The sequence below is a fragment of the Bradyrhizobium sp. genome, assembly GCF_035935975.1.
In the GTDB taxonomy this organism is placed as follows: domain Bacteria; phylum Pseudomonadota; class Alphaproteobacteria; order Rhizobiales; family Xanthobacteraceae; genus Bradyrhizobium.
The window spans coordinates 1-57,080 of record NZ_DASYWN010000007.1; the positions used below are offsets into that span (position 1 = coordinate 1).

A 57,080-nucleotide genomic window follows, 5' to 3' on the forward strand; every position below is an offset into this window, starting at 1 on the left:
GCTCTTCGCGGTTCGATTCTGTTTTGTTCTCGATCCGATTCCGCAGCTTGTATGCGTCGCGTAGGTGCAATGCTGAACCAAGCCACGGAAGAGACTCGGGAATTTCCATATGCGATAGCCCTACCGCTTGCGGGGAGAGGCCGGAATTTGCGAGAGCAAGTTCCGGGTGAGGGAGAGTGGTCCCTACCTCATTCCTGCGCGCCGAAACCCTTCGAGATAATGTTCGCGATCCTCCGCCCGCAGCATCGGCAGCTCGCGGGTGAGCCAGGTCAGGGAGATGCCGGGCTGGGTGCGGAGCAGGCCTCGCAGCGCCGACGCCGCGAGCTGAGCATCGCCCGACATGCCCGCGGCGGCGGTCAGCACGCGATGCGCACCGACGAAATCAGCGCGTTGCCGCATCGACTCCCGCGCCATCTGGATCGATGCCTGGTAATTGCGGCCGATGAACTGTGCATAGGCCGCGACGCCGCAATAGATTGCCGCGAGCGGATCGCGCGGGCTCAGCCGCAGCGCGCGGCGCGCGGCGGCATCGCCGTCCTGCCATCGCCCCGCGTAGCACAGCGTGACGCCGTAGAAGGCGTGTGCCATCGCAAAGTTGGGATTGAGCCTCAAGGCCAGCTCGAACTCCGCCAATGCGTCGTCGAAGCGGCGGCGGAACAGATACGTATAGGCGAGGCCGTGATGGGCCCAGGCGTCCTCGCGATCGGCTTCCACCGCCGCATGCGCCGCGCGTTCGGCGACCGGCACAGTCGCGGCCATGTCGGCCCAGCCCATATGCGCGCCGAAGATATGGCTGGTCGCGAGCAGGCCCAGGGCCTTGCCGTAAGCGGGATCGATCGCGACCGCCTTTGCGAGCAGTTCCTGCGCCGCCGCATTGTCCTCGCGGGTGATGCGCCAGTAATGCGACAGGGCGCGCATCACGAGGTCCCAGGCGTCGAGACTGCCCGGCGGCTTCTGCTGGGCGCGAAAGCTCTCGGCGGCATAGAGCTGCGGCTCGATGGCGGCGACGATCGCCTCGGTGATCTCGTCCTGCACGGCAAAGATGTCGGCAAGCTCGCGGTCGTAACGCTCGGCCCAGAGATGACTGCCGGTCGAGACGTCGTTGAGCTGGGCCGAGATGCGCAGGCGATCGCCGCTCCGCCGCACGCTGCCTTCGAGCACGTAGCGGACACCGAGCTCGCGCGCGACCTCGTGGATATGCACGGCGCGCCCCTTGTAGATGAAGGAGGAGTTGCGCGCGACGACGAAGAACCAGCGTAGTTTCGACAGCGCGGTGATGATGTCCTCGCTGATGCCGTCGGAGAAATAGTCCTGCTCGCGGTCGCCGCTCATATTGGTGAAGGGCAGCACGGCGATCGCGGGGCGGTCGGGCAGCGCGAGCATCGTCTGCGGAACCCGTATCCCGCGGCCCGGCTCCTGCGCGATCGCGGCGAGCTTGGTCTCGACATCTCCGACGAAGCGAAAGCCTTTGCGTGCGATGGTGCGGATCAGCGTCTGGCTCGCGCCATTGTCGCCGATCGCCTTGCGCGCCGCGTTGATCCGGCTGGTCAGGGTGGATTCGGAGACGCTGCGACCGTGCCAGATCTTGTCGATCAGCTCGTCCTTGCTGACTACCCGGTCACGGTTCTCCATCAGATGGACGACGAGGTCGAACACCTGCGGTTCCACGGAAACGGGAACCTGCTCGCGGCTCAGCTCGCGCCGGTCAGTGTCGAGAAGGTGATCCCGGAACAGAAACTGCACGTCGAAAACTCAGACCTCACGGCGACATCAGGCAATGAAGAAATCAAAATGGATTCCGACTGAAGTCTGTGAGTCCGCTGAACAGGCGGGCTGGTTCACCACGTTCTCGTGATGGCAGCCATGCGGTTTTCGAAGGGGAATACAACTCGAATTAGAATGTGGCGGGCTTTGGTCGGATTGTCGCGGGCGCGATGACGTGCCCGCGACTGGGAGCAAGGATTGTAGCCCGGATGAGCGCAGCGATATCCGGGACCAGTCGTCGCGACGCCCCGGATCTCGCTGCGCTCATCCGGGCTACGAGACTACGCGATCAGAATCACTACGGGCAGGGATGGCGCCTGCCGTCGTTGCCGAGGTACATGCCGGTGTTCGGGTTGTAGGACTTGTAGCGCTGCATGCAGTACTGCAGGTCGCCTTCCGGCGGCGGTCCATAGGCGACGGGCGGTGGCGGGTAGCCCGGTCCGTAATAATAGGGCGAGCCGTAATAATAGGGTGCAGCAACCGCGCCGCCGATGATCGCGCCGGCCGCGAGGCCGCCGACGAACGCGCCGCCGCCCCAGCCCCAGCCGCGGTGCCCGTACCAGCGCACCTGTTCGACCTGGCCCGGATCAGCGCGCGTCATCGCCAATGGCTGCCCGATCGGCGCCGCCGACGCCGCTGTCAGTGTTGTCGTCGACAGGCCTGCAAGCACACAAGCGCCAGCAACGAAGCGAAACGATTTCAGCATTCTGGTCTCCTCGTCACGCGGCGGTCTCGCGCCGCGCTTCAGTGATAGGGCAACTGCGGAAGCGCACTGAATTAAAGTTTGGACAGGATGGTGGTGATGCTTGTGCGGCGCCACGTAGCCCGGATGAGCGAAGCGATATCCGAGGCAATTGGTCCCGCATGTCGCTTCGCTCATGCGGGTTACGAACGATCACGCGCACATCGAACATGTGACGAACGATGAATGTTCATTGCCGAACGCTGCGGCCTGCGTAAGCTGTCCTCCACAGAGAACGACAGCCACGAAGAAACGCTCATGCCCGCTTTTCACGCCTCGACCACCGTGCTCGACTCCATGCTGTTCCGCGACGCCTTCGGCACCCCCGCGATGCGCGCGGTGTTTTCCGATGTCGCGCTGGTCGGCCGCTACGCCGAGGTCGAGGTGGCGCTGGCGAAGGCGGAGGCAAAATGCGGCGTGATCCCGCAGGACGCTGCGGACCAGATCGCGGCGCGGACCGACGTCGCCGCGCTCGATTTCGATCTGCTGCGGCAGGAGACCGACATCGTCGGCTATCCGATCCTTCCTTTGGTGCATCAGATGGTGAAGCAATGCGGCGAGGCCGGCCGCTACGTGCACTGGGGTGCGACCACGCAGGACATCATGGACACCGCCGTGGTGCTGCAACTGCGCGCGGCGCTCGAGATCGTCGGGCGCGACATCGCCGAGTTGCGCAAGATCCTCGCCGATCTCTCGAGACGCTATCGCGATACGCCGATGGCGGGGCGCACCCATCTCCAGCAGGCGCTGCCGGTGACGTTCGGCTACAAGACCGCGATCTGGCTCGCGATGTTCGACCGCCACGCCGAGCGTCTTGAGCAGCTGAAGCCGCGCGTCCTGGTCGGCCAGTTCGCCGGCGCCGCCGGAACGCTGGCCTCGCTCGGCGACAAGGGCTTTGCGGTGCAGGAGGCCCTCTGCGCCGAGCTGAAGCTCGGCGTTCCCGCCTCGACCTGGCACGTCGCGCGCGACGGCTTTGCGGAAACCGTGAACTTCCTCGCGCTCGTCACCGGCTCGCTCGGCAAGATCGCACTCGACATTATGATCATGGCCTCGACCGAGTTCGCCGAGGTCTACGAGCCCTTCGTCAAGGGGCGCGGGGCCTCCTCGACCATGCCGCAGAAGCGCAACCCGATCTCCTCGGAACTGATGCTCGCAGCAAGCAAGGCGGTGCGCCAGCATGCCGGCCTGATGCTGGACGCCATGGTGCAGGATTTCGAGCGTGCCACCGGTCCCTGGCATGCCGAATGGATGGCCATCCCGGAGAGTTTCGTGCTGACCGCAGGCGCCCTGCACCAGGCGAAGTTCGCGCTCGCGGGCCTGATCGTGGACGAGGCGAAGATGAACGACAATCTCGCCATGAGCCGCGGCCTGATCGTGGCCGAAGCGGTCATGATGGGGCTGGCGCCGCAGATCGGGCGACAGGAGGCCCATGACGTCGTCTACGATTCCTGCCGGCTCGCCAATGAGAAGGGGTTGACGCTGGCGGATGCGCTCTCGTCCGACAGCCGCATCTCGAGCCGCATCGACCGCGCCACAATCGAGGCGCTCACCTTACCGAAAAATTACCTCGGCCTCGCGCCCGCCATGGTCGACCGGGTGCTGAAATCGGCAACGCGTTGAAAACCAAAATGCGTGAAACTGCGTATCTTTCGACAGCTCCCGGGCGCTCGCATACTTGTGTCCCGCGATGCTAGGCTTAGATTGAACCACAGACTTTCGGCAGAGGACCCGGCATGACCGATCAAGGCATCACCTCCACTCCCATCGATCCCGCGAAACTCGACCGGCTGGCCGAGGTGGCGGTGAAGGTGGGCCTGGGCTTGCGGCCGGGACAGGATCTGCTCTTGACGGCGCCGGCGATCGCACTGCCGCTGGTGCGGCGGATCGCCGTGCATGCCTACAAGGCCGGCGCCGGTATCGTCACTCCGATCCTGTCGGACGAGGAGATGACGCTGGCGCGCTACCGCCACGGCCAGGACAACAGTTTCGATCGCGCCGCGAACTGGCTCTACGAGGGCATGGCCAAGGCGTTCTCCGACAATACCGCGCGGCTCGCCATCGTCGGCGACAATCCGATGCTGCTGTCCGGCGAAGATCCTTCCAAGGTCGCGCGTGCCAGCAAGGCCAATTCGATGGCCTATCAGCCGGCGCTGGAAAAGATCGTCAATTTCGACACCAACTGGAACATCATCGCCTATCCGAGCCCGTCCTGGGCCAAGCAGGTGTTCCCCAACGATCCCGAGGACGTTGCCGTCGGCAAGCTCGCGGACGCGATCTTCGCGGCGTCCCGTGTCGATCGCGAGGACGCGATGGCCAATTGGGCGAACCACAATGCGGTGCTGCGCGAGCGCACCAACTGGCTCAACGGCCAGCGTTTCCGCGCGCTCCAGTACAATGGACCGGGGGTCGACCTCACCATTGGACTTGCCGACGGCCATGAATGGGAAGGCGGCGCCTCGCTGTCCAAGAACGGCATCAGTTGCAATGCCAACATCCCGACCGAAGAAGTCTTCACCACACCACACTGCCGGCGGGTCTATGGCCATGTCGTGAGCTCGAAGCCGCTGTCCTATCAGGGCACGCTGATCGACAACATCGCGGTGCGCTTCGAGGACGGCAAGATCGTCGACGCAAAGGCCTCGCGCGGCGCGGAGGTGCTCAACAAGGTGCTCGACACCGATGAAGGCGCGCGCCGGCTCGGCGAGGTGGCGCTGGTGCCGCATTCCTCGCCGATCTCGCAGAGCGGCCTGTTGTTCTACAACACGCTGTTCGACGAGAACGCGGCCTCGCACATCGCGCTCGGCCAGTGCTACTCGAAATGCTTCGTCAACGGTGCGCAGCTCACCCCGCAGCAGATCGCGGCGCAGGGTGGCAATCAAAGCCTGATCCATATCGACTGGATGATCGGCTCGGCCGAGACCGACATCGACGGCATTCTGGCCGACGGCAGCAAGGTGCCGGTGTTCCGCAAGGGTGAGTGGGCGAAGTAACCCTTCTCCTCACGCCGCCGCGCTGCGTAGCATCTTGTTGTTGTCGATGCTGAAGCGGTTGAACAGCGTCGTGAACGGGCTGCCATCGGTGGCCCGCACGATGGCGTCGGACGCCGCCACCGCCTCGTAAAGTTCAGCGACGGGATCGTCTGGCACGGGCAGGCCGAGCGCGCTGCGGATCTCCTCGCGAGCCTCGTTGACTTCGTCCTCATCCTCGAGCGTGGCCTCCAGCGCATCCGCCGCGCGCCGCATCTCCGCGAGATCGCCGCCGGCGGAGAATTTGAGGACGTCCAGCCAGTAGGGGTGGGCGACGACGAGCTGGATGAATGCCTCGAAATTTCCAGCGATGATGCCTGCGCGGCCCTCCGATGAGACGTAGAGCACATTCTGCGACGGCAACAGCACGAAGGCGCCGCCGGAGCCGTCGCTGCCGATCTGCCGCGGGTCGTCGATGCCGTCGATGGTGAACCAGGGCTCTTCGTCCGGCGCGAAGGAGATTTCGAAGCCGCCGAGCCAGGCGACGACTTCGCCGTTGGCTGTCAGAACCTCTGGGGTGAGGGGCATCGGCTGGTTCCTTTCCGGTATTCTCGCGCACTTTGTCGCACCCCGGAAAAGAAGGGTTCATGTGCGCGGATTCGCAGGGAAATCGGGACGTTAACCGCTTCGCACCTGCAACTTGCGGCTGATTGTCGGGGCCTGCGTAAGAAAGAATTAAAAACCGGCTACTAGCGTTCCAACATCTTTCGAAACAATCCGGGCCGAGACCCGGCCAGTCATATTATATCCCTTGGGGAAGCAGATGTCGCGCGCATTGATTGAAATCGGTAGTTGCAACGTGGATCTTGAGCTGCGGCCGATCGAGCCGTCCTGGATCATCGAGGGTAATCCGATTTCGCGCTCGCACATCCTGTCCACCAGCGACGACGGCACCGCGTCAACGATCATCTGGCACTGCACCGAAGGCCGCTTCAACTGGTACTACGACATCGACGAGACGATCATGATCATGGAAGGATCGATCGTACTCGAGAGCGATGGCATGCCGCCGAAGCGCTACGGCCCCGGCGACGTCATCTTCTTCCGCGACGGCGCGCATGCCAAATGGCATGTCGAAGGCTACGTCAAGAAGATCGCCTTCTGCCGCAAGACCAACCCCGTGATGATCGGTTTCCTGATCCGCGTCGTCAACAAGCTCAAGCGGATGTTCGTCCCCGCCGGCGAGCGTCGTCCCGCCTCGTTGCTGGGTGCGGGCTAGCTACAAAGTTTCAAGAACGCTTCCCAGCGGCCACGACGGAAGAGGGGCCGGGACCAACATCCCGGCCCCTCTTCTCGTCATGACGGCAGATCGAGCCGGTAGAACTCGGTCGCGGTCTGCGAGAACAGCGCGGTCTTCTCGGCCTCGCTCAGGGGCGTGGCGATGCGCTTGAAGGCGTTGAAGATCACCTGATAGCTGCACTGACCCTTGTCCGGCGGGAAATTGCTCTCGAACATCGCCCGCTTGGGCCCAAAGGCTTCGATGCAGGTCTCGACATAGGGCCGCCACGCTGCAGCAAGCTCCTCGGATGACGGCGGCCTGGGCCGCAGATGGAAGTCATAGCCCAGCAGGCACATCGCGAGCCCGCCGAGCTTCACGACGACGTTCTCGCATTTCGCGATCTCCAGGATCGACGCGCGCCACTGCGGAAACGCCTCTTCGCGCCGTCCGGCAAACCGGCCGACGCCGGCCGGGCCGCCGCAATGGTCGAGCACGATTCTGGTATCGGGGAAGGCGCGCGCGAGCTCGGTCAGCTCGCCGATCTGCGGATGGAACAGCCAGGCATCGAAGCTGAGGTTGAGCGGTGCAAGGCAGGCAAAGCCCTTGCGGAAGGTCGGATCCCGCAGCAATTCCTTCGGCCGGTTCGCATACATGCCGGCGACGACAGGGTCCTGGTCCCAGGCCGAGGAATGCCGGATGCCGCGGAAGCGGCCATTGCCGGCGGCGATCTCCGCCTCGAGCACCGGTTTTGCGGCATCGCCCAGCAGCAGATTGGCGTGACTGACGATGCCGGCGCAGATCGCGGCCTTGCCGTAGCCGCCGCTCGCGCTCATCGCTGCGACGCCGTTCGCGAACTCGACCTCGCCGACGGGCCGGAATGCCTCGGGCCCGTGCGCGCGATACATCGAGCGGCAGTCGACATAGACCGTGGCGATGATGTTGTGACCGGAGGCGATGTCGGCAGCCATCTCCTCGATCAGATAGCGCTGCCCGCGATTCCAGAGATGGTGATGGGGATCGACGATCGGCCGCGCGGGATCGATGATCTCCTCCTGATATTGCACGAGCCAGTCCTCGCGCGGCTCGACGAATAGCCCGCTGGTATTGGCAGGCAGACCGCTTGCAGCCATCGACGTTCGCTCCCTTGATGTTTTTTGTGATTGGGAGCCTAACACCTCGTCTCGTCACGCAGCAGCGCGCGCTGCGCAACCGCACCTGTCATTGCGAGCACAGCGGCGCTGTCGTCAACCCTTCCGCCGCTTCGCCCTCACGTCGACCACGAGCCGCCAATCGGCTGCGCCGGCTGGTTTGACTTCCCCGAGCCAGTGGAAAGAATCGCCTGTGATTTCAACGAAGCTCCAACGCGTCAGCTCGCCGGACTCCGTCGTGCCCTCCTGCACGATGTCCTCGCCGTGCGCGCGGCCAATCTGTTGCCGGAACACGCAGCGCGCGGGATCGAACCAGGAAATCCGCCACGCGGAAATGGAGGGGTCATAGACCCGCAGCGTGGTGCCGTACCAATTGCCGGCGATCGGGAAGGCCGGACTGCCGGCCGGGCGCGGAATGATCCAGACGTCCTGCACGGCGCGACCTTCCAGCACCCAGCCGAAATGGATCTCGCCGGGCGCGATGTGTTTCGTTCCGTCTGTGCCGTGGGCCGTGATCTCGGCATCCCAATCGCCGACGAAGCGGCCGTAGAGCTGGAGCGCCGCCACGTGCTCCGGGTTCGGTCCATCCGCATGCAGCAATCTCGCAAAATCGGTCATGTCGATCTCCTCTCGCGGGGAGATCAGCATGGCCGTCCGACCGCCGGCTTGGAGAAAGTTGCGCCTCAGACGCCGTCGAGGATGATCACCGTCGGTTTCGCCGGCAGCATATCACGCGACATGCGCAGGAAGCGCTCACGGCGCTGGTCGATCTCGAACTGCTGACCGATCAGGTGCATGAATTCGTCGAGCGGGGTGGCGAAGCGGTGCATCGGCAGCACCACCGAGGCGCGCAGCCGTTTGGTGATCTCGGAGACGCCGTTGAGCGACATCGTATAGGTGCCGTCGATCGGCACCATCACGATGTCCAGCCGTCCGATCTGCGCGAAATGGCTGTCGTCGAGCTTGTGATGGAGGTGGCCGAGATGGCCGATGCAGAGGCCCGCGACCTCGAAGATGAAGATGGAGTTGCCGTCGCGGATCATGTCGCTGCCGGAATCGTCGCCGAAATAGCGGCGGATGTCGGTGGTGACGTTGCGGATGAAGGTGTCGCCGATCCGTTCCGACACGATGGCCGGCTTGCCGTCCTCGCTCCAGCCATGCAGCACATGGGGAATGCGCTTGTCGGGATACAAAGAATAGTGGGTGCTGTGCGCCCGGTTCATGGTGACGACGTCGGGCAGCCGTCCCACCTGATAGGCGCCGCTATAATCGGTCGCGATGCGCAAACCCCCCGGCGTGTCGATGAAATAAGTGGAATGGCCGGCATAGGTGATCTCGACCTCGTTGGCCGCCGCGGCCTGCCGGAACGCGACCGGCATCGCGCGGGGCGCGGCATTGGCCATCGCCAGGCATTCGCTGCGCTGAGGCTGCTGCTGGGCGAGGGCAGGGGTGAGGAATGCGCCGAACAGCGCCAGAGCCGCCGAAACCAGTCGCCGCATGAATCCGTTCCCGTTGACGCCCAAGGGGAAGTCTAGCGTGCAATGCAGCGTGAGGCCAACAGCTGGCAATCAACAGCGCGTCAGTGTCGCACCCTCATGCCGGCATTATTCACGTCTTCCTATTCACGCCTGGGGCTGAATTTCCAGGTGATGGCGACGAGGCCGGCTGTGATCAGGCCGCTGATGAGGCCGGCGATGGGCAGGGTCAGCACCAGCGCGGCGCTGGCGGCCCAGCCGATCGAGGAGAAGGCTTCGGCAAAGGTCGCAAGCCGCGAGGAGGTCTGGCGGCGGCGGAATTGGTTGCGCCGGGCCTGGACGCGGAACCAGAGCTGGATGGCGGTGGCGCAGGCCGCGCTGATGATGATCGCGCCGGCGCTGACCGCGGCCTGGAGCGGCGAGGCCAAGGCGAGGGCGGCGAGCAGCGGGCAGAAGATGACGACGATCGCGATCAGCACCACCTCGATCTTGGCGCGGGTGACGCTGGATGGGGTCAGCGGTGCGGTCGCGACCAGATCCGGGGCATCCTCGCCGGAGATCGTCAGCCAGGCGAGCCCGCCCGCGAGCTGTCCCGCCGCCATCACGATGACGGGCGTGATCAATGTTACCGCTGCGGAGCTGTCGGCAAAGCTGCGCCAGAGCAGGAGCGCCGGCGGCACCAGATAGAGCAACTGCATCAGGGTCTGCGAGATCAGCCAGGGATCGCGCCAGAGCAGCATGAATTCCTTGCGCCGCAACGCCTGCTGCCGCGAGCCGCCGCGGAACGGACGTTCCTTGGTGCGTTTGCTGCCTGACTTGCCGTAGGCGGCGGCATCGATCGCGGTGTCGGCGAAGCGGCCGGAGAAGATCGCCATCACGCTGCCGAGCAGCACGAGCCCGAGCGCCAGCAGGAGCAACAGCGCTTCGCTGTCGCCCATGGTCGCCCGCGCGGGCCACCACCAGATGCTGTCGACATCGGGCGCGTAGGCGGCAAGGCTTCCCGAGGTCAGGATGGTGAAGCGCGACAGCGTTCCGTAGGACATGATCGCGGCGACCTGGAGCGCGATCACGAAGCCTGCGCCGATGATCGCGGCGAGGATCTGGGCGACAAAGCGCGTACGCGCCGGCCCGATCAGGCGGAACAGGAGAATCGTGACCGCAATCGCGATTGCCGCCGCGGACAGGCCCATCGCGATGACGACGCCGAACGCTGCCAACCAGCGCGCGCCGCCGCCGAACACCAGCACGTCGATGAAGGGCGTCGAGAACAGCAGCGCCATCACGGTGACGGTGAGCGCGATCGCGGCGATGCGCACCGAGAACAGATTGGCGAGCCGCGCCGGCGAGGACATGATCAGGTCGAGATCGGCGCGGGCGTAGAACACCCGCGTCACCGATTCGATCGCCTGCGACAGCATCAGCGTCCAGGCGAGGAAGATCGTCGCAGAGATCACGATCAGCGAGGATTTGTCGAGCGGCAGTTGCAGGTCGGCGAAGCGGCCGATCACCGCCCAGGCCGGCACATGCAGCAGCGCCGCAAAGAACAGCAGGCCGATCACGGCCGCGCGCGCCCGCTTGCGCCGTCCGCCCGTCATCATGGCGAACCATTCGCGCCAGGCGAGCCGGAGCTCGTGCCGCGCAAACCAGGACAGCGCGGTCGCCGAGCTCATGCCGCTTCCTGCAGCGTCACCAGTGCGATGAAGAGATCTTCGAGGCTGGTGTCGGCATGACCGTTCTGCTGGCGCAGCTCGGTCAGCGTGCCTTCGGCCACGAGGCGGCCGGAGGCGATCACGCCGATGCGGTCGGCCATGCGTTCGGCGACCTCGAGAATGTGCGTGGTCATGATGATGGTGCAGCCGGCCTGAACGCGCTCGCTCAGCAGCCCCTTCACATGGCGGGCGGAGACGGCATCGAGGCCCGTCAGCGGTTCATCGAGAATGATGAGGCGGGGATCGTGCACCAGCGCACCGGCCAGCGCCACCTTCTGGCGCATGCCCTTGGAAAAGCCTTCGCAGCGCTCGTGCCGGTGCGGCGCGAGCCCGAGCGAGGCGAGCAGTTCCTGCGCGACCGGTTCCGAGACCGATGGCGCGATGCCCCAGAGGCCGGCGACGAATTCGAGATACTCCAGAGGGGTCAGCTTGTCATAAATCATGGGCTCGTCGGACACCCACGCCATCACCTGCTTGGCGGCAACGGGATCTTTCAGCGCATCGATGCCGAAGATCGAGACCGCTCCGGCATCGGGGCGCAACAGGCCCGCAACCATGCGCAAAGTGGTGGTCTTGCCGGCACCGTTGGGGCCAACCAGCGCATAGAATTCGCCGGCATGAATGGTGAGATCGAGGCTGTCGACCGCCAGGCGGTCAAAACGCTTCGTTAACCCTCGGACTTCCAGCGCCGAGCTGTCCGGCTTCATGACGGCCATACCATGCGGTTTTGCATCGCCCGCGACCATGACCCGAAGATGTTTCGGCACCGTGAATCGCGCTGCCGCAAATTCCGGCATGCACCTTGGACTAAAGGCAAGTCACCGTTTGTTGACAGCGCGCAGGCGTTCAGGCTGAATTGGCAACGGGACAAATGGCGCTAACGCGGCGGAATGACTGCGTAGCGACTGGACACAAGATGCGACAAGGCGGTCGAAGAACCGCCGGTTGCATCGGGAGGAAGCGCGGCGATGCTGGATTTCGTTCAGCAGCTTGTCAGCGGTGTTGCGCTCGGCTGCGTCTACGGCCTGATCGCGCTCGGCTTCGTGCTCGTCTACAAGGCCACCGAGGTCGTCAATTTCGCCCAGGGCGATTTGATGATGCTGGGCGGCTTCTTCGCCTTCACCTTCATCGGCATGATGGGACTGAACTACTGGATCGGGTTTGCCGGTGCAGTGGCCGCCATGGCGCTGTTCGGCATGCTGGCGGAGCGCGTGGTGGTGCGGCCGATCCTCGGCTATCCGCAATTCTCCATCATCATGGCCACGATCGGCCTCGGCTATTTCCTGCGCTCCGTTGCCGGCATGGTCTGGGGCACCGACGACTTCAAGATCGACACGCCGTTCAGCCAGGGCGTGCTGCGCATCGGCTCACTGGTGCTCGCCCATGACAAGCTCTCGGTGATCGCGGCAACGATCATCCTCTGCACGTTGCTCTGGCTGTTCTTCAACAAGACCACGCTCGGCACCGCGATGCGTGCGAGCTCCGAGAACATGCTGGCGGCCTATTACATGGGCATTCCCGTCAAGCGCGTGGTGTCGATCGTCTGGGCGATCAGCGCGGCGGTCGCGACCTGCGCCGGCGTGCTGCTGGCGCCGATCACCTTCATCCACTCCAATGTCGGCCTCGTGCTCGGCCTCAAGGCATTTCCCGCCGCCGTGCTTGGCGGCTTCGGTTCGATCCCCGGTGCCGTCGTCGGCGGCGTCCTGATCGGGGTGATCGAGAGTATGGCCGGCTTCTACCTCGCCGAGGGCTGGAAGGACGTCGCACCTTACCTCGTGCTGCTCGCCGTGCTCTTGCTCAAGCCCGAGGGCCTGTTCGGCCTTCACGTCCGCAAGAAGGTCTGAACGCCATGCGGTTCCTGTTCAAGACCGACTATGAGGACGACATCCGGCTCTTCCCACATTCGGGCTATTTCGTCTCCTACGGCATCCTGTTCGCGCTGCTGCTGATCGCGCCTTACGTGCTCTCCAGCTATCTGATGAGCCAGCTCGTCTTCGTCTGCATCTATGCGACGGTCGGCGTGGCGCTGATGATTTTGACGGGATTCACCGGGCAGGCGTCGCTCGGACATGCCGCATTCCTGGCGATCGGCGCCTACACCGCGGCGTATTTGCAGAAATACAACGTGCCGTTCCCGGTCTACTTCCTGGCCGCGGGTGTCCTGACCGGCTGCATCGGCGCACTGGTCGGCTTTCCTGCGCTGCGACTGCAGGGCATCTATCTCGTCATCGCCACCATCTCCTTCGCTTTCATCGTCGAGGAGATCCTGGCGCGCTGGGAGAGTGTGACCAACGGCAACGAGGGCATGCGGATCAAGGCGCTGTCACTGCTCGGCGTCACGGTCCCGCGCGACAGCCCGACCTTCTATTTTCTCTGCCTTGCCGTGCTGGTGCTGACCATCGTCGGCACGCTCAATCTGCTGCGCTCTCCGACCGGCCGCGCCTTCGTCGCGATCCGGGACAGCGAGACCGCGGCGCGCAGCATGGGCGTCAATGTCGCGCTCTACAAGGTGAAGTCGTTCGCGATCTCGGCGGCGATCACCGGCTTTGCCGGCGTGCTGTTCGCGCACAAGCTCTCCTTCATCTCGCCTGAGATGTTCACGCTGCAGCTCTCGATCGAGTTCATCATCGTGATCCTGATCGGCGGCACCTTCAGCCTGCACGGCGCGGTGCTCGGCGCGATCTTCATCGTGATGATCGATCCGTTCCTGACTTACCTGAAGGATGACATGCCCGGCATCATCGCCGGCATTGCCGCAACCTTCGGTGCCGGCCCGGCGACCGCGGGCAACGTCCAGTCCAAGGTCGCGGCCTTCGCCTCGCTCAACGGACTGAAGGGCGCCATCTACGGCATCATCATCGTGCTGTTCGTGCTGTTCGAGCCGCTCGGGCTCTACGGCCGCTGGCTGAAGATCAAGCTCTTCTTCCAGCTCTTCCCGCTCTACAAGCGCGCCACCTTCAAGCGGCAGAAGATCTACGTGAAGTCGGAGCGGAACCGATGAGCTATTTCCGCGCCGAGAACCTGTCGCTGCACTTCGGAGGCCTGAGGGCGGTCGACGCGGTGTCGTTCGCGGTCGAGCGCGGCGAAATCCTTTCGATCATCGGTCCCAACGGCGCCGGCAAGAGCTCGATCTTCAACCTGATCTCGCGGATCTACCGGCCGACCTCGGGCCGCATCTTCTTCGAGGACCAGGATATCACCGAGCAGCCGCCCTACGACATCGCAAGGCTCGGCATCGCCCGCACCTTCCAGAACATCGAGCTGTTCGAGAATGCGACCGTGCTGTCGAATCTGCTGGTCGGCCGCCACCGCCATTCGACCACCCAGCTCTGGCAGGAGTTGTTGTTCCTGCCGAGCGTGCGCGCCAACGAGAAGGTGCACCGCCGCCGGGTCGAGCAGGTCATCGAGTTCCTCGATCTCGAGCCCTATCGCGACAAGCTCATCTCCGGCCTGCCTTACGGTGTCCGCAAGGTGATCGAGCTCGCGCGTGCGCTCTGCTCGGAGCCGAAGCTGATCCTGCTCGACGAGCCGTCATCGGGACTGAATGTCGAGGAGACCGACGACATGTCGTTCTGGATCCGCGACCTCAAGAACGAGCTCGGCGTGACCGTGCTGATGGTCGAGCACGACATGTCGCTGGTCAACCGCGTCTCCGATCGTGTCATCGCGCTGAACTACGGGCGGGTGCTGGCGATGGGCTCGCCGGCGGAGGTGCAACAGCACCCCGACGTCGTCGCCGCGTATCTGGGAGCCTGATGCGATGGATACCGCGGTCACTCCAGACATCATCCTGAAACTCTCGAACATCGAGAGCTATTACGGGCCGATCATGGCGATCCGCGGCATCTCGCTGGAGGTGCCGCGCGGCCGTATCGTCACGCTGCTGGGCGCCAACGGTGCCGGCAAGACCACGGTGCTGAAGACGATCTCGGGCATTCTCGATCCGCAGAAGGGTGCGATCGAGTTCCTGGGCAAGCCGATCCAGCGCATGGAGGCGGACCGGATCGTGCGGCTCGGCCTCAGCCACGTGCCGGAGGGGCGTGAGGTGTTCCCGTTCCTCTCGGTGCGCGAGAACCTGATGATGGGCGCCTATCCGCGCAGGGATCGCGACGGCGTCGCGGAGGACCTGGAGCGCGTCTACGGCTATTTCCCGCGGCTGAAGGAGCGCATCGACCAGCCGGCCGGCCAGCTCTCGGGCGGCGAGCAGCAGATGCTCGCGATCGGCCGCGCGCTGATGAACCGCCCGCTGCTGCTGCTGCTCGACGAGCCCTCGCTCGGCCTGTCGCCGCTGCTGGTGAAGGAGATCTTCACGATCATCCGCCGCGTCAACGAGGAGCAGGGCATGTCGATCCTGCTGGTCGAGCAGAATGCCAAGGTGGCGCTGGAGACGGCGCATTATGGCTATGTGCTCGAGATCGGCCGCATCGTGATGAACGACACCTGCGAACGCTTGATGCATTCCCAGGACATCCAGGAATTCTACCTTGGCGCCAAGGAACAGGGCGCGCGAGGCGAGCGGCGCTGGAAAAAGAAGAAGACTTGGCGTTAGGGAAAGATTTCGCGGTAAAATGGGGCTACCCATCCGCAACAACAGACCGCCGGCAAGGCAGGCAGCGGAGGGAATAGGCGACAAGGAGGAGACGCGCATGGCTCGACCGGCGGTGCTGACGGTCGCTGATACGATCGCGAAGAGCTTTCTGCGCGCCGCGGAGACGCGGGGCGACAGGCCGGCGATCCGCGAGAAGAAGTTCGGCATCTGGCAGCCGACCAGCTGGCGCGAATGGCTCGCGATCTCGCAGGAGATCGCCTACGCGCTTCACGCGATCGGCTTCGCTCCGGGCGACGTCGCCTCCATCATCGCCAACGCCGTGCCCGAATGGGTCCATGCCGACATGGGCATCTTGTGCGCCGGGGGCGTCTCATCCGGCATCTATCCGACCGATTCGTCGAGCCAGGTCGAATATCTCCTCAACGATTCCCGGACGACAGTGATCTTCGCCGAGGACGAGGAGCAACTCGACAAGATCCTCGCCTGCCGCTGCCGCTGTCCTTTGTTGCGGAAGATCATCGTGTTCGACATGGAGGGCCTCAGCGGCTTCTCCGACGACATGGTGATGTCGCTCGACGAATTCCACGCGCTCGGGCGCAACCACATGGCCGGGCGTGAAGCGCTGTGGCAGGAGATGATCGACAGCCGCAGCACCGGCGATCTCGCCGTGCTCGTCTACACCTCGGGCACGACGGGCCCGCCGAAGGGCGCGATGCATGCCAATCGCAGCGTCACGCACCAGATGCGGCACGCCAACGACTTCATTCCGGCGCAGGAAGACGAGGACAGGCTGATCTTCCTGCCGCTCTGCCACGTCGCCGAGCGTATCGGCGGCTACTACATCTCGGTCGCGCTTGGCTCGGTGATGAATTTTGCCGAGAGCCCGGAGACGGTGCCGGACAATCTGCGCGAGGTGCAGCCGACCATCTTCCTCGCGGTCCCCCGCATCTGGGAAAAGTTCTATTCCGCCATCACCATCGCGCTGAAGGATGCAACCCCGCTCCAGCAATGGGTCTATCGCCGCGCCATCGACATCGGTTATCGCATGGTCGATTGCCGGATCGAGGGCCGGGCGCCGTCACTGTCGCTGCGCATCGCCAACTCCATCGCCTATCGACTCGCGTTCCGCAACATCCGCCGCATGATCGGGCTCGACCGCTGCCGCATCGCCTTCACCGGCGCCGCGCCGATCGCGCCGGAATTGATCCGCTGGTATCTCGCGCTCGGCATCGACATGCACGAGGTCTACGGCCAGACCGAGAATTGCGGCGTCGCGACCATGATGCCGGCGGAGCGCATCAAGCTCGGCTCGGTAGGCACCGCCGTGTCCTGGGGCGAGGTCGCGCTGTCGCCGGACGGCGAGATCCTGATCAGGGGCGACTTCCTGTTCATGGGCTATCTGAACCAGCCGGAGAAGACCGCCGAGACCATCGACCCTTGGGGCTGGCTGCACACCGGCGACGTCGGCACCATCGACAACGAGGGCTTTGTCCGCATCACCGACCGGATGAAGGACATCATCATCACCTCAGGCGGCAAGAACGTGACGCCGTCGGAGATCGAGAACCAGCTCAAATTCTCGCCCTACATTTCCGATGCCGTCGTGATCGGCGACAAGCGGCCATACCTGACCTGCCTCGTCATGATCGACCAGGAGAATGTCGAGAAGTTCGCCCAGGACCACGACATCCCCTTCACCAATTATGCGAGCCTGTGCCGTGCAAGGGAGATCCAGGACCTGATCTGGCGCGAGATCGAAGGCGTCAATACCAATTTCGCGCGCGTCGAGACCGTCAAGCGGTTCTATCTGATCGAGCGGCAGCTCACCCCGGAGGACGAGGAGCTGACGCCGACCATGAAGCTGAAGCGCAACTTCGTGAACAAGCGCTATGCCGCCGAGATCGACGCGATGTATCGCGAGCGCGCGGTGGCGTGAATCATTTTGTTCGAAAAAGCGAAGGAGTGATGGCCCCGCCCTTCGCATCATATGGGCCCCAAGGAGAGGAGACGTCAATGTCGAGATCGTTGAGAGCGTTCGGCCTTGCTGTGAGTGCGGTGGCGCTCACCTGTCTGCCGGCCGCGGCGCAAACCAAGGTCACCAATGATGGCATCTCGGCCAGCGAGATCGTCATCGGCACCCATCAGGATCTGTCGGGACCGATCAAGGGTTGGGGCGTACCGGTTGCAAACGGCATGAAGATGGCGACCGAAGAGGTCAATGCGGCGGGCGGCATCAATGGCCGCAAGATCAAGCTGGTCGTCGAGGACAGCGGCTACGATCCGAAGAAGGCCGTGCTGGCCTCGCAGAAACTGATCGAGCGGGACAAGATCTTCGCGATGGTGGGGCCGATGGGATCGCCGACCGTGCTCGCCGCGCAGGACATCCTGTTCGACGCCGGCGTGCTTCAGCTCTTCCCGCTGACGGCGGCCGAGTTCACCTTCAAGTTCGATCCGGCCAAGCCGCAGGAGCGCTTGAAGTTCAACAATCTCCTGCCCTATGTCGAGAGCACCCGGGCGGCGCTCAAATACATGATGGAGTGGAAGAAATCCCAGAAGCCCTGCATCATGCATCAGGACGACGAGTACGGAAAGAACGTGCTCGACGGCTTCAATCAGCAGCTCACTGCGATGAAGGTGCAGCCCGCCTCGATCACGAGCTACAAGCGTGGCGCGTCGGATTTCAGCGCGCAGGTCGCCAAGATGAAGTCGGACGGCTGCGATCTCGTCGTGCTCGGCACCATCCTTCGCGAGACCATCGGCGCGATGACGGAAGCCAGGAAGCTGGGTTGGGACGTCACCTTCCTCGGCGCCTCGCCCACCAACGTGCTGGAAGTGCCGGTGTTGGGCAAGGACGCCGTCGAAGGGCTCTATGCGGCGGGCCTCTTCGAGATTCCCTACGAGGACACCGCCAAGGACAAGGTGAAGGATTGGATCGTCAGCTACAAGAAGGCGTTTGGCACTGACGCCAACACGCAGGCGATGATCGGCTACAACGCGGTGATGACGTTCGCGTTCTACGCGAACAAGGCCGGCAAGGATCTCACCGGCCAGAAGATGCTGGACTCGCTCGAGTCAGGCGAGAAATTCCTCGACATCTTCAACTCGCCGCCGACCAAGTTCTCGAGGACGGACCATCTCGCCAACACCATCACCCAGGTGCAGCAGGTCAAGGGCGGCCGCTGGGTGCTGGTGAAGGATAATCTGATGTTTTGATGGGAGGGGCGGCTCTTGCGGCGATGACGGTGCACCCTCTCTCCTTGCGGGCCCCCTGCGGGAGAGGGTGGCTTCGCGAAAGCGAAGCCGGGTGAGGGGTCTCTATCCTCACGAACAGCGTGCCGAACGGATAGAACCCCTCATCCGGCGCGCTTGCGCGCGCCACCTTCTCCCGCAAGGGGAGAAGGAAGAAAGGCTACGATCCACCGCCCGCAGTCCCTAAATTCACCGGCGCCAGCTCGTCCTCCCGGCAGCGCCAGCCATCGGCGGCTTTCACGAACGCAAAGGTCCGCTGGATTCTGAGGCGGCGCGTGACGTTGAACGCCTCGCCGGAACGCTCCTTGTTGCCGACGCCCGGCCGCGGAAGCCCCGTCCTTGGATCCCAGCAGGTGCCGGTGCACGTGCTGGCGACCTTGCTGCATGTGGTGAAAGGCGCCAGCACGACCATCTCGATCTCGCCGGTGACCTGCGCCTCCTGGTCGGTCACCTGACTGTCGATCGCGTAGACGCGGTTGATGCGCAGGAAATTGCCGCATGAATTGGCCGCGTGAATCCGCGCGGCGCAGAAGTCGACGGCGTCGGTGTCGGGCGAGCGGGCCGCGATCTGCCGGCCGAACACCTTTTTCGGATCGCCCTTGGCGGCGGCGATCTCGCTGGTCTTGTGCTTCAGATAGTCGGCGAGGCAGTCTTCCGCGGAGCCAAGCTCCTGAAACGGCACGTTCTCCTTGCCGACCAGATTGCATTTGCGATCGCGCTCTCGCGTCCACCGGCCATATTCGGCGAAGGCAAAGCGCGCCGCGGTCGGGTCCAGCTTGCCGATCAGGCCGAGCACCTGGCCGTTGAGCTCGGTTTCGGCCAGCGCCAGCGACGGGTCGGCGCAGATCAGCGCGCCCGCGGCCGTGTTGGCGGCGAGACAGTCGAAATCCGGATCGCGCAGGATCGCGACGCGTTCCTCGGTCACCTTGAGAAGGCACGCCTTCACCCGGTCGAATTCGTCGGCGCGGATCGCGGTCTGGCCGACGATGCCGCAACCGAGGTTGCGCTGGCGGCTCCAGATCGCGTTCTCCTCGATTGCGGGCAGGCGATCGGGCAGGCGCGCGAGCCGCGCCTCGTTGGCCGCGCCCAGCTTCTCGGCGGCCGCGTTAAGCTCGGGATCGCCGCAGAACAATTGATTGCCGGCATCGCGGATCTGCTGACAGTTGTTCTTGGCGAACAGCGGCAGCCTGTCGGCGATGGAGCGGTCGGTCGGGCCGGATTGCGCATAGCCCGACGCCGCCGGCAAGGCCAGCAGCGCAAGCACAGTCAGCCCGATGAACCGCATCCAGTCGCCCCCGCGTCGAAGGCGCCATGCTAGCGTCCCGGGCCGCGCGGTGGAATGGGGTTGTGATGGGTGGTTGTGTGAGGTCCGTAGCCCGGATGGAGCGAAAGCGTAATCCGGGATTCGTGCAACAAGCGACAGCGGCCCCGGATTTCGCGGAGCCTGTCATCGGGCGGCGCTTCGCGCCGACCCGTTGGCTCCATCCGGGCTACAAGATCGCAATCAATGCGCCTCGGGCGTGGCCATCGAGAACCGCACCGGCTCGTCGACATATTTCATCACGGCCGACTGGTAGAGCACGAACAGCGGCTGGTAGGTCCGCGCGACATCGTCCTCGACCATCGCCATGCGGCGGTTGTCGAGCATCAACCAGTGTCCGTCGAGCTTGGCGGCGACAACCGCATGTTCTTCGCCGGCCCTGACGTCGCGCACGACGACGATGCGGAGGTCCTCGGTGGCGACGCCGGCGAGCCGCAACGCGGCCAGCTTGGCGATCGCATAATCTTCGCAGTCGCCTTCGCCGCGCGCGAAGGTCGCAAGCGGCGAGCTCCAGACGTCGTCAGTGCCGTCATTGGCGGCGCGGATGGCGAGGTTGATGGCGCGGTTGGTCTCGCCCAGCTTCGCGCGGCCGTCGCGGCTGCGGGCCTGATCGACGATAGCGAGCAGCTTGAGGGCGGCGGGCGAGGCGCAATTGTCCCGGTCGCCGTCACACAGCGCGAGCTGCACCATGTCGTCGTCGAGCTTGTGCTTCAGCGCGGACCATTTCTGCTGCAGGCTGCCGGACGAGATGGCGAAGGCGAACACGCCGAACGGCTCGGCGGACTTGCGCACGAGGACGCCGGCTCCCGGCGACAGCAACGTGCCGGCGCGCAGGTCGGCGGTCGATCCGAGCAGGATCAATCCGCACAGCACAAGGACAGCGCGCCAGGCGCGCGAGCGAGCAGCGGTCTCCATCTGACATCCCCTTCCGGCTTCATCAGGTCCCCTCGACCTCGACGTGCCGGGCGTTGTTGCTTTCGCGGAGATAGTGCGAGACGGGCCGTTTTGTTCTGCTTAACGCGCCCGGCAGGGGTCCCAAAACCGTGGGACAGGCTGAAACGGGCCTGCCCAAATTGCGTAAAATTTTACGATTCAGGGGCTAGGTGTGGCCCGGCTGCCGCGAAATGGAATCAATTGCAGGCAGAAATTGTGGGAAGGCCGAATCTGCGTCCTATGGCTAACAGCCCGCTATTTCACGGGTTCTGTTAGTTGGGTCACAGATTCAACTCCGTATTTGCCGCAGGATGTTCCGGGGCACTGCGAAGGAAAGATGACACAAGTATCTGACGGTCGATCTGTGCCGCTGATTACTTTGGATGACTGGAAATGTGCGCAATAAGCCGAATTTGGCTGCAAAATATTCGAAAATATACCTCAGCTTATCTGTGGGTGTCGCCGTAGGCATAGTCGTTGGCGACCAAGTGATGCGAAATCACACAAGCAATAGATGGTTTCGCTAAGGACTTGGTAATGCTATGCAAGCTTAGGCGGTCGATACTTACTTAGATTTTAACCCTTTTTACGGTGCGCGGTTGAATTACGCTGGCAAATTTGACGCCGCGAACTCCCTGGATGCTGCTCAGGGTTCCCGCTTGCCTGCGTCGAGCCATGTCGATTCCTTCACGGCCAAGGCGCATGGCCATGTGCCCGATGGCGCGTTCATTGTTCCCGATCCGAACCTGATCTTTAACGGCGAATTCAAGCGCGCAGGTGTCGATCTCGTGCTGTCCCATGACGGCCACGAGTTCGTCGTTCACGATTATTTCAGGGGCGACAAGCGCGCGGCGATCGCCTCACCCGATGGCGCCCACCTCAGCGGCGACACCGTCAACGCACTCACGGGCCATGTGCAATATGCGCAGGCTGCCTCCGGCATCGCCGCAGCCCAGGTCATCGGCCACGTCACAAAGCTCGCCGGCAGCGCGACCGCGATCCGCAATGGCGTCTCGGTCATCCTGAACAACGGCGACAACGTCGAGAAGGGCGACGTCGTCTCGACCGGCGCCGACTCGACCCTCGGCATCACCTTCATCGACGGCACCGTGTTCGGCCTGTCCTCCAATGCGCGGATGGTGCTGAACGAGATGGTCTACGACCCCAACGGGTCGAGCAATTCCTCGCTGCTCAGCCTGGTCGCGGGCACCATCACCTTCGTCGCCGGCGAGACCGCCAAGCACGGCGACATGAAGATCGATACGCCGGTCGCCACCATGGGCATCCGCGGCACGGCGGTGCTGACCCAGATCAACTTCGTCGTTCCCGCCGGCGGCGGCGATCCGCAGCCGCAGGCGAGCTTCCAGGTGCTGGTCGAGCCGAACGGCACGACGGGCTCCTACATCCTGTTCGACAAGGTCACGCTGCTGCCGATCGCGACGGTCAACCAGGCCGGCCAGATGATCCAGATCAGCGGCGGCAACGTCACGATCGGCAATGCGCTGATGTCGCCGGACGTTCAGAAGCTGATCACTGACGTGTTCACGCTGAAGTTCACCGACAATACCAACACCAAGCTGACCACGAACTTCACCGACACGATCACGCCGGTCAGCGACGGCATCCTCCTCAAGACCCAGAACGGCACCACTGCGACCGCGATCTTCACGAACCTCAATCTGCAGGGGGCGGAGACGCCCGGCCATAATCCGGCGAGCAGCACCCGCATTCCCGGCCCGCCCGATTCGCGCAGCCTCGACCTGAACGGCAATGTGAAGACCGCGTTCACGCTGACCGAGCAGGCGAACGCGACCGGCGACCGCGCGGATGGGACTGGCGATGCTGTCGCCAGCGATACGGTCTCCGGCCGGATCACCTTCGTCGACCAGAACCTCGGCGACCAGCCGACGGCGAGCGTGAGCCTCGCCGACGCGCCGAACTACGTCTACAAGAATGCCGGCCAGCAGGACGTCACCGGCTCGCTCACCGACCTCCAGAAGCAGGATATCGCGGCGACGCAGATCGATATCCAGGTCGTCCCCAACCCGGCCAACAACAACAACGGCTCGGCGGTCTGGACCTACACGATCCCTGACCACGTCTTCGACTTCCTCGCCGCCGGCGAAACCTTGACGCTGACCTACAAGATCCGCGTCAACAACAATTTCGCGGTCAACCCCGAATCCTCGTTCATCGACATCACCATCACGATCACCGGCACCAACGACAAGCCGGTGATCACCACCAGCGTTCCGACCATCATCTTCGAGGGCGGCACCAGCGTGCCCGGCGGTCCGCTGACCGGCGATGTGCCGACCTCGGGCACGCTGAGCTTCGACGACGTCGATCTCACCGACACGCATACGGTATCGGTTGCGCTGACCAGCGCCACGCTGCCAGGTGGCAGCGTCCCGCCCGGCCCGCTCGCGGCGTTCCAGAAAGCGATGTCGGTTGCGATCGCGGCGGGCGCCGACAGCACCGGGGGCGGCACCGGCACCATCAACTGGTCGATGGCCGACCTGCCGGTCTATCTCGCCGACTTCATCCCGAAGGGCCAGGTGCTGACGCTGGTCTACACCGTGACGCTCACGGACTCTCAAGGCGCGACCTCGACGCAGACCATCACCGTCGAGATCACGGGCACCGACGCGCCCGCGGTGGTGTGGATCGCGACCGACAAGGCCGGCGCACCCTCCGGCGGGTTTTGGAAGGATGCGGTCAACTGGGAAACCGGGACGGTCCCGACCATCAACGACGACGTCATCGTCATCACCGATCAGCTGCACGGCCTGACGCCGTCCTACCCGGTGACGATCGACACCGCGGCCTACGCCAAGTCGATCACGATGAACGACTTTGGCGGGCCGCCGCCGAAGGTGATCAACCAGAGTTCTCTGACGATTGCCGGCGCGCTGAACATGGGCGCGGACTCGATCTTCATCAACGCCGGCTCGATGTTCGTCGGCGGCAAGGCCGAGATCCTCGACACGAGCGTGTTCAGTAATGGCGGCTATCTGACGCTGCAGGGCGGCGGCGATTTCGCCAAAGGCACCACGATCACCAATTCCGGCACGATGGAGCTGTCGGGCGGCACGCTGAAGACGCTGGCCACGATCCACAACACCGGCGGCACGCTGAAGGCCGATGCCGGCACGATGCTGATCGTCGATACCGCGACGGTCGACGGCGGCACCGTCACCATTCTGGGCACGCTGGAGCTCGACGGCACCAGCCTGATCGAAAACGGCACGCTGAACAATTCCGGCACGGTCAACGTCAAGGGTACGACCGAGTTCGCTCACGAAACCGTCCTAAACGCTCCCAGCGGCACGATCAGGGTGCTGGCCAATGGCTGGCTGACCGTCGACCAGGGCTCCAGCGTCACCAACAATGGCGCGGTGACCGTCGATGCCAGCGGCAAGCTGACCATCAACGGCGCGACGATCACTGGTGGTTGGTTCAACATCTTGCCCGGAACGACCGTGCTCGGTGCGGAGGCCAGCGACGAGTCCGGCAGTACGTTCGTTCTGACGGGCTCGTCGACGGGTGTCAGCACGGTCACCAACAACGGCGAGCTTGATCTTACCGGCAACGCGATTCTGACCAGCGGCGTCCTGAAGAACAACGCCGCGCTCAACGTCAGCGGTGCGGGCAACGCGCTGCACTACGAGACGGTCACCAATGCCGGCACTATCGAGGTGCTCGCCAACGGCGCGCTCACGATCGATCAGGGCTCGACGGTCGACAATTCGATCGGCAATGTCATCGTCGACGGCAATGCCGCGCTGGCACTGAGCCATGCGACGATCAGCGGCGGCGCCATCAACGGCGCGGGCACGATCGACGTCACGGGCGCCAGCAAGATCGACAGTGGCGCAACGGTCAGTATCAGCACGATCACTGCCGACGCCGCGCTGACGCTGGACGGTATCACCGTGTCCGGCACTGATATCACCGACAATTCCAGCATCACGCTCGCCAACACGGTCAAGCTCGAGAACGGTGTCACCATCAAGGGCGCGTCCGCCGCGTCCAAGGGAGCGATCACCAATAACGGGACGCTCGAGATCGCCGGCGCCGCGACGCTGCTCAACGACATCCTGACCAACACCGGCCATATCATCAAGATCGACGACGGCCAGACGCTGACGCTGTCCGGCACCGAGATCGCCGGCGGCACCATCAACAACTACAGCGGCGCGGGCGCCGGCACGATCGACGTCACGGGCGACAGCAAGCTCAGCGGTAACGTCACCCTGAACAAGGGCGCCGTCACGGTCGAGGACGGCGTCACCCTGACGTTCGGCGATGCGATCGTCGCAGGCACCGCGATCGGCAATTTGGGGACCGTCAAGGTCGATGCCGGCAAGAAGCTGACGATGAACGGTGCGGGCCTGACCGGCGGCACGCTCAACGTCGTCGGGACGCTCGACTCCAGCAATACGACGACGGTCACCAATGCATCCATCATCAACAGCGGCCTGATCGAGGCGATTGCCGGCCTGCTGACGCTTACCGCCACGACCTCGGTGAGCATCGCCAATGCCGGCACGCTTCAGGCGAAGAGCGGCGAGCTCGACATCGACCACCAGGCCGTCACCAACACCGGCACCCTGGCGTCGGTCAGCGACGGCACGCTGAAGCTGATCGGGATGACGGTGACCAACACCGACGGCACTGTGTCGGTCGACTCCAGCTCGAGGCTCGACCTCAACGGTGCGACCATCGACGGCGGCACGGTGACGATCGTGGGTACGCTGGAAGCGGCCGGCACAAACGCCATCGACACTGCCGACCTCACCGTTGCCAGCACCGGAACGGTCTCCGTCACCAGCGGCACGCTGACGATCGATCCCGGCACGCTTCACGCCATCACCAATCACGGCCTGATCGAGGCGGTGAGCGGTGGCACGCTGAAGCTGACGACGGCGACGATCATCAATACAGGCGGAACGATCTCGGTCGACGGCAGCTCGAAGCTCTATTTGACCGACGTCTCGATCAATGGCGGCAGCCTGACCAATGCCGGCAATCTCTACAGCGTCGGCCTCAACACGGTCTCTGGCGGTGTCACCAACACCGGCACCATCGAGGTGCAGAGCGGCACGCTGAACCTGTCAGGCGGCCTTACCGGCGCCGGCAAGCAGATCATCATCGACGACAAGGCGACGCTCGAGCTGGGCGGCGCAGACGCGCAGACCATCATCTTCGCCGGCGGCACCAACACGCTTCAGCTCGACAAGGTCGCCGGCCAGAGCTTCACCGGCACGATCACCGGCACCTCGTCGCAGGACGGCACGTTCACGATCACAGGCACGGCCGATATCTCGACCTCGGTCGGCGATGCGCTCGACTTCACCGCCTCGGGCGGAACGAGCGGCGCTGGCGGCAACATCGTGCTGACGCCGACCGGCGCGCTGACCGGCCACGACAACGGCATCGTCGTCACCCAGAACGGCATCGGCAGCATCTCGCTCACGACGGTCGGTGCCATCACGGGCCAGAACGGCGACGGCATCGTGCTGCACGACGGCGTTAACGGGGCCGGCGATATCACCGCGACCATCGGCGGCGGCGTGTCCGGCGCGGTCGGCCTCGATATCGTGTCCCATGGCAGCGGTGCAGTCACCGTCACCAACAACGGTCACATCACCGGCACGGCGTCGGTCGGCATCAATGTCGACCAGGACGATTTGGGCGCGACCGGCTCGACGCACATCACCAACGCCGGCTCGGTGGTCGGCGCGGCTGGCTTTGCGGCGATCTCCATCCAGGAGAACGGCACCGGTACAGCGCAGATCGACAATTCCGGCACGATCGGTACCGACGCTGCCATCCCGGTCAGCGCGACGACCTATGCGATCGTCGAGACCGGCGGGCCCATCACCATCAACAACACTGGCCACATCGATGGCAACATCTCGGTTGGGACCGCGACGTTCAACAACAATACAGGCGGCACCTGGACGGTCGCCGGCAGCGGCGTGTTCGGCGACGCGTCGTCGATCATCAACCACGGCGACATCGATCTGCATGGCGCCACGATCTCCGGCACCGGGCTGAGCCTCGAAAATGACGGCCGCATCGACAGCTGGGGCACGGCGTCGATTACCGGCGACATCACCAATACCGACACCGGCTCGATCGAGGTTCACACCGGGACGCTGACGCTGTTCGGTTCGCTGACGAGCTCGGCCTCGGGCTCGGTCGTCGTCGATGCCGGCGCGACGCTCGAGGTCAAGGGCACGGTATCGCAAACGATCGCGCTCACCGGCGACGGCGCCGAGCTCGAGATCGACACCAAGGATTTCGGCGGCTCGATCGCTGATCTGACCGTGAACGACAAGATCGACCTGACGACGATCAAGTGGGGGCCCGGCACCAGCGCGGTCTATGTCCCCAATGCCGGCGATCCCGCGAGCGGCGGTGTGCTGACGGTCACCGGTGACGATGGCAAGACCATCAGCCTGACCCTCGTCGGCGACTATCGCAACGCGCATTTCGCGGGCAGTGATGAGGGCGGTCACACGCTGATCACGATCCACGCGGATGATGACGCACCGACGTTCACCACCACGGACGCGGCGCAGCTGACCGCGACCTTCTCCGAGCAGGCGGACACCACCGGCGCTTCCGCCACGATCGACCCGTCGCCGGCGGCGAGCGGCTCGATCAATTTCGCCGACATCGACCTGACCGATCGTCCGACCGTGACGCAGATCGATCAGGCCGTGACCTCGCTCGCCGCCAACGGCACCACCGACCTCACGGCGTCGCTGACGCCCGCCGAGGTCGACGCGTTGAAGGCCGCGTTCACGTATCAGTTGGACGGCAAGAACAACGGCGCCGTCACCTGGCACTATTCGATCGCCGACAACGCGCTCGATTTCCTCGCCGACGGCCAGACGGTGAAGATCGTCTCCACCGTCACCCTGACGGACGAGTACGGCGGGCACGATACGGCCGACGTGACGGTTACGATCACCGGCAAGAACGACGCGCCGACCCTGGCCGCGGTGACCACGGGGCCGCTCGTGGATACGGCGATCGCCGACACCTTCTCCGACATCACGGGGACGCTGGTCGGGACCGATGCGGACCATGGTGAGACGACGACGCTGAAATATGCGGTGCTGGATGGGACGAACCATGCGGTGACGACGGTCGCGGGTCTCTACGGCTCGCTGACGGTCAATCAGGACGGCACCTACAGCTACGTCCCCGACGGCGCCGCGATCAACGCGCTGTCGGAAGGCAATTATACGGACACCTTCACGGTCCAGACCACGGACGCGCATGGCGCGACCGGCACGGCGACGTTCAAGGTGAACGTCACCGGTGCCGACGACGCGCCGGTCTTATCCAATGGCAACATCGGGAAGCTGACCGATACCGCTGGCGCAGACAGTTTCTCCGACCTCACGGGCCAGATCACCGGGACCGATGCCGACACCGGCGACACGCTGACCTATGCCTTGCTGAACGCCGATCACCACGCGGTGGCGACGGTGACGGGCCATTATGGTGCGCTGACGGTCAACGCCGACGGCAGCTACACCTACGTGCCCGACGCAGCGTCGATCAACGCGCTGCCGGAAGGTTTCTATTGCGATAGTTTCACCGTGCAGGTCACGGATGCGCATGGCGCCGCCACCACGGCGACATACACCGTGGATCTGACCGGCGCCAACGACGTCCCGACCCTGTCCGATCTCAACGTCGGCAAGCTCCTGGATACGGCTGCGGCCGACACCTTCACCAATCTTACCGGCCAGCTCGCCGGAAGCGATGCCGATAGCGGCGATACGCTGACCTATGCCGTGCTGAACGCGCATCACCACGCGGCGACGACGGTTTGCGGGCTTTACGGTTCGCTGACGGTCAATGCCGATGGCAGCTACAGCTACGTTCCGAACGCGGACGCGATCAACGCGCTGCAGGACGGAAATTATACCGATACATTCACGGTCCAGACCAAGGACTCGCATGGTGCCACCGACACCGCGACGCTCACGGTGGACGTAACCGGCGCGAACGACGCGCCTGTCATCAACACCGATCAGGTCTGTGTCGGGCAGGAAGGCGACCAGATCTTCGTCAAGGGGCTCTCGGTCACCGACGTCGATGCCGGCGCCGATGAAACCTTCACGCTGACTGCGACGGCGGATTCCGGCACTTATGTGGACCCCGCATCGGCGACGGATACCCTCGCCAACGTCAATTCGTCGCTCCAGTATCTGACCTACTCCGAGCCGGGCGAAGGTCCGGCGACGGACAAGGTCGTGGTCACCGTGGCCGATGGCCACGGTGCGACCGACACGGTCAATCTGATCTTCAACCTGACCGAAGAGCGCGCGGTGACTCTCGCCAGCACGAGCGGCAAGGACGTACTGTTCGGCACCGGTTATCAGGACCAGTTCGTGTTCGCCGCCAATTCGAACCACGACACGATCCTGAATTTCACGCCCGATGAGGATCACATCAACCTCACCGCTGTCGTGGCGACCGATATTGACGCTGCATGGATCGCCCAGCACGTGGCGGCCTCGCCGAGCAACTCGGCGGATACCCTGATCACGATCGATTCCGCCGACACCATCCTCCTGAAGGGCGTCAACGCCGCCAATCTTCACGCGAGCGACTTCATCGTCCATTCCGGATGACCATTTGGTCGCGGCCGACCGTCTGCATACCCGATCGGTGCTGCCATTGGCGGCCAATGCGTGATATTCAAGCAGCATGAAACGCCTGAAGATCCTGCGGCGGTGGTTTGCGCGGAAGTTCGGCTTTGCGCGGCTGATGTGCCTTGCGCTGCTGGTCATCTTTGCCGGCATCCGGCTCTGGGACCCGCCGCCGGTTCAGGAATTGCGGCTGCGCACCTTCGACATGTTTCAGCTGATCGATCCGCGCCACAAGGCGGTGCGGCCGGTCACCATCGTCGACATCGACGACAAGAGCCTTGCCAAGCTCGGCCAGTGGCCGTGGCCGCGTACCCGGATCGCCGATCTGATCCAGAACCTTACCAGCAACGGCGCGGTGGTGATCGGCTTCGACGTGGTGTTCTCCGAGGCCGACCGGCTCAACCCGGATCTGGTCGCAAGCCAGATGCGCTATCTGGATGACGCCACCCGCGCCAAGCTGCGCGAGCTGCCGACCAACGACCAGATCCTTGCCGAGGCGATCAAGCGCTCGCACGTGGTGCTGGGCGAGACCGGGCAGCGGGCGATTTCGTCCGAGATCGACAAGTCGCTGCCCTTCACCGGCGTCGCGACGGTCGGCGAGGAGAATGCCGAGCGCTTCCTGTTCGAATTCCCCGGCCTGCTGCGCAACGTGCCGGTCATCGAGCAGGTCGCGGCCGGCCGCGGCCTGTTCACGATCAGGACGGAGCGCGATGGCCTGATCCGGCGCGTGCCGATGATCATGCGCGCCCAGGGCAATATCATGCCCTCGCTCAGTCTCGAGATTTTGCGCGTCGTCACGGGCACGCCGACGCTGCTGGTGCGAACCGACAAGACCGGCATCAAGGCTGTGCGCCTCAAGGGCGTGGAGATCCCGACCGACAGGAACGGCCAGCTCTGGGTGCACTATGCCCGCCAGGATCCCTCGATCTACGTCTCCGCCGCGGACGTGCTCGACAACACCGTGCCGCCGGGCAAGATCGCCGGCAAGCTTGTGCTGGTCGGCACCTCCGCGGTCGGCCTGAACGACATCAAGACCACGCCGGTGTCATCGACCATGCCGGGCGTCGAGATCCATGCCCAGGTGCTGGAGAGCGTCTTGAGCCGTGCTGTGATCTCGCAGCCGAACTATGCGCTCGGCGTCGAGCTGATCGCCGCGCTCGTGATCGGCCTCCTCGTCATCATCTTCACGCCGAACCTCGGACCGGTGCGGCTGGTGATCGCGGGCGCGATGTTCGCCGCGGTCCTGGTCGGCACGTCCTGGTTCTTCTACGCGCAGAACCGCTACCTCATCGATTTCACCTATCCGCTGCTGTCGACGACTGCGATCTATTTGACGTTCATCTTCGCGAGCTTCGTGCGCGAGCAGCGCCAGCGCGTGCAGATCCGCGGCATGTTCGCGCAATACATGTCGCCGGTGCTGGTCGAGCAGCTGGCGCAGTCGCCGGAAAAGCTCGTGCTCGGCGGCGAGGAGCGCGAGATGACGATCATGTTCTCCGACGTGCGCGGCTTCACCACGATCTCGGAGAGCTACAAGCAGAATCCGCAGGGGCTGATCGCGCTGATGAACCGCTTCCTGACGCCGCTGACGGACGTCATCATCGAGCGGAAGGGCTACATCGACAAATACATGGGCGACGCCATCATGGCGTTCTGGAACGCGCCGCTCGACGATGCCGAGCACGAGGTCAACGCCTGCGAGGCCGCGATCCAGATGCTCGAGCAGATCGACGCGGTCAACAAGGAGCGCGAGCAGGAGGCCGCCGACGGCGGCCATGTCTACATTCCGCTCAATGTCGGCATCGGCCTCAACACCGGCATCGGCGTCGTCGGCAACATGGGCTCCGACCTGAAGAAGAACTATTCGGTGCTCGGCGACAGCGTGAACCTCGCCTCGCGACTGGAGGGCCAGTCGAAAGAATACGGCTTCCCGATCATCGTGGGATCCAGGACCGCGCTGGCCGCCAAGGACAAGTTCGCGATCCTCGAGCTCGACTTCATCATGGTCAAGGGCAAGACCGAGCCGGAGGTGATCTACGCCATCGCCGGACGCGAGGACGTGATGCATTCGGCCGCGTTCCAGCGCCTGCGCAACGTCACCATCGAGATGCTCGGCTGCTATCGCGGCCGCGACTGGCAGGGCGCGCTGAGTGCCATCGAACGCGGGCGCAAGAGCGAAGACGCCGATACGCTGGAAAAGCTTTTCAAGCTGTACGAAGCGCGGATCAGGGATTTCCAGCTCAATCCACCGCCGGAGGGCTGGACCGGGGCTTATGCGCTGCTGACGAAGTAGCGCGAGGCGGCGAGCGAAGTTGTTGCGCGATGCCGGCTAGCTCGCCAACACCCACTCGCCGATGATGCGGAACCTTGCCTTGGCATCATCCTGCTTGAACAACGAGAGGCGATCGATCGCCAGTGCATCGCAGCCGAGACCCGCAAACCTCTCCCGCAGCATCGCCAGGATCGGCCCGCGCCGATCCGCATCCAGGCGCCCCGTCAGGGTCATGTGGAAGCGGAATTCCTCCATCACGTACGGATATCCCCAACGGTCGAGATAATCGCGCTGTCGCTCGCTCAGCTTCTCCGGCTTGCGCCGGGCGCGGTCCTCGGCCGTCAGCTCGCTCCGGAAAGCATCGAAATCGCGAACGCAATCGGCGGCGAGCGCCTCGAGCGCGCCGACCGGCTCGGCCGGAATGACGGCGATGAAGCCGCTGATGGCATCGACAATGGGGCGGATCGTCGGGATTGACCGTGTCTTGCTAGCGAATGTCGCGCAGGCAGCCAGGAGCTCGGCTTCGCTCTTGTCAGGCGCGAGCGCCATCGGCGCCTTCAGCGTGCCGTGAAAGCCGTATTTGCGGGGATCGGCGGTGACGTCGCGCCAGTCGGGTGCGACACGCAGTGCGTCGCGCGGAAACGGCAGCTCGTCACCGGTATAGGCATCGTAGCCGAGCAGCTCGGCGCCGAAGGGGGTGAGGGCGCTGTCAGTGCCGGCAGCAAAATAGATCGCGTAGCGGGGAAAACCTGTCATCGTCCGAACATAGCCGGTTTACGCCGCAACGACAGCCTCGCGCGGCGTTGCCGCCGCGGTGAGCAGCCGTGTCGCATCGGTGAGATGCGCGAGCTTGCCTCCGGCGATCACGGCAACGAGGCGCGGTCGCAGCGGCACGGTGTCGTCCACGAGCAGGATGTCGGCCCGGCGTCCTTCGGCGAGAAGGCCGCGATCGAGCAGGCCGGTTGCGCGCGCAGGCCCGACAGAGACCAGATCCCAGGCCTTCGCCAGCGGCAGCACGCCATCGGCAGCGAGACGGAAGGCCGCGAGCAGCTGCGCGGGATAATAATAGTCCGACGCCAGCACCGAGCAGAGCCCCATGGCGATCATGTCGGATGCCTTGGTCCAGCCGGTGTGGCTGCCGCCGCGCACGACGTTGGGCGCGCCGAAGACGATGGCGTCGCCATGGCTTGCCGCCGCCTGTGCCGTCTCCAAATTGACCGGAAACTCGGCGATGTCGGCGCCGAGCTCGCGAAATTCCTGCCGCATCGACGGCGTCGCGTCGTCATGTGAGAGCATCCGCACCTCGGCGGCGCGGGCCGCGGCGGCCAGCCGCGACACCGACGCCGGCACGTCTGCGGCGCGCGAGACGACCCGGTCGACCAGCCTGTCGAAGTCCTCGCTGGACAGTCCGGTGCGCTCGACCATGCGGTTGCGCTTGCGCGGCTTGGCCATGTCGGCGACCGTGCCGTCCATGTGGTCGTTGAAGGCGAACAGGTCGACGCGGCCCTCGCCGAGCCACTCCGTGATCTCGGCCTCGGCATCGAGATTGTAGGTCTCGTGCCGCAGGTGGAAGCGGGTGTCGGCGGCGAACTGCGGGCGCTGCCGCTCGATCGCCTCCATCAGGCCGCGCGCATTGCCGGCGCTGCGCAGGCCCGGCTCCCACGAGCAGGTGGTGGCGTGAAACACCGTGGTGATGCCGTTGCTGATCGCCTGGCGGTCGCTGTCGGCAAGCGCGATATCGATCGGGAAATCGACGCCGGCGCGCGGCATCATCTGCCGCTCGAAGGCATCGCCGTGAATGTCGACGATGCCGGGCAGGACCAGGAGGTTGCGCGCGTCGATCGCGAGCCGCGCCCGGCCCCGCGAGGCATCGACCTGCGCGATGTCCGCTCCGGACACGAGAAGCGAGGTTTCGGCGAATTCGGCGCCGATCAGGACCCGGCCGCCTTCAAGGAAAATATCTGTCACGCGACCGCGCTCTTCTTGCTGGCCAGAGAACCGTTATTGGCCTGTGCTTCATATGTTGCGAGGAAATCTTCAATCCCGAGCTTGCGGAAATGGGGCAGTGCCTCACGCAATTTGTCGTGATCCCAGTCCCACCATGCCAGCTTCGCGAGCCGCCCGGCAACCTCTTCCGAGAACCGCCGCCGCACGATGCGCGCCGGATTGCCGGCGACGATGGTGTAGGCCGGCACGTCCTTGGTGACGATGGCGCCGGCCGCGATCACCGCGCCGGTGCCGATGTTGCGGCCCGGCAGCACGACCGCGCCATGGCCGATCCAGACGTCATGACCGATATGGACGTGATGCTGGCGCCGCCAGTCGAAGAACTCGTGGTCGTCGCTCTCGCCGGGGAAGTAGGCGCTGGAGCGATAGGTGAAATGCGCCTGCGTCGCACGGTCCATCGGATGATTGCCGGGATTGATCCGCGTCATCGCCGCGATCGAGCAGAACTTTCCGATCGTGGTGTAAGTGATCTGCGCGTCGTTCACGACGTAGGAGTAATCGCCCATCGCCACTTCGTGCAGGATCGTGCGGGCGCCGACCTCGGTATAGGTACCGAGCCTGGTTTCGTGCAGCCTGGCCGTGGGATCGATGGTCGGTTGGATTGAGAGCACCTTGCCGGCCATGTTGCGTCCGAACGTTCGAGGGCGGGCACTCCTCTTCGAGTTGCTTAATGACAATGTCATGACGCAACGATGACAGGGGACGAGGTGTGTAGGATCGCCGCACCGCAACGCGTGTGTCACACAAGTGTCAAGCGCCGGCGTTAGCGGTGGGCTCCAGCTACTCTCTGGAGCCCTGCATGCTGGTGGTTGAAGGTCTGACGTGCCGCTTTGGCGCAAAAGCCGCGGTGGACGACGCTTCGTTTCAAATCTCCCCCGGCGGATTCGTCGGTGTGATCGGACGGTCCGGTGCCGGCAAGTCGACCTTGCTCCGGACTATCAACCGCCTGGTGACGCCGACCGAGGGGCGCATCCTGTTCGACGGCACCGACGTGACCGCGCTGCGCGGCAAGGAGCTGCGGCAGTGGCGGGCCCGGTCCGCGATGATCTTCCAGCAGTTCAACCTGGTCGGCCGCCTCGACGTTCTCACCAACGTCCTGATGGGGCGCCTCGCGACCATTCCGGCCTGGCGTTCGCTCTCGCAGATCTGGCCTGAGCAGGACAAGGCGCTGGCCATGTCCGCGCTCGAGCAGTTCGACATCGCTTCGCTCGCGGCCCAGCGCGCCGACCAGCTTTCCGGCGGCCAGCAGCAGCGCGTCGCAATCGCCCGCGCGCTGGTGCAGCAGCCCGACATCATCCTCGCCGACGAGCCGATCGCCTCGCTCGATCCGCGCAACACCAAGATCGTCATGGATGCGCTTTTGCGCATCAACAAGCATTTCGGCATCACCGTGCTCTGCAATCTGCATTCGCTCGATCTGGCGCGCAGCTATTGCGATCGCCTGATCGGCATGGCGCAGGGCCGCGTCGTGTTCGACGGCGTGCCGTCCGAGCTGACCGATCAGGTCGCCCGTGAGCTCTACGATCTCGAAGCCGCCGACGTCATGGGCGGAATGCCTGTCCCGGCGCCCGAGGGCGTTCCGGCGCTTGGAACGGCCGCGGCGGCCTGAGCCGCGCCGCACCTGTTGAATTGCCAGTTTTCGCGTCAACCGATCCCAACCGATCAAGAGGGTATCATGATCACTCGTAGACTCATCCTTGCCGGCGCTGCCGCGCTCGCCTTCACCACCTCGGCTCTCGCGGACGACTGGAAAGCCAAATACCCCGAACTGACCTTCGCGGTCGTTCCGGCCGAGAACGCTTCCGGCGTCACCGAGCGCTGGACCCCGTTCGTCGAATATCTCTCGAAGCAGCTCGGCGTGAAGGTCACGCTGCGCATCGCCAACGACTACGCTGCCGTCATCGAAGGCCAGCGCGCCGGCAACATCCATATCGCCAGCTACGGCTCGGCCTCGTTCGCCCGCGCCCGCCTGACCGGCGTCAAGACCGATGCCTTCGCCAACGACATCAACGCCGACGGCTCGACCGGCTACTACTCGGTGTTTTTCGTCAAGGCGAACAGCCCCTACAAGAAGGTCGACGACCTCAAGGGCAAGAACCTCGGCCTCGTCGACCCGAACTCGACCTCCGGCAACAACGTGCCGCGTTTCGAGCTCGACAAGATGGGCATCGCGGATGCCGACACCTATTTCAGCAAGGTCGTCTTCACCGGCAGCCACGAGAACGCGATCCTGGCGCTGTCGCAGGGCACCGTCGACGTCGCCGCCAATCAGTGGACCAGCGACGACGATTCCACGCTTGCGCAGATGCTGACCAAGAACATGCTGAAGAACGCCGACGGCTCGGCGATGAAGAAGGACGACTTCCGCATCATCCACAAGTCGGCGCCGATCATCAACGGCCCCTATGCCTACAATTCCGACCTGCCGGAAGATGCCAAGGCCGCGATCGCCAAGGCATTCTTCGATGCGCCGGCCAAGGACAAGGCCGCGTTCGACCGCCTGTCGGACGGCCAGAAGAAGGGCTTTCATCCCGCCACCACCAAGGACTGGGATGGCACGATCGAGCTGATCAAGTTCGTCGACGCACTGCGTAAGAAGAAGGCGTCCTGAGTTCTCGGGACGACGTTACTCGAGCCGGGTCGATGGACCCGGCTCTTTCTCTTTGACCGGCCACTTGTGCTGACCAGATGACCGTCGCGGTTTCGATCCTCCCCGAGCAGCAACTGGCCGCGTTGAACGCCGCCTATCGCCAGGCGGTCGCGCGCAAGCGGCTGCGCCTCCTGCTGGGATTCGTGGTGTTTGCCGCCGCGCTGGTCCTCGCCGGCATCGGGGCAGAGGTGAATCTGCGCACGCTGTTCACCTATTTCGGCAACTTCGTCAGCTATTTCGACCGCATCCTCACGCTCGACAGCGGCCAGCGGGTCTGGACCGATATCGGCGAATGGCTCTGGGGCTGGAAAAAATGGCTGAAGATGCTGGGCGAGACGCTGCTAATCTCCTATGTCGGCACGCTGATCGGTGCGACCCTCGCGTTTGGCCTGAACTTCTTCGCCGCTGAGAATACCTCGCCGTCGCCGTGGGTGCGCTTCGTGGTGCGGCGCCTGCTCGAGTTCGCGCGCACCGTTCCGGGCATCGTCTTTGCGCTCGTCTTCGTGATCGCCTTCGGGCTCGGCCCGATGGCCGGCGTCCTGGCCATTGCCATCCATTCCACCGGCGCGCTCGGAAAGCTGTTCTCGGAGATCGTCGAGAACGCCGACATGAAGCCGGTCGAGGGCATCCGTTCGACCGGCGCGAGCTGGCTGTCCTGCATGCGCTTTGCGATTTTGCCGCAGGTCACGGCGGGTTATGCCAGCTACGCGCTGCTGCGCTTCGAGATCAACGTTCGCGAGGCCTCCGTCATGGGCTTTGTCGGCGCCGGCGGCATCGGGCAGGAGCTCGTCGTCGCCATCCGCAAGTTCTATTACTCCGACGTCAGCGCGATCCTGCTGTTGATCATCATCACCGTCTTCATCATCGACATCACCACCGGCTGGCTGCGCGGCCGCCTGTTCGGCAAGGAGGCGCGGACGTGACGCCGCAGGAGGTCGACACCGCGCAGATGCGCGCGCGTTACCCCGACGTGTTCGACCGGCCCGCCTCGGCGCGGCTGGCGACGCCGGCGACGATCGTCGCGGCCTTCGCGATCCTGGTCTACGGCCTCGTCGATCTCGATTTCTCGCCGTCGCGCTTCTTCGCAGGCCTCAGCCAGCTCGGCTGGATCAGCGTGATGATGATTCCGCCGGATCCCGGCTCCTCGCTGCCGGTCTATCTGAAGGCGCTGGGCGAGACGCTGTCGATCGCGCTGCTCGGCACGACGCTGGCCGCGGTGTTCGCGCTTCCGGTCAGCCTGCTGGCCGCGCGCAACGTCATACCCTCTCAGATCCTGCGCTTCCCCGTGCGGCGCTTCCTGGATTCGATCCGCGGCGTCGACACGCTGATCTGGGCGCTGGTCTGGATCAACGTGGTCGGGCTCGGCCCGTTCGCCGGCGTGCTCGCCATCGCGGTGTCGGATTTTGGCGCGTTCGGAAAGCTGTTCTCGGAAGCGATCGAGGGCGCCGACCAGAAACAGGTCGAGGGTATCCGCGCCTCCGGCGGCAGCCCGCTGCACGAGATCCGTTTTGGCCTGTTGCCCCAAGTGCTGCCGGTGATCGCCGGACAGGTTCTCTATTTCATCGAATCCAACACCCGCTCCGCCACCATCATCGGCATCGTCGGCGCCGGCGGCATCGGCCTCCAGCTCGCCGAGCAGATCCGCGTACTGGAATGGCAGAAGGTGTCGTTCCTGATCCTGATGATCCTGGTTGCGGTTGCCGCGATCGATTTCATCTCGGGCAAGCTGCGGTTTGCGATTATTGGGCGCAGGGCTGTGGCCTGAGCAAAGGCGCCGTAGGGCGGGCAAAGCGGCTTGTCCGCCGTAGCTCGAAGAGCGAAGGCGGAAGCGTGCCCACCACTGCCGAAAGCTTGGAAAGATCGTGGGCACGGCGCTGTCGCGCCTTTGCCCGCCCTACGGCTCTGGTTTCTTGGAGAGAGCCCTTCTACGACTCCACCAAAAACTCCACCCGCTCCGCCGCAAACCGCGAATGCTTCGTCACCAGCGGCTTGCCGTCGAGATCGTGGTCGGTCGCATCGACCACCAGGATCGGCCGTCCGAGCGGAAGATCGAGCCGCGCGGCATCGGTTGCGTCAACGATGCCGGCGGTGATCCGGGTGGCGCCGCGGCGATAGTCGCGCACGCCGTAATGTTCGAGCAGCTTCGTCATAGAGCGCGTCGCGGCGAACACCTCGCCGGCGCCCGGAAACAGGTCCGCTGACAGCCAGGTGGTGGAGACGCAGATCGGCGTGCGGTCGGCAAGCCTGATCGCCTCGATCCGCACCAGCGGCGCGCCGGTCTTCAAGCCCAGTTCCCGCGCCAGCTCGCGGGTCGCGACATCCGCGGATGCCTCGAGCAGGCGGCCGTGCGGCTCGCGGCCGTCGGCGCCGACGATCTCGGAAAAGCGCGTGCGCGAACGCAGGGGATAGGCGAGCTTCTGTGCCTCGACATAGGTTCCGCTGCCGCGCTCGGCGCGCACGATGCCGCGCTCGGCAAGCGCTGCCAGCGCGCGCCGCACGGTGTGGCGGTTCACCCGGTAGGTTTCGGCGATCTCCATCTCGCCCGGTAATTTGTCGCCGGCCGCAAAGCGGCCGTCGGCAATGCCGCGCTCGATGCCGTCGGCAACGAGGCGCCAAAGCGCGACGCCCGAGGAGGCGGTGTCCTGCATGCTCATGTCGCGGGCAACCTACTCCAGAAATCACACCTTTGTCACGAAACAGTCATGGCGCTTGCGTATCAAGTTGTCTAGTATCATAGACAACTTGGATTCGGCAAGTTCTGTCAAAAGCTCGGTGGATTTGGTGACCCAGCACAACAACCAGCAAGCCCAGCGCCAGGCCGCAATGGCCGTGCTGGCGCATGCGGAGGCGGGCGAGATCGCCGCTCGCCTCCGCAACTTCGCGCTTCCACCCCATCAGGATCTGCGCGCGCCGGAAAACGGCCTCGTCATGCTGCGCGGCCGGGTCGGCGGTGACGGCGCGCCGTTCAATCTCGGCGAGGCGACGGTGTCGCGTGCTGCGGTGCGGCTCGCGAGCGGCGAGGTCGGCTTCGGCTACACGCTCGGGCGCGACGGTGAGAAGGCGCGGTTGATCGCGTTGTGCGATGCGCTGGTGCAGTCACGGGATTTTGGTGCGGCCGTCGAGCGCGACGTGATCGCACCGTTGCGCGAGCAACTGCTCGCGGAGCGCAAGCAGGCGGCGGCCGAGACCGCCGCAACGAAGGTTGATTTCTACACCATGGTGCGCGGTGAGGGGTGAGATCATGACCACGATTGCGGAATTGCCGCCGGGGTTCGCCGACAAGGTGTTGTCGGCGCAATCGACCTTTCGCTCCGTCATGGACGCGATGGCGCGGCCGGGCTCGGTCCAGCGCATCGTGCCGATGGCTGGAACGGCCGGCCCGATGATGCGCGGCACCGCCGCGATCGCTTTGACACTGTTCGACCACGACACGCCGCTCTGGCTCGATGCGCAGCTGGCCGAAAGCACCGAATTGGTGAAGTGGCTCAAGTTCCACACCGGCGCGCCGGTCGTGCAGGACTCCTCGATCGCGGCGTTTGCGCTGATCAGCGACGGCGTCCTGCTGCCGGCGCTGGAGCGTTTCGCGCTCGGCACCAACGAATATCCGGACCGTTCGACCACGGTCATCATTCAGGTCGAGAGCCTGGATGCGGGCCGCGGCTTCGAGCTGCACGGCCCCGGCATCGACGGCGTCGCGACGCTGCAGGCCTCGATCAAGCCGTCCGACCTGTTCGAGCGCCTGCGCATGAACGAGGCGCTGTTTCCGCGCGGCATCGACGTGGTGCTGGTCGCCGATGACGCCGTGGTCGCGATCCCCCGCACCACGCGCGTCGTGAGCAAGGAAAGCTGAAGCATGTATGTCGCAGTCAAAGGCGGCGAGCGCGCCATCGAGAACGCCCATCGCCTGCTCGCCAATGCGCGGCGCGGCGACCAGAGCGTTGCGGAAGTCACCCTCGACCAGATCTCGGAGCAGCTTGGGCTCGCCGTCGACCGCGTCATGAGCGAAGGCTCGCTCTATGACCGCGAACTCGCAGCGCTGGCGATCAAGCAGGCGCGCGGCGATCTGATCGAGGCGATCTTCCTGGTCCGCGCCTTCCGCGCCACGCTGCCGCGCTTCGGCACGAGCGAGCCGGTCAACACCGGCACGATGCGCGTGCAGCGGCGGGTGTCCGCGACCTTCAAGGACATTCCCGGCGGCCAGATTCTCGGGCCGACCTTCGACTATACGCACCGCCTGCTCGATCCCTCGCTCGCGGAAGGCTTCGTGCCGGAAGCGCCGGCGACATCAGAGGCCTCGACCGCGGCGACGCCGCGCGTGACCGACATTCTCGGCCGCGATGGGCTGATCGAATCCTCGCCGCAGGCGGAAGACGGCGCCAGCGTCGGCGATCTCACCCGCGAGCCGCTGAACTTCCCGGCCGATCGCGACCTGCGCCTGCAAAACCTCGCGCGCGGAGACGAGGGCTTCCTGCTGGCGATGGGCTACTCCACCCAGCGCGGCTATGGCCGCAATCATCCCTTCGTCGGCGAGATCCGCTTCGGCGAGGTCGAGATCGAATTCTTCGCCGAGGATGTCGGCTTCGCCGTGCCGCTCGGCTCGATCGAGCTGACCGAGTGCCAGATGGTCAACCAGTTCAAGGGCTCTGCGACGGAAGCGCCGTGCTTCACCCGCGGCTACGGCCTTGCCTTCGGCCAGAGCGAGCGCAAGACCATGTCGATGGCGCTGCTGGACCGCGCGCTGCGTGCCCGCGAGCTCGGCGAAGAGGCCGTGGCCCCTGCGCAAGATGAAGAATTCGTGATGTCGCATTCGGACAACGTCCAGGCGACCGGCTTCGTCGAGCATCTGAAGCTGCCGCACTATGTCGACTTCCAGTCCGAGCTTGGCCTGCTCCGCAAGCTGCGCAAGGAGTTTGCCGAGGCCAATGCGCCCGATGCCATGAAGGAGGCCGCGGAATGAACGCGCCCGCCTACAATTTCGCTTATCTCGACGAGCAGACCAAGCGGATGATCCGCCGCGCGATCCTGAAGGCGATCGCGATCCCCGGTTATCAGGTGCCGTTCGCCAGCCGCGAAATGCCGATGCCCTATGGCTGGGGCACCGGCGGCGTGCAGGTGACCGCGGCGATCCTCGGACCGCAGGATGTGCTCAAGGTGATCGACCAGGGCTCCGACGACACCACCAACGCGATCTCGATCCGGAAATTCTTCGCCAAGACCGCGGGCGTCGCCACGACCACCGCGACGGACGAGGCGACCGTGATCCAGACCCGTCACCGCATTCCGGAGACGTCGCTGCACGCGAACCAGGTGCTGGTCTACCAGGTGCCGATCCCCGAGCCGCTGCGCTTCCTCGAGCCGCGCGAGACCGAGACGCGGCGCATGCATGCGCTCGCCGAATACGGCCTGATGCACGTCAAGCTGTACGAGGACATCGCCCGCTTCGGCCACATCGCGACCGCCTACGCCTATCCGGTGAAGGTCAACGCGCGCTACGTGATGGACCCGTCGCCGACGCCGAAATTCGACAATCCCAAGATGGACAATTGCCCGGCGCTGCAGCTGTTCGGCGCCGGTCGCGAGAAGCGCATCTATGCGATCCCGCCCTATACGCAGGTGGTGTCGCTCGATTTCGAGGATCACCCGTTCGAGCCGTACCGCTTCAACGCGCCCTGCGCGCTGTGCGGCGCCGAGAACTCGTATCTCGACGAGATCGTCACCGATGACAAGGGTGGTCGCATGTTCGTCTGCTCGGACACGGATTATTGCGAGGGCCGCCAGGCCGCCGGCCACCATGGCGCCCTCAGCGCCGCGCCGTACAAGGAGAAGGCGGGCTCCCATGGTCGATCAAATGGCTGATCAAGACATGCGCGAAAACGACCAGCCGCTGCTGGTCGCGGAGTCCCTCAGCAAGTCCTATGGCCGCATCGCCGCCTGCCGTGACGTGTCGTTCTCGCTCTATCCCGGCGAGGTGCTGGCGATCGTCGGCGAATCAGGCTCGGGCAAGTCGACGCTGCTGCAGATGCTGTCGGGCCAGCTCACGCCGAGCGGCGGCCACGTGTCCTATCGCATGCGCGACGGGATCACCCGCGACCTCACCACATTGGGCGAAGCCGAGCGACGCTTCCTGTTCCGCACCGACTGGGGCTATGTCCACCAGGATCCCGCGCAGGGCCTGCGCATGGCGGTCTCGGCCGGCGCCAATGTCGGCGAGCGATTGATGGCGGTGGGCTGGAATCACTATGGCCGCATCCGCGACACCGCCTCCGACTGGCTGACCCGTGTCGAGATCGACATCGCCCGCATCGACGACGCGCCGCGCACCTATTCCGGCGGCATGCGCCAGCGGCTCCAGATCGCGCGCAACCTCGTCACCGAGCCGCGGCTGGTGTTTATGGACGAGCCGACCGGCGGCCTCGACGTCTCCGTGCAGGCGCGCCTGCTCGACCTCGTGCGCAGCCTCGTCGCTGAGCTGCATCTCGCCGTCATCATCGTCACCCACGACCTCGCGGTCGCGCGCCTGTTGTCGCACCGCGTGATGGTGATGAAGGGCGGCCGCGTCATCGAGACCGGTCTCACCGACCAGGTGCTCGACGATCCCCGCGAGCCCTATACCCAACTCCTCGTCTCCTCGATTCTGCCGCCATGAGTTCGCCAATGACCGCCATGATCGAAATCACTGATGCGAAGAAGACCTTTACGATGCACCTGCAGGGCGGCATCGAGCTGCCTGTCGTCAGCGGCGTGACCTTTCACGTCAATCCCGGCGAATGTGTCGTGCTGTCGGGGCCGTCGGGCGCCGGCAAGTCGTCGATCCTGAAGATGATCTTCGGCAATTACCGCTGCGACTCCGGCCGCATCGGCATCCGCCATCGCGGCGCCGTGGTCGACCTCGCCACCGCCGAGCCGCGGCAGGTGCTCAACATCCGCCGCTCCACCATCGGCTATGTCAGCCAGTTCCTGCGGGCGGTGCCGCGGGTCGCGACCATCGACGTCGTCGCCGAGCCGCTGATCGTCAACGGCATGAGCCGGGCCGACGCCCAGGCACGCGCCGGAGAGCTGCTGCACCGCCTCAATATCCCTGAAAGGCTCTGGCAGCTTCCGCCCGCGACCTTCTCCGGCGGCGAGCAGCAGCGCGTCAACATCGCGCGCGGCTTCATCTCGGACCTGCCGATCCTGCTGCTGGACGAGCCGACCGCCTCGCTCGATGCCGCCAACCGCGCCGTCGTGGTCGAGCTGGTCGCCGAGAAGAAGCGCCAGGGCGTCGCCATGGTCGCCATTGTCCATGACGACGAAATCCGCCATCTGATTGCCGACCGTATCGTTGACGTCACCAGTTTTGCCGCCGCCGCCTGAAGGACAAGGGAAATGAACGCCAAGCCGAAGGAATCACTGATCGCCAACGCCAGGATCGTGCTGGCTGACCGGGTGATCGAGCAGGGCTGGCTCGCTCTTGCCGACGGACGCATCGGCGAGATCGGCGAGGGCAGGGCGCCCGCCGGCGCCGAGGATGCCGGCGGCGATCTCGTGATGCCCGGCCTGATCGAGCTCCACACCGACCATCTCGAAGCGCATTACGTGCCGCGCCCGAAAGTGTTCTGGAATCCGGTTGCTGCCGTGATCTCCTATGACGGCCAGCTCGCCACATCGGGCATCACCACCGTGTTCGATTCGCTCCGGGTCTGGCGCGAGGACGGCGCCGAGGAGGTCGATGGCCGCGCCGGTGTGCTTGCAGCAGCCATCACCACCGCGCGCGAGGCCAGCCTGCTGCGCGCCGACCACTTCCTGCACCTGCGCTGCGAGATCCCGATGCCGAGCGTGGTCGAGGAGGCCAAGGAGCTGATCGACCGTCCCGACGTCAAGCTGATGTCGCTGATGGACCACACCCCCGGCCAGCGCCAGTTCCGCGACGAGGTCAAGCTGCGCGACTATTATCGCGGCAAGGGCGGCGGCAAGACCGATGCCGAGCTCGACGAGCTGTTCGCCAAGCGCTTCGAGTACCAGAAGAAATACGCCGCGGCCAACATGCGCGAGATCGTGGCGCTGGCGCATCAGTACAAGATCCCGCTCGCGAGCCACGACGACACCACCGAGGAGAACGTCACGGACGCCGTGCGCGATCGGGTTTCGGTGGCGGAATTCCCGACCACGCTGGAGGCCGCGCGCGGCCTGCACCAGGCCGGCATCGACATCCTGATGGGCGCGCCCAACGTCGTGCGCGGCGGTTCGCATTCCGGCAACATCGCCGCGGTCGATCTCGCCCGCGAAGGCCTGCTCGACATCCTGTCGTCGGACTACATCCCGTCGAGCCTGTTGATGGCCGCGCTGCAATTGCCCGAGCACGTGCCGGCGATCAGTCTTCCGGCCGCGGTTCGCACCGTGACCAAGGCGCCTGCCGAGGCGGTTGGCCTCACCGACCGCGGCGAAGTCGCGACCGGCAAGCGCGCCGATCTGATCCGCGTGCACGTCGCCGGCAGCATTCCGGTGGTCCGCAGCGTCTGGCGCGAAGGACACCGCGTCGCATGAGCGAGACCGAGACCATGGCACAGGCCACGGCGGGCGGGATCGGACCCGGGCGGCTCGTGCTCGTGGTCGGCCCCAGCGGTGCCGGCAAGGACACGCTGCTGCGGCTCGCGCAGGCGGCCTGCGCCGACGACCAGGACGTCGTCTTCCCGCGCCGGGTCGTGACGCGCGCTTCCTCCGCCGACGAGGACAACGTCGCGGTGAGCGAGGACGAATTCCGCCGCGCCCAGGAGCATGGCGACTTCGCCGTGCATTGGGAAGCGCACGGGCATTCCTATGCGCTGCCGCTCGGCATCAATGACGATATCCGCGCCGGGCGCGCGGTCGTCGCCAATGTCTCGCGCACGGTGATCGGTGCGCTGCGCCAGACTTACGCAAACGTCGTCGTGGTCGCGATCACGGCGCCGCCGGACGTGCTGGCGCAGCGGCTTGCCGCGCGCGCGCGGCACAGCGACGGCAATCTCGCCGAACGGCTGTCGCGCAGTGTCGGCGACTCATCGGCCAATGCCGATGTCACCATCCTCAACGCGGGCAGCGCGGACTATCACGGCCGCCAGCTCGTGCGCGTGATCAGGAATGAATGCTGGCAAGAGTGATTGCCGGCACAACAAGGAGAACGGAATGTCGGTGATCGAAACGGTCGAACAGCTCGAAGCCATCTACGGCGCCACCAACGACGCCTCGACCGTAAAAGTCGCCGACCACGTCACGCCGCTCTACCGGATCTTCATCGAGAAGGCGCCCTTTGCCGCGCTCGCGACCATCGGGCCCGAAGGTATCGATTGCTCGCCGCGCGGCGATCTCCCCGGCTTTGTCCGCATCCACGACCCCAGGACGCTGATGCTGCCGGATCGCCGCGGCAACAACCGGGTCGATTCCCTGCGCAACATCGTGCGTGATCCGCGCGTGTCGCTGATGTTCCTGATCCCCGGCTCCGGCAATGCGGTCCGTGCCAATGGCCGCGCGCATCTCTCCGTCGATCCTGAGCTGTTGGCGTCGTTCAAGGTCGAAGGCAAGGCGCCGCGCAGCGTCATGGTGATGAACGTGGAAGAGATCTACTTCCAGTGCGCCCGCGCCATCGTCCGCTCCGATCTCTGGAATCCCGACAAGCGCATCGACCCTAAGACACTGCCGACGCCCGGCCAGATCCTCGCCGAGATGAGCCAGAACAAGGTCGGCGGCGCGCAGTATGACCGCATCTGGCCGGAGCGGGCTGCGGCAACGATGTGGTGAGCGGTGCTCTCTCGTCTCCCTCGCCCCGCTCTTGCGGGGAGAGGGCGGGGTGAGGGGCTCGCTCCGCAGGCGAGATCGTCGATAGGCCTGTACCCCCTCACCCGGACTGCATCTTCGATGCAATCCGACCTCTCCCCGCAAGCGGGGCGAGGTGAAGAAGCATCTCTCTCCTAATTAAACGCCATCCCGCCGCTCAGCGCCACCGTCTGCCCCGTCATATATGCATTGTCGACCAGCAGCATCACGGCTTTCGCTACCTCGTCCGCCGTACCGAAGCGGCCGAGCGGGATGCGGCTGACGAGTTGCGGCTGGCCGCTCATCATGTCGGTCTCGATCAGCGACGGCGCAACCGCGTTGACCGTGATGCCCTCCTTGACCAGCCGTGCCGCATAACCGCGCGTCAGTCCCTCCATCCCGGCCTTGGATGCGTTGTAGTGCGGGCCGATCGAACCGGCACCGCGCGCGGCACCCGAGGAGATGTTGACGATGCGGCCCCATTTCCGCGCCCGCATCGACGGCAGCACCGCCTGCGTGCAGAGGAAGACGGATTTCAGATTGACCAGAATGGTGCGGTCGAAATCCTCTTCGGTGAGATCGTCGACGCCGCGCGTGATGGCGATGCCGGCATTGTTGACCAGGATGTCGATCGGCCCGAGCCCGGCGGTGACGCGCTCGACCATTCCAGCGACAGCCTCGCGCTGCGAGACATCGGCGGCAACGACGACGGCGCGGCCGCCCTGCCTGACGATCTCGCCTGCCAGGTGCTCGGCCTGTCCGATCTGCTCGCGACAATTGATCGCCACGGCTGCGCCGGCCTCAGCCAGTGCGCGGCAGACGGCTGCCCCGATCCCGCGCGAGCCGCCCGTGACGAGCGCCGTGCGCCCCTTCAGATCATCCGCCATATCAAGACCTCCCAACATCATCGGCTTCGTTGCTACCGCGAGCCTATCATGCCGGGTGGCGCGGGCGTGTTGAACTCATCGCGAGATGAATCCGACTGTCAATGCTTGCCGCGGGAGAAGCGCCGCGGCGCGCGGCTTTCAAATATGGATAGCCATTTCATTGACCAATCGCGCCAATCGCTCGATATTCGCAGCATCGAAACTGCTCCTCGAGCCCAAAGCCGCACCATGAGAACCGATCGCCAGCGCAATCTCGACGACATGCAAGCGTGCATGACGCGGCGCTGTTTCTCGGCGGCAACGGGCGCCTGTTGTTGTTGCTGATCGCCTCCTAGCAACACCTACATCGCAACTCCCAAGACAGGAGCGCCGAACTTCGGCGAACGAGCAGCCATGTCCCAATCCCAATCCAACGCCTATATCATCGAGATCCAGGATCGCGCCGCCGGCATCATCACGAGAGATGAGCGCGGCTTCCGCTTCTTCTCCTCCGAGCGCCTGTTCGACAGCCTCGAAGGCCGCCAGTTCCGTTCGGCGCGCGAGGCCGAACGCGCCGCGCGTGCCGTGTTGTCCGAGCGGAGCCGGCGCGCGAACGCCTCCCTCTTCGCCAACTGAACCTGACGCAAAGGATCGCAACATGATTGCACGACGACATCTCCTGACCGCCGCGCTGCTGCTCGCCACAGCCTTCGCCGCGCCTGCGCGCGCCGAGGACAAGCCGGCGGAAATCCGCATCGGCACCCAGAAGGGCGGCTTCTTCCCGGCGGTGCGCCAGCGCCAGACGCTCGAAAACGCCTTCAAGCCGCTCGGCATCGAGGTCAAGTGGATCGATTTCCAGTTCGGCCCGCCGCTGCTCGAAGCCATCAATGTCGGCAGCGTCGATTTCGGCTATGTCGGCGATGCCCCGCCGATCTTTGCGCAGGCCGGCGGTGCGAAGATCCGCTATGTCGCTGCGGTGAAATCGGACGGCAACACCCAGGCCATCATTGTGCCGAAGGATTCGCCGATCAAGTCGCTGGCGGATCTCAAGGGCAAGCGCGTCGCCTTCGGCAAGGGATCGAGCGCGCACAATCTACTGGTCGCGGCGCTCGAAAAGGCCGGCCTGTCCTGGTCCGACATCACACCGGCGCCGCTCGCGCCGGCCGATGCGACGGCCGCCTTCGTCAAGGGCTCGGTCGATGCCTGGTCGATCTGGGATCCGTATCTTGCACTCGCAGAACTGAAGGAAAATGCGCGCGTCCTCGTCTTTGACAAGGACGTGCACAAGCCGAATGCGTTCTATATCGCCAACTCGGATTTCGTTGAGAAGTACCCGTCGCTGGTCGCCAGGCTCAACACGAGCTTCGCTTCCGAAGGCGTCTGGGCCAACGAGCACCACGAGAACGTCGCCAAGGCGCAGGCCGACGCGACCGGCGTCGACATCGAGGCCGTCAGGCGCTTCGTGGATCGCTCCAACTTCCGCGTCGTGCCGCTGGATGCCGAAATCGTCGCAAGCCAGCAGGCCGTTGCCGACCGCTTCGCAAAGCTCGGCCTGATCCCGAAGCCGGTCAATGTGTCCGACATCGTCTGGAAATGGACACCGGGCTCCTGAGGCTCACCCCTTCAGCGCTGCCAGCAATTCATCCGGGCGCTCAGCCATGATCATGTGGCCTGCGCCCGGCACGACGACGGTCTTTGCATTCGGGATCGCCGCGGCAAGCGCCTTGCCCGCTTTCGCGGGCGTCATCATATCGCGCTCGCCGAGGATGAGCGTCGCCGGCACCTTCACGGTCGCGGCAGCGGCGAGCGCATTCGCGTAGGCATTGCAGGCCGACAGATCCCTGAACAGCACGCCCGGCTCGCAAGCCTTCAGCACGGCCTGCGCGCCGCCATGCATCCACAGGCCCGGGGCGAGGCTGCCGCCGAGCTCGGCGTTGAAGCCGAGGCCCCAGATCGACACCATGTCGTTGGCATCCTGCGAATTGGCTTCGGCAGCCTTGAGCAGATCCGGGCCGACCGTCATGGTCGCGGCGGTGCCGATCAGGCTCAGCGCGGACACCTTGTCGGGGTGACGCGCGGCGGTCTCGAGCGAGATCAGCGATCCCATTGAATGGCCGATCAGGTGCGCCTTCGCGGCTCCAGCGGCATCGAGCAGCGCCGCGGTCCAGTCCGCCATCTCGGCGATGCTCGATAGCGAAGGGCCGGCCGAGCGGCCGTGGCCCGGCATGTCAGGCGCCAGCACGCCAAAACCGTGATGGGCGAACCAGCGCGTATGCAGCGCCCAGGTCGAATGATCGAAACCCGCGCCGTGGATGAAGACGACCGTCGGCAGGGATTTGTCGAATTCGCGGCCGCCGGTTGCGGCAAACACCTCGGCGCCGTTGACGGAAAGCTTCATGGTGTCAGACCTTTTGCGAGATGCGCAGCGCTTGGTTGAGGTCGTCGATGATGTCCGACGCGGTCTCGATGCCGACCGACAGCCGCACCAGCTCCTCGCCGATGCCGGCCGCCTTGAGCTGCTCGGCGTCCATCTGCTGATGCGTGGTCGAGGCGGGGTGGATCACCAGCGTCTTGGCGTCGCCGACATTGGCGAGATGGCTGATCATGCGCAGCGACTCGATGAATTTTCGTCCCGCGGGCCGGCCGCCCTTGATGCCGAAGGAGACGATCGAGCCCGCACCGCGCGGCAGCAATGTCTTGGCGAGCTGATAGTCGGGATGGTTTTCCAGCGAGGGATGCAGCACCCAGTCCACTGCCTTGTTGGCCTTCAGCGCCTCCAGCACCAGGTGCGTGTTCTGCATGTGCCGGTCCATGCGCACGCCGAGCGTCTCGACGCCCTGCAGGAGCTGGAACGCGTTGGTCGGCGACAGGCAGGCGCCGAAATCGCGCAGGCCTTCGGTGCGGGCGCGCATGATGAAGGCCGCCGTGCCGAACTGCTCGTCGAAGACGATGCCGTGATAGCCGCCATAGGGCTCGGTCAGCACGCCGAATTTGCCGGAGCCGCGCCAGTCGAAGCGGCCGCCGTCGACGATGGCGCCGCCGATCGCGATGCCGTGGCCGCCGATCCACTTTGTCGCCGAATGCATCACGATGTCGGCGCCGAGCTCGATCGGCCGGCTGAGATAGGGCGTCGCAAAAGTGTTGTCGATCAGCAGCGGAATCTTCGCCTCATGCGCGATCGCCGCGACCTTGGGAATGTCGAGCACTTCGAGCCCGGGATTGCCGATGGTCTCGCCGATCACGAGCTTCGTGTTCGGCTTGATCGCCGCGCGGAACGCATCGAGATCACGCGGCTTCACGAAGGTCGTGGTGATGCCGAAGCGCGGCAGCGTATGCGCCAGCAGATTGATGGTGCCGCCATAGAGCGAGCTCGATGCCACGATGTGGTCGCCGGCGTTGAGCAGCGTCGCGATGGCCAGGTGCATCGCGGCCATGCCGCTCGCGGTGCAGATCGCGCCGACGCCGCTTTCCAGCGCCGCCAGCCGTTCCTCCAGCACGCCGGTGGTCGGGTTGGAGATGCGGGTATAGATGTGGCCGGCGCGCTCCAGGTTGAATAGCGCAGCGGCATGGTCGGAATCCTGGAACACATAGGACGTGGTCTGGTAGATTGGCACCACGCGGGCGCCGGTCGCGGGATCCGGATGCTGGCCCGCATGCAGGCTCAGGGTCTCGAAGGCAGGCGGTTTCGGCGCGGGCATGCGTGGCCTCGTTGGTCGGTCGGCGAGGCGGCTCTTGTGCCACAAAACCGCGCACGAAGTCAGCCATTGACAGCGCTGCCTATGCTCCCTCGCCCCGCCTGCGGGGAGAGACGAAGTAACATCTCAACCACGCTACCCGCGGATGGCCTGCTCGATGACACCTGCCTCCCGCAGCAGGATCTCCGCGACCTCCTGCTCGCGGCGGGGGCCGAGCCTTGTCCGAACGGCGGAGACGGTCATGGCTGCGGCCGGCTGCCCGTCCGGCGTCTTGATCCAGGTCGAGATCGATTTCGTGCCCTGCACCAGGCCGATCTCCCTCAGATAATAACCTCGCTTCCGTGCCGCGGCGACCTGGCCCAATACGCTGGCGGCGTCGGTCTGGTAGGCGCCGAACCGCTTCTCGTTGGCTGCGACGATTTTTCGCGCGTCCTGCGCGGGCATCGCGGCGAGGATGGCGACGCCGGCGCTGGAGACGCCGAGCGGCCGGCGCGCGCCGATCTCGATCGACAGCACCTGGATCGGATAGATTCCGATCCTGCGGTCAACGCATAGCGTGTCGTTGCCGGTCCGCACCGTCAGGAACAGCGTGTCGCCGATCGCGGTGGAGGCGCGTTGCAGCGACGGGTTCGCGGCGACCAGCAGCCGTGACGGCCGCGGCCGTGCGAGCGCCAGCTCCGGCACCTGGTTGCCGATCGCGTAGCGGCCGCTTTTGCCGTGCCGTTCGACGATGCCTTCCTCGATCAGCACATGCACGATGCGATGCACGGTCGGACGCGTGAGGCCGGTCGCCCGCACCACCTCGGCCAATGGCACACCGTCTTCGCGGCCTGTGGCAAGAATACGCAGCACCGAGAGCGCGCGCCGGATCGCCTGCGCGCCTTGCCGCGGTTCCAGCGCATTGCGGGCGGATTTTCTGGAATCGGCTCTGTCCATAATGTGGACAAGAACGCCATAATTCGCTCGACAGGTAAAGCGCGCATCTGGAGATTGCGCGGCGATCGAGCGCCCTGCGCAACGTCAAGGCGTTCGAAGCAATTGGAAGCGCCGCTGGGAGGTTAACATGAGATTAATCGCGATTGCCATAGCTGCCGTCACCGCGATTCTGGCAGGGCCCGCATCGGCCCAGCAATGGCCGGCCCGCAGCGTCAAGCTGATCGTGCCCTATCCGGCCGGCGGCAATGTCGACAGCGCCGCGCGCATCATCGCCGACAAGCTTCAGGAAAAGCTCGGCCAGCCTTTCATCATCGAGAACAAGGCCGGCGCCGGCGGCATGATCGCGGGCGAGGCGTTCGCGAAGTCGGCACCCGATGGCTACACGCTGTTCGTCGGCGCCAACGGTCCGGTGCTGTTCGCGACCGAGATCAACAAGCGCGAAGCCTATAACTGGAAGAAGGACTTCCTGCCGATCTCGACCATCTCGATGACGCCGCTGGTGCTCGAAGTGCATCCGTCGGTGCAGGCCAACAATTTCAAGGAATTCATCGACCTCGCCAAGCGCGAGCCCGGCAAGCTGACCATGGCCTCGCCCGGTCCCGGCACCACCAACCATCTGCTCAGCGAGCTGATGCAGTCGAACCTCGACCTGCAATGGGTCACCGCGCATTACCGCGGCAACGCGCCGGCGATCAACGATCTCCTCGGCGGCCAGGTGCAGTTCGCGTTCGACCAGCTCACGGTCAGCCTGCAGCACATCAAGGCCGGCTTGTTCCGCGCGCTCGCGGTCACCAGCCCGCATCGCCTGAAGTCGCTGCCCGACGTGCCGACCTTCGCCGAGCTCGGTTACAAGGACTTTGATGGCCAGACTTTCACCGGCCTGTTCGCGCCCGCCGGTACGCCGGCGCCGATCGTCGACAAGCTGCACGAGACGCTGGTCGCGATCCTGAAGGACCCCGGCGTGGTCGACAAGTTCGAGAAGCTCGGCGGCGAAGCGACGCCGATGACGCCGGACGAGTTCAAGGCCTATCTCGGGCGCGAGGACGCCAAGTGGATTCCGGTCGTGCGCAAGGCCAACATCAAGGCGGACTGATCGATGCGGATCGACCCTACCGAGCTTGGTGCGGAGCGCATCTACCGGCTGATGACCGGCATCGTGGTGCCGCGCCCGATCGCGTGGGTCACGAGCCTGTCGAGCAAGGGCGTGCTCAACCTCGCGCCGTTCAGCGCCTTCACCTTCGTCTCGCAGAAGCCGCCGATGCTGGCCATCAGCGTCGGTCGCAAGGGCGCCAACTACAAGGACACCGCGCACAACATCCTCGATACCGAGGAATATGTGATCCACATCGCCGATACCCCGCTGATGTCCGCGGTGCACGACAGCTCAATCGAGCATCCGCCTGAAATCAGCGAGGTCGCGGAGCTTGGCCTCGAGACGATCGCGAGCGAGCGCATCAAGGTGCCGCGGCTTGCGGCGGCACCGGTCGCGATGGAGTGCCGCTTCCGGCAATGCCTTGAATTCGGCGACGCGAAGAGCCGGCTCATCGTCGGCGAGGTCGTGATGTTCCATTTGCGCGACGGCCTCGTCAATGACGGCAAGGTCGAGACCAAGGCGCTCGACCCGATCGCGCGCATCGGCGGTCCGCGCTACGCCACGCTCGGCGAAATCGTGACGCTGAACACGGTCTTCCAGACGCCCAAATCGAAAGACTGAGTGCGCGGGCCCCGGCCGCGCCTCAAGACACTTCTTAAGATATTTGGAGAACGACAATGCGACTGGTGAGCTATCTGGTGGACGGAGAGCCGCGCTATGGCGCTGCCATCGAAGGGGGCGTGGTCGATCTGACCAAACGAATCGGCCGCGACTTCTCCGACGTGAAGGCGCTGATCGCGGCCAATGCGCTCGCCGACGCGCAGGAGGCGGTGGCCGGACAAAAGCCCGACTACGCGCTGGACAAGCTCGTGTTGCTGCCGCCCGTGCTGGCGCCGGAAAAACTGTGGTGCATCGGCGTCAACTACGCCGAGCGCAACGCCGAATACAAAGACAATTCGGACCTGCCCAAATATCCGAGCCTGTTCGTGCGCAGCATGTCGTCGATGACCGGCTCCGGCCAGACGCTCGAGAAGCCCAAGGTGTCGGAGCAGCTCGATTACGAGGGCGAACTGGTCATCGTGATCGGGCAGGGCGGCCGCCACATTCCGCGCGAGAAGGCGTGGTCGCACATCTTCGGCATGACGCTGTGCAACGAGGGCACGATCCGCGACTGGCTGCGCCACGGCAAGTTCAACGTCACGCAGGGCAAGAACTTCGACCGCTCCGGCAGCATCGGCCCCTGGGTCGTCACCGCGGACGAACTCGACCCGCGCGGACCGCATGACATCATCACCCGCGTCAACGGCGAGGTGCGGCAGCAGGACACGACCGAGCGGCTGATGTTCCCGTTCGATTATCTGATCTCCTATCTCTCCACCTTCGCCACGCTGAAGCCGGGCGACATGATCGTGACGGGCACGCCGACCGGGGCGGGCGTTCGCTTCGACCCGCCGCGCTGGCTCAAGGTCGGCGACGTCGTCGAGGTCGAGTCCAGCCGCATCGGCGTGCTGCGCAACACCGTGGCCGCGGAGCAATAAGTCATGCTGGATGCCGCCACGATCGAACGCCTTGCCGCGCGCCTCGATGAGGCCGAGCGCACCAAGGCGCTGATCCCGATGTTCACGAAGGAGTATCCCGAGTTCAGCATCGAGGACGCCTACGCCGTCCAGCGCGTCTGGACCAGGCTGCAGCTCGGCCGCGGCCGCGTCATCAAGGGCCACAAGATCGGCCTGACCTCGAAGGCGATGCAGAACGCGGTCGGCATCAACGAGCCCGATTACGGCGTGCTGTTCGCCGACATGTTCTATGCCGACGCCACGCCGATCCCGTTCGACCGCTTTCACGCGCCGCGCATCGAGGTCGAGCTCGCTTTCGTGCTGAAGGCGCCGCTGCGCGGGCCGGATTGCACCATCTTCGACGTGCTCAACGCCACCGACTACGTCACGCCGGCGCTGGAGATTTTGGAGACGCGCATGCATCGCGTCGACCCCGAGACGGGCAAGACCCGCAAGGTCATGGACACGATCTCGGACAACGCGGCCAATGCCGCGCTGGTGCTCGGAGGCCGGCCGATCCGCCCGATGGATGCCGATCTGCGCTGGATCGGCGCGCTGCTGTTCCGCAACGGCGAGGTCGAGGAGACCGGGCTTGCTGCCGGCGTGCTCAATCACCCCGCCAACGGCATCGCCTGGCTCGCCAACCGCCTTGCGCCGCATGACGAGCATCTCGCCGCCGGCGAGGTCGTGCTGGCGGGATCGTTCACGCGGCCGGTCGACATCCGTCGCGGCGACACGTTCCATGCCGACTATGGCCCGTTCGGCTCGGTGTCCTGCCAGTTCGTCTGAACCAATACATAAGAGGGAGCGCACCATGACCGGTCAAACACGGCGCAAGAGCATCCATATCGGCGGCTTCAAGCACGCCAACCCGATTCCGAACGCCTGCCGCATCGGTAATCTCGTGATGTCAGGCGTCATCCTCGGTCGCGATGCGGCCGGCGTGATGCCCGAGAGCCTGGACGCGCAATGCGCCAACATGTTCGCGCATATGAAGGCGACGGTGGAAGCCGCCGGCGGCACCACCGATGACATCATCAAGATGACGGTGTGGCTGAAGGATCGCACGCAGCGCGCACCCGTCAATGTCGAATGGCTCAAGATGTTTCCGGACGAGCATTCGCGCCCGGCGCGCCACGCGCTGCCGATGGACAACATGGACGGCGGCGCGCTGGTGCAGTGCGACTTCACCGCCGTGATCGACTGAAGGAGCGTTTGCATGCCGACCTATATGCCGTTCGATCCGAATCCGCGCCGCCCGATCAAGGCACCGCCGCCGAAGACCGTCGACAGCCAGTTTCACGTGCTGGGTCCGCTGGAGAAATATCCGGAGCGCCCCGGCGCGGCCTATCGGATGCCGACCGCGACCTGGGAAGCGGCGCTACGCGTGCACAAGACGCTCGGCATCGAGCGCGGCATCATCGTGCAGACTACGACTTACGGCGCCGACCATTCCGTCGTGCTCGACGGCCTCGCGGCGATGGGTCCGAACTACCGCGGCTGCGCCAACGCGCTGGTGTTCGCGGAGGCGAGCGATTCCTATCTGTCCACGCTGCATGACGCCGGCGTCCGCGGAGCGCGCTTCAGCTTCCGCCAGGAGCTTGGCGCCGTGCTGTCCGATGCCGATTTCGCCCGGGCGATTGCGCGGATCCGTGAGCTCGGCTGGTATGTGAAAATCCAGCCCGAGAAGGACGGCATCGTCTCCAGTGTCGCGAAGTACGAAAATCTCGACGTGCCGGTGCTGATCGACCACATGGCGCGGCCCGTGCCCTCGAACGGCAAGGACGATCCCAACCTGCGCAAGATGCTGGAGCTGCTCAAGAAGGGCAATTTCTGGGTCATGCTCTCGCTCGGCGAGAAGACCTCGCAGGCAGGTCCTCCTTACGACGACGTGATCCCGATCGCGCGCACCTATATCGAGGCGGCGATCGACCGCTGCGTCTGGGCCAGCGACTGGCCGCATCCGGTCTCGGTGAAGCAGCCGCCGAACGATGCCGACCTGCTCGAACTGATGTTCCGCTTCGCGCACGACCAGGCCGAGTTGGAGAAGATTTTGGTGCACAATCCGGCAAAGCTGTTCGGCTTTCCGGACTAGCGCCAGACCCTCCGCGTCATTGCGAGGAGCCCGCGACAAAATTGCGAAGCAATTTTGCGCTGGCGACGAAGCAATCCAGACTGTGTCTGCGGAGGCAGCCTGGATTGCTTCGCGGAGCCTGTCATCGGGCCGCGCTACGCGCGGACCCGTTGGCTCGCAATGACGAGCGTGGTCTCCGCGCTCACACCGCCGGCTGCTTCGCCAGCCGGTCCCGCACCCCGGCCGCGATCTCGAACGAGCGCAGCCGGGCGGCGTGATCGTAGATCTGCCCGGTCGTCATCAGCTCGTCCGCGCCGGTCTCAGCGATCAGTGCCTTCAGCTTCTCCTCG

At 64.9% G+C, this 57,080-nt stretch carries 52 protein-coding genes (1 of these 52 running past the window's edge); 33 read left to right on the top strand and 19 right to left on the bottom strand.

Going from position 1 to position 57,080, the window contains the following annotated elements:
• Window positions 1-183 precede the first annotated feature (183 nt).
• The gene (locus VGR99_RS01870) at window positions 184-1,632 is read right to left on the bottom strand and encodes a winged helix-turn-helix domain-containing protein (protein ID WP_326896840.1); all 1,449 of its coding nucleotides are present in this window, start codon (window positions 1,630-1,632) and stop codon (window positions 184-186) included.
• 3 nt (window positions 1,633-1,635) lie between these two features.
• Here VGR99_RS01870 and VGR99_RS01875 point away from each other — a divergent pair, with 3 nt between their 5' ends.
• Window positions 1,636-1,806 (top strand): hypothetical protein, encoded by a 171-nt coding sequence (locus tag VGR99_RS01875; protein ID WP_326896601.1) that lies wholly within the window; start codon window positions 1,636-1,638, stop codon window positions 1,804-1,806.
• Between the two features lie 256 nt (window positions 1,807-2,062).
• Here the strand turns inward: VGR99_RS01875 and VGR99_RS01880 are convergent, their stop codons facing one another.
• Complete coding sequence (locus VGR99_RS01880; protein WP_326896602.1) at window positions 2,063-2,470, bottom strand: BA14K family protein; 408 nt, start codon at window positions 2,468-2,470, stop codon at window positions 2,063-2,065.
• A gap of 294 nt (window positions 2,471-2,764) precedes the next feature.
• Between VGR99_RS01880 and pcaB the strand changes: the two genes are divergently transcribed.
• Both pcaB and VGR99_RS01890 read left to right on the top strand, forming a co-directional pair.
• Window positions 2,765-4,126, top strand: a complete 1,362-nt coding sequence (gene pcaB / locus VGR99_RS01885) for a 3-carboxy-cis,cis-muconate cycloisomerase (protein WP_326896603.1) — start codon at window positions 2,765-2,767, stop codon at window positions 4,124-4,126.
• A gap of 113 nt (window positions 4,127-4,239) precedes the next feature.
• Window positions 4,240-5,496 carry an aminopeptidase gene (locus VGR99_RS01890; protein ID WP_326896604.1) on the top strand — a complete coding sequence of 419 codons (1,257 nt, stop codon included), beginning with the start codon at window positions 4,240-4,242 and terminating at the stop codon, window positions 5,494-5,496.
• Between the two features lie 9 nt (window positions 5,497-5,505).
• On the opposite strand, the gene VGR99_RS01895 is transcribed toward VGR99_RS01890, so the two are convergent.
• Window positions 5,506-6,060 carry a hypothetical protein gene (locus VGR99_RS01895; protein ID WP_326896605.1) on the bottom strand — a complete coding sequence of 185 codons (555 nt, stop codon included), beginning with the start codon at window positions 6,058-6,060 and terminating at the stop codon, window positions 5,506-5,508.
• A 235-nt stretch (window positions 6,061-6,295) separates the two neighbouring features.
• Here VGR99_RS01895 and VGR99_RS01900 point away from each other — a divergent pair, with 235 nt between their 5' ends.
• Window positions 6,296-6,751, top strand: coding sequence for a cupin domain-containing protein (locus VGR99_RS01900; protein ID WP_326896606.1), 456 nt, complete (start codon window positions 6,296-6,298; stop codon window positions 6,749-6,751).
• Window positions 6,752-6,828: 77 nt separating this feature from the next.
• Here the strand turns inward: VGR99_RS01900 and VGR99_RS01905 are convergent, their stop codons facing one another.
• From VGR99_RS01905 to VGR99_RS01925, 5 genes are all read right to left on the bottom strand, one after another.
• The gene (locus VGR99_RS01905; protein WP_326896607.1) at window positions 6,829-7,881 is read right to left on the bottom strand and encodes an amidohydrolase family protein; all 1,053 of its coding nucleotides are present in this window, start codon (window positions 7,879-7,881) and stop codon (window positions 6,829-6,831) included.
• A gap of 114 nt (window positions 7,882-7,995) precedes the next feature.
• Window positions 7,996-8,517, bottom strand: coding sequence for a hypothetical protein (locus VGR99_RS01910; protein ID WP_326896608.1), 522 nt, complete (start codon window positions 8,515-8,517; stop codon window positions 7,996-7,998).
• Between the two features lie 65 nt (window positions 8,518-8,582).
• Window positions 8,583-9,398: an MBL fold metallo-hydrolase gene (locus VGR99_RS01915; protein ID WP_326896609.1), complete on the bottom strand. Its 816-nt coding sequence runs from the start codon at window positions 9,396-9,398 to the stop codon at window positions 8,583-8,585.
• Window positions 9,399-9,517: 119 nt separating this feature from the next.
• Window positions 9,518-11,044 carry a permease gene (locus tag VGR99_RS01920; RefSeq protein ID WP_326896610.1) on the bottom strand — a complete coding sequence of 509 codons (1,527 nt, stop codon included), beginning with the start codon at window positions 11,042-11,044 and terminating at the stop codon, window positions 9,518-9,520.
• On the bottom strand, window positions 11,041-11,790 hold the full coding sequence (locus VGR99_RS01925; protein WP_326896611.1) for an ABC transporter ATP-binding protein: 750 nt from the start codon (window positions 11,788-11,790) through the stop codon (window positions 11,041-11,043). Before VGR99_RS01925 ends, VGR99_RS01920 begins: the two co-directional genes overlap by 4 nt.
• A gap of 261 nt (window positions 11,791-12,051) precedes the next feature.
• On the opposite strand from VGR99_RS01925, the gene VGR99_RS01930 reads away from it, so the two are divergent.
• From VGR99_RS01930 to VGR99_RS01955, 6 genes are all read left to right on the top strand, one after another.
• Window positions 12,052-12,927, top strand: coding sequence for a branched-chain amino acid ABC transporter permease (locus VGR99_RS01930; protein WP_326896612.1), 876 nt, complete (start codon window positions 12,052-12,054; stop codon window positions 12,925-12,927).
• Window positions 12,928-12,932: 5 nt separating this feature from the next.
• Window positions 12,933-14,084, top strand: a complete 1,152-nt coding sequence (locus VGR99_RS01935; RefSeq protein WP_326896613.1) for a branched-chain amino acid ABC transporter permease — start codon at window positions 12,933-12,935, stop codon at window positions 14,082-14,084.
• Window positions 14,081-14,839, top strand: a complete 759-nt coding sequence (locus VGR99_RS01940; protein WP_326896614.1) for an ABC transporter ATP-binding protein — start codon at window positions 14,081-14,083, stop codon at window positions 14,837-14,839. Before VGR99_RS01935 ends, VGR99_RS01940 begins: the two co-directional genes overlap by 4 nt.
• A 4-nt stretch (window positions 14,840-14,843) precedes the next feature.
• Complete coding sequence (locus VGR99_RS01945) at window positions 14,844-15,632, top strand: ABC transporter ATP-binding protein (RefSeq protein WP_326896615.1); 789 nt, start codon at window positions 14,844-14,846, stop codon at window positions 15,630-15,632.
• A gap of 97 nt (window positions 15,633-15,729) precedes the next feature.
• Entirely contained in the window at window positions 15,730-17,568 is a 1,839-nt protein-coding gene (locus VGR99_RS01950; RefSeq protein WP_326896616.1) for an AMP-dependent synthetase/ligase, read from the top strand.
• Between the two features lie 77 nt (window positions 17,569-17,645).
• On the top strand, window positions 17,646-18,845 hold the full coding sequence (locus VGR99_RS01955) for an ABC transporter substrate-binding protein (RefSeq protein ID WP_326896617.1): 1,200 nt from the start codon (window positions 17,646-17,648) through the stop codon (window positions 18,843-18,845).
• Between the two features lie 196 nt (window positions 18,846-19,041).
• Here VGR99_RS01955 and VGR99_RS01960 read toward each other — a convergent pair whose 3' ends face one another.
• A complete protein-coding gene (locus VGR99_RS01960) occupies window positions 19,042-20,166 on the bottom strand; it encodes a lysozyme inhibitor LprI family protein (RefSeq protein ID WP_326896618.1) in 1,125 nt (374 codons plus the stop codon).
• 219 nt (window positions 20,167-20,385) lie between these two features.
• Window positions 20,386-21,117 carry a transglutaminase-like cysteine peptidase gene (locus tag VGR99_RS01965; protein ID WP_326896619.1) on the bottom strand — a complete coding sequence of 244 codons (732 nt, stop codon included), beginning with the start codon at window positions 21,115-21,117 and terminating at the stop codon, window positions 20,386-20,388.
• A gap of 617 nt (window positions 21,118-21,734) precedes the next feature.
• Between VGR99_RS01965 and VGR99_RS01970 the strand changes: the two genes are divergently transcribed.
• On the top strand, window positions 21,735-29,798 hold the full coding sequence (locus tag VGR99_RS01970) for a VCBS domain-containing protein (RefSeq protein ID WP_414645083.1): 8,064 nt from the start codon (window positions 21,735-21,737) through the stop codon (window positions 29,796-29,798).
• Between the two features lie 76 nt (window positions 29,799-29,874).
• Entirely contained in the window at window positions 29,875-32,106 is a 2,232-nt protein-coding gene (locus VGR99_RS01975; protein WP_326896621.1) for an adenylate/guanylate cyclase domain-containing protein, read from the top strand.
• 36 nt (window positions 32,107-32,142) lie between these two features.
• Here VGR99_RS01975 and VGR99_RS01980 read toward each other — a convergent pair whose 3' ends face one another.
• From VGR99_RS01980 to VGR99_RS01990, 3 genes are read right to left on the bottom strand one after another with little or no spacing between them, the layout of a single operon-like run.
• Window positions 32,143-32,841 carry a DUF1045 domain-containing protein gene (locus VGR99_RS01980; RefSeq protein ID WP_326896622.1) on the bottom strand — a complete coding sequence of 233 codons (699 nt, stop codon included), beginning with the start codon at window positions 32,839-32,841 and terminating at the stop codon, window positions 32,143-32,145.
• Between the two features lie 18 nt (window positions 32,842-32,859).
• Window positions 32,860-34,053, bottom strand: coding sequence for an alpha-D-ribose 1-methylphosphonate 5-triphosphate diphosphatase (locus VGR99_RS01985; protein ID WP_326896623.1), 1,194 nt, complete (start codon window positions 34,051-34,053; stop codon window positions 32,860-32,862).
• Complete coding sequence (locus tag VGR99_RS01990; protein WP_326896624.1) at window positions 34,050-34,715, bottom strand: chloramphenicol acetyltransferase; 666 nt, start codon at window positions 34,713-34,715, stop codon at window positions 34,050-34,052. Before VGR99_RS01990 ends, VGR99_RS01985 begins: the two co-directional genes overlap by 4 nt.
• A gap of 176 nt (window positions 34,716-34,891) precedes the next feature.
• Between VGR99_RS01990 and phnC the strand changes: the two genes are divergently transcribed.
• The 4 genes from phnC to phnE (VGR99_RS02010) all read left to right on the top strand — a co-directional run bounded on the left by phnC (window position 34,892) and on the right by phnE (VGR99_RS02010) (window position 38,507).
• Window positions 34,892-35,701, top strand: coding sequence for a phosphonate ABC transporter ATP-binding protein (phnC, locus tag VGR99_RS01995; protein WP_326896625.1), 810 nt, complete (start codon window positions 34,892-34,894; stop codon window positions 35,699-35,701).
• A 66-nt stretch (window positions 35,702-35,767) separates the two neighbouring features.
• Window positions 35,768-36,703 carry a phosphonate ABC transporter substrate-binding protein gene (gene phnD / locus VGR99_RS02000; protein WP_326896626.1) on the top strand — a complete coding sequence of 312 codons (936 nt, stop codon included), beginning with the start codon at window positions 35,768-35,770 and terminating at the stop codon, window positions 36,701-36,703.
• Between the two features lie 77 nt (window positions 36,704-36,780).
• Window positions 36,781-37,665, top strand: coding sequence for a phosphonate ABC transporter, permease protein PhnE (phnE, locus tag VGR99_RS02005; protein ID WP_326896627.1), 885 nt, complete (start codon window positions 36,781-36,783; stop codon window positions 37,663-37,665).
• A 26-nt stretch (window positions 37,666-37,691) separates the two neighbouring features.
• A complete protein-coding gene (gene phnE / locus VGR99_RS02010) occupies window positions 37,692-38,507 on the top strand; it encodes a phosphonate ABC transporter, permease protein PhnE (protein WP_326896841.1) in 816 nt (271 codons plus the stop codon).
• Window positions 38,508-38,667: 160 nt separating this feature from the next.
• Here phnE (VGR99_RS02010) and phnF read toward each other — a convergent pair whose 3' ends face one another.
• Complete coding sequence (gene phnF, locus VGR99_RS02015) at window positions 38,668-39,396, bottom strand: phosphonate metabolism transcriptional regulator PhnF (RefSeq protein WP_326896628.1); 729 nt, start codon at window positions 39,394-39,396, stop codon at window positions 38,668-38,670.
• Window positions 39,397-39,514: 118 nt separating this feature from the next.
• On the opposite strand from phnF, the gene phnG reads away from it, so the two are divergent.
• From phnG to VGR99_RS02060, 9 genes are read left to right on the top strand one after another with little or no spacing between them, the layout of a single operon-like run.
• Entirely contained in the window at window positions 39,515-39,979 is a 465-nt protein-coding gene (gene phnG / locus VGR99_RS02020; protein WP_414645084.1) for a phosphonate C-P lyase system protein PhnG, read from the top strand.
• 4 nt (window positions 39,980-39,983) lie between these two features.
• Window positions 39,984-40,592: a phosphonate C-P lyase system protein PhnH gene (gene phnH / locus VGR99_RS02025; RefSeq protein WP_326896629.1), complete on the top strand. Its 609-nt coding sequence runs from the start codon at window positions 39,984-39,986 to the stop codon at window positions 40,590-40,592.
• A 3-nt stretch (window positions 40,593-40,595) separates the two neighbouring features.
• A complete protein-coding gene (locus VGR99_RS02030) occupies window positions 40,596-41,699 on the top strand; it encodes a carbon-phosphorus lyase complex subunit PhnI (RefSeq protein ID WP_326896630.1) in 1,104 nt (367 codons plus the stop codon).
• Entirely contained in the window at window positions 41,696-42,598 is a 903-nt protein-coding gene (locus VGR99_RS02035) for an alpha-D-ribose 1-methylphosphonate 5-phosphate C-P-lyase PhnJ (protein WP_326896631.1), read from the top strand. Before VGR99_RS02030 ends, VGR99_RS02035 begins: the two co-directional genes overlap by 4 nt.
• A complete protein-coding gene (phnK, locus tag VGR99_RS02040; RefSeq protein ID WP_326896632.1) occupies window positions 42,591-43,388 on the top strand; it encodes a phosphonate C-P lyase system protein PhnK in 798 nt (265 codons plus the stop codon). Before VGR99_RS02035 ends, phnK begins: the two co-directional genes overlap by 8 nt.
• Window positions 43,389-43,396: 8 nt before the next feature.
• Complete coding sequence (gene phnL, locus VGR99_RS02045; RefSeq protein ID WP_326896633.1) at window positions 43,397-44,095, top strand: phosphonate C-P lyase system protein PhnL; 699 nt, start codon at window positions 43,397-43,399, stop codon at window positions 44,093-44,095.
• Window positions 44,096-44,107: 12 nt separating this feature from the next.
• Window positions 44,108-45,265 carry an alpha-D-ribose 1-methylphosphonate 5-triphosphate diphosphatase gene (locus VGR99_RS02050; protein ID WP_326896634.1) on the top strand — a complete coding sequence of 386 codons (1,158 nt, stop codon included), beginning with the start codon at window positions 44,108-44,110 and terminating at the stop codon, window positions 45,263-45,265.
• Window positions 45,262-45,858: a phosphonate metabolism protein/1,5-bisphosphokinase (PRPP-forming) PhnN gene (gene phnN, locus VGR99_RS02055; protein WP_326896635.1), complete on the top strand. Its 597-nt coding sequence runs from the start codon at window positions 45,262-45,264 to the stop codon at window positions 45,856-45,858. Before VGR99_RS02050 ends, phnN begins: the two co-directional genes overlap by 4 nt.
• Window positions 45,859-45,883: 25 nt before the next feature.
• The gene (locus VGR99_RS02060; protein WP_326896636.1) at window positions 45,884-46,495 is read left to right on the top strand and encodes a pyridoxamine 5'-phosphate oxidase family protein; all 612 of its coding nucleotides are present in this window, start codon (window positions 45,884-45,886) and stop codon (window positions 46,493-46,495) included.
• Window positions 46,496-46,665: 170 nt separating this feature from the next.
• Here the strand turns inward: VGR99_RS02060 and VGR99_RS02065 are convergent, their stop codons facing one another.
• Complete coding sequence (locus VGR99_RS02065; RefSeq protein ID WP_326896637.1) at window positions 46,666-47,397, bottom strand: SDR family NAD(P)-dependent oxidoreductase; 732 nt, start codon at window positions 47,395-47,397, stop codon at window positions 46,666-46,668.
• 393 nt (window positions 47,398-47,790) lie between these two features.
• On the opposite strand from VGR99_RS02065, the gene VGR99_RS02070 reads away from it, so the two are divergent.
• Both VGR99_RS02070 and VGR99_RS02075 read left to right on the top strand, forming a co-directional pair.
• Window positions 47,791-48,012 carry a hypothetical protein gene (locus tag VGR99_RS02070; RefSeq protein ID WP_326896638.1) on the top strand — a complete coding sequence of 74 codons (222 nt, stop codon included), beginning with the start codon at window positions 47,791-47,793 and terminating at the stop codon, window positions 48,010-48,012.
• A gap of 22 nt (window positions 48,013-48,034) precedes the next feature.
• A complete protein-coding gene (locus VGR99_RS02075; protein WP_326896639.1) occupies window positions 48,035-48,988 on the top strand; it encodes an aliphatic sulfonate ABC transporter substrate-binding protein in 954 nt (317 codons plus the stop codon).
• A gap of 3 nt (window positions 48,989-48,991) precedes the next feature.
• Here VGR99_RS02075 and VGR99_RS02080 read toward each other — a convergent pair whose 3' ends face one another.
• The 3 genes from VGR99_RS02080 to VGR99_RS02090 form a co-directional block, all read right to left on the bottom strand.
• Window positions 48,992-49,774: an alpha/beta hydrolase gene (locus tag VGR99_RS02080; protein WP_326896640.1), complete on the bottom strand. Its 783-nt coding sequence runs from the start codon at window positions 49,772-49,774 to the stop codon at window positions 48,992-48,994.
• 4 nt (window positions 49,775-49,778) lie between these two features.
• Window positions 49,779-51,074 (bottom strand): O-acetylhomoserine aminocarboxypropyltransferase, encoded by a 1,296-nt coding sequence (locus tag VGR99_RS02085; protein WP_326896641.1) that lies wholly within the window; start codon window positions 51,072-51,074, stop codon window positions 49,779-49,781.
• Between the two features lie 132 nt (window positions 51,075-51,206).
• Window positions 51,207-52,007, bottom strand: a complete 801-nt coding sequence (locus tag VGR99_RS02090) for an IclR family transcriptional regulator (RefSeq protein WP_326896642.1) — start codon at window positions 52,005-52,007, stop codon at window positions 51,207-51,209.
• Window positions 52,008-52,134: 127 nt separating this feature from the next.
• Here VGR99_RS02090 and VGR99_RS02095 point away from each other — a divergent pair, with 127 nt between their 5' ends.
• The 6 genes from VGR99_RS02095 to VGR99_RS02120 are packed head-to-tail and all read left to right on the top strand — an operon-like array spanning window position 52,135 to window position 56,751.
• On the top strand, window positions 52,135-53,100 hold the full coding sequence (locus VGR99_RS02095) for a tripartite tricarboxylate transporter substrate binding protein (RefSeq protein ID WP_326896643.1): 966 nt from the start codon (window positions 52,135-52,137) through the stop codon (window positions 53,098-53,100).
• A gap of 3 nt (window positions 53,101-53,103) precedes the next feature.
• Window positions 53,104-53,721, top strand: coding sequence for a flavin reductase family protein (locus tag VGR99_RS02100; protein WP_326896644.1), 618 nt, complete (start codon window positions 53,104-53,106; stop codon window positions 53,719-53,721).
• 56 nt (window positions 53,722-53,777) lie between these two features.
• Complete coding sequence (locus VGR99_RS02105; RefSeq protein WP_326896645.1) at window positions 53,778-54,638, top strand: fumarylacetoacetate hydrolase family protein; 861 nt, start codon at window positions 53,778-53,780, stop codon at window positions 54,636-54,638.
• Window positions 54,639-54,641: 3 nt separating this feature from the next.
• A complete protein-coding gene (gene hpaH, locus VGR99_RS02110) occupies window positions 54,642-55,445 on the top strand; it encodes a 2-oxo-hept-4-ene-1,7-dioate hydratase (RefSeq protein ID WP_326896646.1) in 804 nt (267 codons plus the stop codon).
• A 25-nt stretch (window positions 55,446-55,470) separates the two neighbouring features.
• Window positions 55,471-55,863, top strand: coding sequence for a RidA family protein (locus VGR99_RS02115; RefSeq protein WP_326896647.1), 393 nt, complete (start codon window positions 55,471-55,473; stop codon window positions 55,861-55,863).
• Between the two features lie 12 nt (window positions 55,864-55,875).
• Complete coding sequence (locus VGR99_RS02120) at window positions 55,876-56,751, top strand: amidohydrolase family protein (RefSeq protein ID WP_326896648.1); 876 nt, start codon at window positions 55,876-55,878, stop codon at window positions 56,749-56,751.
• Between the two features lie 181 nt (window positions 56,752-56,932).
• Here VGR99_RS02120 and VGR99_RS02125 read toward each other — a convergent pair whose 3' ends face one another.
• Window positions 56,933-57,080 carry the end of an LLM class flavin-dependent oxidoreductase gene (locus tag VGR99_RS02125; RefSeq protein WP_326896649.1) on the bottom strand. The gene runs 860 nt beyond the window's last position, so the window shows 148 of its 1,008 coding nt (coding positions 861-1,008); the start codon falls outside the window, past its right edge; its stop codon occupies window positions 56,933-56,935.

Coding starts and splice junctions, on each gene's coding strand:
- VGR99_RS01870 (WP_326896840.1), bottom strand. CDS start 1,632: ATGGAGAACCGTGACCGGGTAGTCAGCAAGGACGAGCTGATCGACAAG.
- VGR99_RS01875 (WP_326896601.1), top strand. CDS start 1,636: ATGGACGACGAGGTCGAACACCTGCGGTTCCACGGAAACGGGAACCTG.
- VGR99_RS01880 (WP_326896602.1), bottom strand. CDS start 2,470: ATGCTGAAATCGTTTCGCTTCGTTGCTGGCGCTTGTGTGCTTGCAGGC.
- pcaB (WP_326896603.1), top strand. CDS start 2,765: ATGCCCGCTTTTCACGCCTCGACCACCGTGCTCGACTCCATGCTGTTC.
- VGR99_RS01890 (WP_326896604.1), top strand. CDS start 4,240: ATGACCGATCAAGGCATCACCTCCACTCCCATCGATCCCGCGAAACTC.
- VGR99_RS01895 (WP_326896605.1), bottom strand. CDS start 6,060: ATGCCCCTCACCCCAGAGGTTCTGACAGCCAACGGCGAAGTCGTCGCC.
- VGR99_RS01900 (WP_326896606.1), top strand. CDS start 6,296: ATGTCGCGCGCATTGATTGAAATCGGTAGTTGCAACGTGGATCTTGAG.
- VGR99_RS01905 (WP_326896607.1), bottom strand. CDS start 7,881: ATGGCTGCAAGCGGTCTGCCTGCCAATACCAGCGGGCTATTCGTCGAG.
- VGR99_RS01910 (WP_326896608.1), bottom strand. CDS start 8,517: ATGACCGATTTTGCGAGATTGCTGCATGCGGATGGACCGAACCCGGAG.
- VGR99_RS01915 (WP_326896609.1), bottom strand. CDS start 9,398: ATGCGGCGACTGGTTTCGGCGGCTCTGGCGCTGTTCGGCGCATTCCTC.
- VGR99_RS01920 (WP_326896610.1), bottom strand. CDS start 11,044: ATGAGCTCGGCGACCGCGCTGTCCTGGTTTGCGCGGCACGAGCTCCGG.
- VGR99_RS01925 (WP_326896611.1), bottom strand. CDS start 11,790: ATGAAGCCGGACAGCTCGGCGCTGGAAGTCCGAGGGTTAACGAAGCGT.
- VGR99_RS01930 (WP_326896612.1), top strand. CDS start 12,052: ATGCTGGATTTCGTTCAGCAGCTTGTCAGCGGTGTTGCGCTCGGCTGC.
- VGR99_RS01935 (WP_326896613.1), top strand. CDS start 12,933: ATGCGGTTCCTGTTCAAGACCGACTATGAGGACGACATCCGGCTCTTC.
- VGR99_RS01940 (WP_326896614.1), top strand. CDS start 14,081: ATGAGCTATTTCCGCGCCGAGAACCTGTCGCTGCACTTCGGAGGCCTG.
- VGR99_RS01945 (WP_326896615.1), top strand. CDS start 14,844: ATGGATACCGCGGTCACTCCAGACATCATCCTGAAACTCTCGAACATC.
- VGR99_RS01950 (WP_326896616.1), top strand. CDS start 15,730: ATGGCTCGACCGGCGGTGCTGACGGTCGCTGATACGATCGCGAAGAGC.
- VGR99_RS01955 (WP_326896617.1), top strand. CDS start 17,646: ATGTCGAGATCGTTGAGAGCGTTCGGCCTTGCTGTGAGTGCGGTGGCG.
- VGR99_RS01960 (WP_326896618.1), bottom strand. CDS start 20,166: ATGCGGTTCATCGGGCTGACTGTGCTTGCGCTGCTGGCCTTGCCGGCG.
- VGR99_RS01965 (WP_326896619.1), bottom strand. CDS start 21,117: ATGGAGACCGCTGCTCGCTCGCGCGCCTGGCGCGCTGTCCTTGTGCTG.
- VGR99_RS01975 (WP_326896621.1), top strand. CDS start 29,875: ATGAAACGCCTGAAGATCCTGCGGCGGTGGTTTGCGCGGAAGTTCGGC.
- VGR99_RS01980 (WP_326896622.1), bottom strand. CDS start 32,841: ATGACAGGTTTTCCCCGCTACGCGATCTATTTTGCTGCCGGCACTGAC.
- VGR99_RS01990 (WP_326896624.1), bottom strand. CDS start 34,715: ATGGCCGGCAAGGTGCTCTCAATCCAACCGACCATCGATCCCACGGCC.
- phnC (WP_326896625.1), top strand. CDS start 34,892: ATGCTGGTGGTTGAAGGTCTGACGTGCCGCTTTGGCGCAAAAGCCGCG.
- phnD (WP_326896626.1), top strand. CDS start 35,768: ATGATCACTCGTAGACTCATCCTTGCCGGCGCTGCCGCGCTCGCCTTC.
- phnE (WP_326896627.1), top strand. CDS start 36,781: ATGACCGTCGCGGTTTCGATCCTCCCCGAGCAGCAACTGGCCGCGTTG.
- phnE (WP_326896841.1), top strand. CDS start 37,692: ATGCGCGCGCGTTACCCCGACGTGTTCGACCGGCCCGCCTCGGCGCGG.
- phnF (WP_326896628.1), bottom strand. CDS start 39,396: ATGAGCATGCAGGACACCGCCTCCTCGGGCGTCGCGCTTTGGCGCCTC.
- phnH (WP_326896629.1), top strand. CDS start 39,984: ATGACCACGATTGCGGAATTGCCGCCGGGGTTCGCCGACAAGGTGTTG.
- VGR99_RS02030 (WP_326896630.1), top strand. CDS start 40,596: ATGTATGTCGCAGTCAAAGGCGGCGAGCGCGCCATCGAGAACGCCCAT.
- VGR99_RS02035 (WP_326896631.1), top strand. CDS start 41,696: ATGAACGCGCCCGCCTACAATTTCGCTTATCTCGACGAGCAGACCAAG.
- phnK (WP_326896632.1), top strand. CDS start 42,591: ATGGCTGATCAAGACATGCGCGAAAACGACCAGCCGCTGCTGGTCGCG.
- phnL (WP_326896633.1), top strand. CDS start 43,397: ATGACCGCCATGATCGAAATCACTGATGCGAAGAAGACCTTTACGATG.
- VGR99_RS02050 (WP_326896634.1), top strand. CDS start 44,108: ATGAACGCCAAGCCGAAGGAATCACTGATCGCCAACGCCAGGATCGTG.
- phnN (WP_326896635.1), top strand. CDS start 45,262: ATGAGCGAGACCGAGACCATGGCACAGGCCACGGCGGGCGGGATCGGA.
- VGR99_RS02060 (WP_326896636.1), top strand. CDS start 45,884: ATGTCGGTGATCGAAACGGTCGAACAGCTCGAAGCCATCTACGGCGCC.
- VGR99_RS02065 (WP_326896637.1), bottom strand. CDS start 47,397: ATGGCGGATGATCTGAAGGGGCGCACGGCGCTCGTCACGGGCGGCTCG.
- VGR99_RS02070 (WP_326896638.1), top strand. CDS start 47,791: ATGTCCCAATCCCAATCCAACGCCTATATCATCGAGATCCAGGATCGC.
- VGR99_RS02075 (WP_326896639.1), top strand. CDS start 48,035: ATGATTGCACGACGACATCTCCTGACCGCCGCGCTGCTGCTCGCCACA.
- VGR99_RS02080 (WP_326896640.1), bottom strand. CDS start 49,774: ATGAAGCTTTCCGTCAACGGCGCCGAGGTGTTTGCCGCAACCGGCGGC.
- VGR99_RS02085 (WP_326896641.1), bottom strand. CDS start 51,074: ATGCCCGCGCCGAAACCGCCTGCCTTCGAGACCCTGAGCCTGCATGCG.
- VGR99_RS02090 (WP_326896642.1), bottom strand. CDS start 52,007: ATGGACAGAGCCGATTCCAGAAAATCCGCCCGCAATGCGCTGGAACCG.
- VGR99_RS02095 (WP_326896643.1), top strand. CDS start 52,135: ATGAGATTAATCGCGATTGCCATAGCTGCCGTCACCGCGATTCTGGCA.
- VGR99_RS02100 (WP_326896644.1), top strand. CDS start 53,104: ATGCGGATCGACCCTACCGAGCTTGGTGCGGAGCGCATCTACCGGCTG.
- VGR99_RS02105 (WP_326896645.1), top strand. CDS start 53,778: ATGCGACTGGTGAGCTATCTGGTGGACGGAGAGCCGCGCTATGGCGCT.
- hpaH (WP_326896646.1), top strand. CDS start 54,642: ATGCTGGATGCCGCCACGATCGAACGCCTTGCCGCGCGCCTCGATGAG.
- VGR99_RS02115 (WP_326896647.1), top strand. CDS start 55,471: ATGACCGGTCAAACACGGCGCAAGAGCATCCATATCGGCGGCTTCAAG.
- VGR99_RS02120 (WP_326896648.1), top strand. CDS start 55,876: ATGCCGACCTATATGCCGTTCGATCCGAATCCGCGCCGCCCGATCAAG.